Origin of the sequence: Martinezella miluonensis (assembly GCF_900094545.1) — a bacterium.
Classification (GTDB): domain Bacteria; phylum Pseudomonadota; class Alphaproteobacteria; order Rhizobiales; family Rhizobiaceae; genus Rhizobium; species Rhizobium miluonense.
The window spans coordinates 1-56813 of record NZ_FMAH01000006.1; the positions used below are offsets into that span (position 1 = coordinate 1).

A 56813-nucleotide genomic window follows, 5' to 3' on the forward strand; every position below is an offset into this window, starting at 1 on the left:
CCCGCGCATCAGAGTCTGATCAACCGTCGTCTCAATGCCGCCGCGTCCTGCAATAGGCAGCATATTTGTCCCTCGTCGACGCTGAAAAAGGCGACGCGAAAAACCTATGCCCAAACTCTTGAAAACGGACATGAGAATCATAAACCCCCAGCCAAGGCCAGGGGTTTGTCAGCAATCTGAGGCCGCGCCTGAGAGCGCGGCCTTTTTCATGTCATGCAGGTAGCAGGCCGTAACGCCATTTCCGATCCCTGGCATTGCGCGACAGCACCAGCCAGGTGAGCAGGATCATCCCCGCCTCCGCGAAGATCGGCGTCATCCAAATCCCGCGTTCGCCGAAGACGAGTGGCAGGAAAAATGTCAGCGGCAGGGTGAACAGATAGGACCGTGACAGACCGAAGATCGCGCCGCGTTTCGCATCGCCGATCGACTGGAAATAGGACGACAGGATGATCGCCTGACCGAACAGGAAATAGGCGCCGATCGTCCAGGGCAGGATGCGGCCCACTTCTTCGACAATCACCGGATCGGCCACGAAGATCGATCCCAGATGTCCCGCCAGCAACTCGACGGCAAGTTCGACGGCAGCGCAATAGACTAGAGCCGAGATCATGGCAATCAGCACGCTATGGCCGACGCGGGCGGGAAGTGCGGCACCATGATTATGACCCGATATGGTCTGCAGCCCGATGCTCAAGCCGAGAAGCGGCAGATAGGCGAAGGTCATCACTCGCGTCACGATCCCGTAGGCGCCGACGGTCGCGACGTAATCGCCCTGATGCCAGATCGACACGTTGAAGAGAATGGCAGCCGAGCTTAGCGAAATGCCGATGAAGCCGAGGCTCATCGGCGCGCCGAAGGCAAAGATACCGCGCCACTCGCGAACATGCAGCGCCTTGTCGACCCAGAGCCCGTTGGGCCGACGGAGACGATAGGCGATGACGATCGCTAGGCAGATGAACTGCGCCAGGATCGAACCACCGGCGGAGCCGACCACGCCCCAATGGGCGACGGCCATCATCAGCCAGTTCGCCAGAATGTTGAGCAGCGTCGAGGCGAGCGTCACCAGCGTCATGAAGCCGAGCTTTCCTTCGCAGCGCAGCCCATCGAGGTGCAGCGAGAGGAAAAAGCTGATCGGCGCGAAGGCGACCATGACGCCCATGAAGGCCTCGCCGGAGCGGGCGACCTCAGCGTTTCCGACCGCGGCCACGGAAATGAACTGCCGGGCTGCGAGCCAGTAGACGAGATTGATTATCACCACGACGGCGATCGCCAGCGTATGGGCTCCCGTGAACACGGACTTTGCCCCTTCGCGGTCTCCGGCCCCGAGACGGCGTGCGAGAATGCTTGCCATGCCGTTCGAAACCAGCGTCTGCAGCGCGACCAGCAGCATGAGCGCAGGGAAGATGAGGCTGACGGCCGAAATCGCGTCGGCTCCGACATAGACACCAAGGAAATAGGCGTCCACGACGGCAAAGAGGCCGCTGACGGTGGTGATGACAACGATCGGCGCGGCGGTTTTGATAAAGACGCCTGGCAGCCAGCCGGTGAGGAACATGTTGTTTTCAGTATGACGTGTCATGGTAGTATCCAGACGGAATCGCTCGTTATTGGCGAAGATAGAGATCTAGTGATGAAAGATGAATGTCAGATGTCGAGAATAAGATGCGGCACGCCGTTCGACGTCTTGCGCGGCGAAACCCCATCGGCATCGACCTGGGCGTTGATGCGCTGGCGGAATGCCGAGAAGCTCTCGAATTCGACCACGTCGACCGGCTCGTCGAAATGGATCGTTATCTTGTAGAGACCGCCGGATTTTGCCGACATCGCCAACACTTTGCCCGTGAACGGCTGGTTCAGATAGCGCCCGCGAACGGCGGAACCGACATCGAAGGGTGCATCGGGTCCGTCATTCGGTTTTGCCGCAAGCGCCGACAGCGTGTTCCAATCGCGCAGTCCATGTTGCTTGGCGATAAGTTCCAGCGCGGTGCTGTGGCTTATGTCGTCGCCGCGCTCGGCCATCGCCTGGCGCAGACGCCGGGCTTGAGCCTTCAATTCATCTATGGACGGATACGTCGTCATAGGATCAGCCTTTACTAAGGCACGCAATTACGACCGTGAAACGGGGCTCGCATTACCGTCAGTCAGCATGCCTTATGTGGCTGTGACCAAAACAGCGAGAACTTCACCTTGGATTTTCATCCGCGAGCGGCAGGCGTCTCGAACCGAGAGGCTATATGATCCAAGCCGATGCCACAGTCAAGATGCACCCAAATCGGCACAAATAGCGAACCCGTTAAAATTCTACCAATGCAATTGACGCTTCCGCAAAATCTCCGTGCAAGGTTCATGATGTAACCGAGATGAATTCGGTCTGTTCTTCAACAGGGAATGACAATGCTTCGCGCAACCCATCTGGCGAAAGTCAAATCCGAAGTCTATGAACGCAGCTGGGAACGGTTCTTCGTCCAGCGGCCTGCACGTCTCGTGGCGGTACGCCCGTGCCTCACCGGCATCTCCGTGCGCAGCGCCGAGATTATCGATATCTCGCGCGGCGGCGCCAGCTTTGTCGTCGGCACGACCGTCGGCCTGCCGAGCCATTACTATCTGAACATCCTCGGGCTCGCCTACCGCATCGCCTGCGCCGAGGTCAGCCGCAACGGCAACCGCGTCCATGTCCGCTTCATCAACCTGATCGAACCGGAAACATTGCGACGCGTCGTGCGTGCCGACTTCATGATCGGCAATGTCGAAGCGCTGGCTGCGCGGGGCAGAAGGCAGTAGGCAGCAGGCGCAATTCGGCGAGAGCCGGGAACACAGCTGGCGGCTGCGTTCGGATCTCTATTGGGCGAGCAGCTTTGCCGGCAGTGCGTAGGATGAGACCGCGGCAACAGCAATCAAGGTGACAAAGACACTCAAAGGCGCAAGGTGCGAATATTCGCGGTGGCGCAGGACGCTTAGCAGCGCAGCCGCAATGATTGCCGCGCCAAGTACCATCCCGGCCACGCGGCTGACAGGAAACGCAATCAGGGCGGCGCTGAATATCTCCAATCCACCGGCGACAATGCCCCACCAAGGCGGATAGCCCCAGCGAACAAAATCGTTTCGTGTCGCGGAGCTACGGATCGCGTTTGCAAGACCTGCACCAGAAAATGCGACAACCAAAAACCATATGGAAAGAATCTGAACCATCTCAATGCCCACCGATCAGCATGGGGATGGCAGCCAGGACCATGATCACCGCCGTAAGGCCGTGAATGCCGAAGGCGCTTTTGCTGGAGCCTTTCGCTGCAAGAATGAGCAGCATGTCGCCGATGGGGATAATCGCTTCGACCAGAAGGACGATAGCAATCTCCCGCTGAGTGCCCCACACCATAAATGCAAGCACGAGCAATCCCGCCGCGATGTCGCGAACTCCCTTGAGGCGTAGCCACCAAGGGATATTGGGGCCATCGTCAGGAAGCGGCAGGCCAAACCCGCGCGTTGTGGTCATTGGGCTCGCGATATAGCTGGTGCCGATTGCGATAATCGCCAGAGCCACAAGCAACCCGATCCCGTTAACAAGCCAGTACATTTTTGCAATTCTCCTAGCGTTGCAATATAATCTATCATTGCTAGACAATGGCCTAGCATTGCTAGATAGTCAAGCGGCGCTATAAACTCGGTGCATATTTGCCGTGCGGACATGGAGATTTTGGGATGAATGTCACAGACCGAAAAAGTCGAGAACGGGCCGAACGCGAAGATCGCATCGTTGCGGCAGCGCGTGCAATCGCGGAAAGCGAAGGATGGGATGCCGTTACCATTCGCCGCCTGGCCAACGAAATCGAATATAGCCAGCCCGTCCTCTATTCACATTTCGCGAGCAGGGATGCCATCGTTGCGGCAGTTGCCGTGGAAGGGTTCAAGGAGCTCGCAACCGTTCTTCGTACAGCAGTGGATGCGGCAGACGGACAACAAGACGCCCTCATGAGCGTTGCCACGGGCTATTTTACTTTCGCACTAAGTCGCCCAGCACTCTACGACGCCATGTTCATCTTGCCGACCCAATTGAAGTTCGCCGATGCTGAAACAAGAGCAGAACTCCGCGACGGTTTCGAAGCAATTACAGCGGTCGTGTCTCCGTTCTGCACTGATGTGGAGATCGTCACCGAGACTTTCTGGGCAGCGCTTCATGGGCTTGCCGAGCTTGAACGTTCAGGCCGCGTTAGGCCCGGCATGGATGACAAACGCATCGCACTTGTCGTCCAGGCGATCATCAACGCCGGGAGCGCCGGACCTAACTGAAGCTCATGTCATTCTGTCGCAGCGTGCCAAATGCCGCTATCCGGAAGCGGAGCTTTTCTGCTCTTGCAACCACCCGCCAAGCGCCTATTCTGCCGCACCCTGCAACTGAATTCGGGAAACAAAGCCAGCATGTCCGCCTTCTCGCGCTTCACACCGCTGATCAGCGCCCTGCCCTCCACCGTCCCTTTCGTCGGCCCCGAAGCGCTGGAGCGTCAGCGTGGGCTAACGGTCAAGGCCCGTATCGGCGCCAATGAAAACGGTTTTGGCCCTGCACCCTCCGTCATCGCGGCCATGGGCGAGCGGGCTGGTGATATCTGGATGTATAACGATCCGGAAAATTTCGAGCTGAAGCAGGCGCTCGCGGCGCATCTCGGCGTACAGGCGGCCAATATCGCCGTCGGTGAGGGCATCGACAGTCTGCTCGGCCTGATCACCCGTATGGTCATCGAGCCGGGCACGCCGGTCGTCACCTCGCTCGGCGGCTATCCCACTTTCAATTTCCATGTCGCCGGCTTTGGCGGCCGCCTCGTTACCGTGCCTTATGTCAATGACCGCGAGGATCTCGATGGGTTGCTCGAGGCCGTGAAGCGCGAGAATGCGCCGCTCGTCTATTTCGCCAATCCCGACAATCCGATGGGAAGCTGGTGGGATGCCGAAAAGGTCGTCGCCTTTGCCCGCGCGCTGCCGGAAAACTGCCTGCTGATCCTCGACGAAGCCTATAGCGAAACCGGACCGGCAAGTTCGCTGCCGGCGATCTTAGACATGATCGACCTGCCGAATGTATTGCGCACCCGCACCTTCTCCAAGGCCTACGGCCTCGCCGGCGCCCGCGTCGGTTATGTCATCGGCGCACCCGAGACGGTGCTCACCTTCGACAAGATCCGCAACCATTTCGGCATGAACAGGCTCGCGACCGTAGCGGCCCTCGCTGCCCTGAAGGATCAAGCCTATCTCACCGAAGTGGTCGGCAAGATTCAGGCCGCGCGCGAGGTCATCGGGACGATAGCCCGCGACAATGGGTTGCTGCCGCTTGCCTCCGCCACGAACTTCGTCGCCATCGATTGCGGAAGGGACGGCGTCTATGCCCGTGCCATCGTCGACGGGTTGATCCAGCACGGCGTCTTCATCCGCATGCCCGGAATAGCCCCGCTCAACCGGTGCATCCGCGTCAGCGTTGGGCCGAAGCAGGATCTGGATCTCTTGGCCGAAGCGCTGCCACAGGTGCTGAAAGCGATCGGCTAGAACGGTTCAGCGTTTCACGGAAGCGCTAAACCGTTCCAGCTCCTTGTTTTGCGCAATTCCGGACGAAAAACCGCTGCGCACTTTTCCTGGAATTGCTCAAGCCACAAACGACGAAACCGCGCCAGCCTTGTTCCGGCTGGTCGCGGTTTTCATCATTCGGCGGGTCGCCTCTCCGTCGGCCGCCGACATCCCCTCCTTCGAGGTCAGTCTTCAGGTCGCGTTCTTTGCGGCACGCCTCAGTGCGTCGTCATCCACTCGCGGGCGGCGCGGAGCGCGGTAGCGAGCTGCATCTTGGTCAAGGTCGCGGCGACGTCGGCACGAAGCTCGGCGGCCCGCGCGCTGCCACGGATGGCAGCGATATTCAACCATTTATGGGCGGCAACGAGATCTGCGGAGCAGCCCCGGCCAGTCGCGTAGTTCACGCCCAGTTCGCAAAGGGCATCGGCGCTGTTGCCACCCAACATGGCCATTTCAGACATCGGTGTTTCGAAGCGTGCCATCGGTTTTGTCCCTGTTTACTTTCGTTCGTATCTGCCCTGTTTTCCGTCCGAACCTTGCCGTCGTTCGCGGCTTTCCGGTTCTTCCGGTCGGCGGGTTTGCCCCGCTCGTTTGATGGGTTCACTATCGCAGGCGGCTTTCAAAAAACGGCTAAAATGCATGCTTAATTCGATGCAAACAAAGTACAAATGCTTGGTAAACTTGGGATTTTGTTAAACATCACTTCCCTTGCAAATTAAGGATTTTCAAGCGAGCTTTACCTCTTGTTAGGATCTGGATTTAAACCCTTCCTTCACCACGAAAAAGCTGCAGTAATCGGATGCGATGTTTTTCGACAAGGCGCTGAGGCTGCAAAACAGGGAATTTGCGCTTGGAAACCGTATTTACCTTTACGTTCGCGTCAGATAATCTCACGCCGTTTCCCGCCGTTGAACCGGCAAGTGCCTGGGGAGGAGCAATAATATGATCCGTGTAACCATTCTTGCCGCGGCGCTGTTTGTCAGCGCAGGCACCGCTTTCGCCGACGAACCGATCGTCGGCAACTGGAAGACCGTTGCTGGCGATACCGCCGTCATCGCGCCCTGCGGCGACAGCTATTGCGTCACGCTGAAAACAGGCAAATATGCCGGCAAACAGATCGGCAAGATGCAGGGCAAAGGCGGAAGCTATACGGGCGAGCTCACCGACCCATCCGAGGACAAGACCTATAGCGGCTCCGGCACGGTGAGCGGCAATACGGTCAGGATGAAGGGCTGCGTTCTGAAGGTATTCTGCAAGTCGCAGACATGGACGAGGCTTTAAAGAGCACGCAGCCTAAGAAAACATGCCGCTCTATTCCTGCCCGCTACCCTTCGGGCAGGCTTTTTGTTGTTCGTTGATGCCGGCGAATGCGCAATCAAGTCTGATAAGATTCATGAACGCTGGATGAACCGGTATCTCAGCACCCGTTCAGCCTGACCATGGCAAAACAGTGTCCAGTATAGGGCACGGATAGGGCCAGGACCATGGACTCGATCATCATCGCACGCCGTTTTGTCGTCATCATGCTGTTTGCCGCCGTCTTCGCATTCAGCTTTTCGGTTGCCGTCGAACATGCCGGCCGCAGCGGCGCACAATCGCATTTCGGCGCAAGCTTCACCTGCTTGCAGACCGGCGCTCCCTATTGCACGACCGTGCAGTAAGCAAACGCCTCGCCGCACGCGGATGGCCGCGTGTGGATATGATTGCAAAATAGCTGAGAAAATCCGGAGCCGTCTTCCGCAACGTCGTTTGCTTGTTATCAACGACACTCTATAATGGCTCATGAGCAACCGAATCTCTTCTTTTTCGCCCCTCGACATTTCCTCCCCCATCCCGTTCCAGCCGCGGACCTTCGATGATCCGGGCAAAGCCGTCGAAGCGCTGACGGAGCTTTACGAACGCAATACCGCGTTCCTGATCGACAATTTCACCAAGCTTGCCCAGGGTGAGCCGATCACGGCGCGCTATCGCGCCTTCTATCCGCAGGTCAGCATCGAGACGACGAGCTTCGGCCATGTCGATTCGCGCCTTTCCTACGGCCATGTCACGGCACCCGGCGTCTATACGACAACCATCACCCGCCCGCAGCTCTTCAAGCATTATCTCAAGGAGCAGCTGACGCTCCTGATGCGCAGCCACAAGGTTCCGGTGGTCGTGTCGGAATCGAACACGCCGATCCCGCTGCATTTCGCCTTCGGCGAAGGAGCCCATGTCGAAGCCTCCGTCGCGGCCTTCGAGGATATTCCGCTGCGCGATCTCTTCGATACGCCTGACCTGAACACCACGGACGACGAGATCGCCAACGGCGAATATATCCCGCCGCCGGGCGAGCCCTCGCCGCTTGCCCCGTTCACGGCACAGCGCATCGACTATTCGCTGGCCCGCCTCGTCCACTACACGGCGACCAGCGCGTCGCATTTCCAGAATTTCGTGCTGTTCACGAACTACCAGTTCTATATCGACGAATTCTGCAAGTGGGCGCGCGACCTGATGGCCAGCGGCGGAGACGGCTATACCGAATTCGTCGAGCCCGGCAACATCGTCACCAAGGCCGGCTCCAGCCAGCCCGAGGGCGATGTGACCGCGCCGCGGCTGCCGCAGATGCCTACCTACCATCTGAAGAAGAAGGGCCATGCCGGCATCACCATGATCAACATCGGCGTCGGCCCCTCCAACGCCAAGACGATCACCGACCACGTTGCCGTGCTTCGCCCGCATGCCTGGCTGATGCTAGGCCATTGCGCCGGTCTGCGTAATAGCCAGCGTCTCGGCGACTATGTGCTTGCCCATGCCTATATGCGCGAAGACCACGTTCTCGACGACGACCTGCCGGTTTGGGTGCCGATCCCGGCTCTGGCCGAAGTGCAGGTGGCGCTGGAAGCGGCCGTTGCCGAAATCACCGGCTATGAGGGCTTCGAGCTAAAGCGCATCATGCGCACGGGCACCGTCGGCACCATCGACAACCGCAACTGGGAACTGCGCGACCAGGCAGGCCCGGTCAAGCGACTGTCTCAGGCTCGCGCGGTCGCGCTCGACATGGAATCGGCAACGATCGCCGCCAACGGCTTCCGTTTCCGCGTTCCCTACGGCACGCTGCTCTGCGTTTCGGACAAGCCGCTGCATGGCGAGCTGAAGCTGCCGGGCATGGCGACCGCCTTCTATCGCACCCAGGTGAACCAGCATCTGCAGATCGGCATCCGCGCCATCCAGAAGCTGGCAGCCATGCCGCCGGAAACGCTGCATTCGCGCAAGCTACGCAGCTTCTTCGAGACGGCGTTCCAATAAACGCTGGGGCTTTCGCCCTATTGCCCGTCAGCGGGCACTGAAACTATCTTGGCAGCGGCCGCAACTTGCGGCCGTTCGTCGTTTGGCTGCGCACCCAAACTGAGGCACAGGATCAGCAGGGCAAAGCCCGCAAATCCGATCCAGATGCGGTAAACGACCCTTCCCACATCCGCCGCCTCAAGCAGTTCCTCTTCCGATAGAGTCTTCCTTTGCCAGTAATGTACGATTGCGGCTTCCAGACTGTACATTTCCGTCTCTCCTTGTCGTGTTGACGGAACTGGTCGGCCGGCGACGGGCTTTTTCGACAGCGATCGAAATTTTTGCCATGCTGCGGATCGGGATGTCGATTTGCGCGCGAACCACTCGTCTAGGGCCGTCAGCAAATTGAAAGAGGAGACGCTGCGATGAAATATCTCTGCCAGGTCTGGTTCGATGGCACGAGGCTCGACCTCATGACCAAGGAGCAAAAGCACAAGCTCGATTCGGATTCGCTCGGCTACGACCGCGATCTGATGGCAAGCGGCCATATGATCCTTGCCGAGGCGCTGCAATCGCCAAAATCCGCAGTGACGGTGCGGGTCCGCAATGGTGAGACGTCGGTGACCGACGGCCCCTTCATCGAAACCAAGGAATATCTCGGCGGCTTCATCCTGATCGAGGCAAAGGACCTGAATGATGCGATCCGCGTTGCCGCCGAAATTCCGCTCGCCAAGCTCGGCGCCATCGAGGTGCGGCCGATCTATTCCTTCGGCCCTGACGTTTGAGGAGACTCAGATGAAATTCCTTTGCCAGGTCTGGTTCGAGACCGCCGAGATCGCCAAGCTTTCCGAAGAGGAAGGACGAAAGCTGACGCAGGATTCGATCAACAACGATAACCGGCTGCGCGAAAGCGGCCATATCATCGTCGCCAATGCCTTGCGCGAGCCGCAGACCGCCAGAACGGTTCGGGTGCGCCGGGGCGAAGCCGCTGTCACCGACGGTCCCTTCGCCGAAATGAAAGAGCATCTCGGCGGCTTCGTGCTGATCGAGGCGCGAGACATGGAGGAAGCGACTGAAATCGCCGCCACCTTCCCCGTCGCGCACTATGGCATGATCGAGGTGCGTGCCGCCTACGACATCCGCTTTCCGGACGAATAGCTGAGAAAGGAAAACACATGCGGTTTCTATGCCTGATCTACACATCCATCGACGTCGACGGACGGCTGGACCAAAGCGAGATGAACCATCTGATCGGCGAGCATTTCGTCTATGACGAGGGATTGCGGCAGGACGGCACCCTGATCGTTTCGGATGCACTGGAACTCCGAAACAAATCGATCGTCATCCGGCCGGATGGAGACGGGTTTTCTGTTACAGACGGGCCATTCGTGGAGACGAAGGAATATCTGGCAGGTTTCTATCTCATCGATACCCCTGATCTGGAAAGCGCGACGGCCATTGCCAAGCGCATTCCCTCGGCCCGTTACGGTGCGATCGAGATCCGTCCGGTGCGCACCCTGACCCTTCGGGGAGACCTAGCGGAGAATCGTTGACGCCGTGTCGCTGAACCAGACCATCGACGGCATCTATCGCAGCCATTCGCGCCGCGTGCTGGCAACGCTGATCCGTCTGCTCGGCGATTTCGACCGGGCCGAGGAAGCGCTCCACGACGCCTTTGCGGCAGCGGCACAGCAATGGGCTGAGGAGGCGATCCCGGCCAATCCCTATGCCTGGCTCGTCTCTGCCGGTCGCTTTCGCGCCATCGATCACATCAGGCGCCGGACGCGCTTCGATGCGGCCCGCTCGGACATTGCCAACAGCCTTTACCCGGAGGGAGAGGCGATGGAGACATCGGAACATGAAGAGATCGAAGACGACATGCTGCGGCTGATCTTCACCTGCTGCCATCCCCTCGTGCCAGCCGAGGCGCGGATGGCGATGGCGCTGCGTGAAGTCTGCGGGCTGACGACGGAAGAGATCGCCCATGCCTTCCTGATCCCGGCGCCGACCGTCGCCCAACGCATCGTTCGCGCCAAGAACCGCATCCGCGCCGCCCATGTTCCCTATGAAGTGCCCGGCAAGACCGAACTGCCAGAGCGGCTGGCACAGGTGCTGCATGTCATCTACCTCGTCTTCAATGAGGGCTATTCGGCGTCCTCCGGCTCTGCGATCGTGCGCGCCGATCTTGCGGCGGAAGCCATTCGGCTCGGCAGGCTTTTGCTGCAGCTATTGCCGGATCCGGAGGTCGAAGGGCTGCTTGCGATCATGCTGCTGCAGGATTCACGGCGACTCGCGCGCACCGATGCATCAGGCGATCTGGTGCTGCTTGTCGATCAGGATCGCGCGCTCTGGGATCGCAGCCAGATCCGCGAGGGCCTGATGCTGTCGGCGAGAGCGATGGCGGCAGAGAGCATCGGCGGCTATGCGCTGCAGGCCGCGATCGCAGCGGAACATGCCCGCGCCGTGACCGCTGACGATATCGACTGGCGGCAACTGGTGATGCTCTACGACCTGCTCCTGACGGCGAGCCCCTCGCCGGTGATCGAGCTCAATCGAGCGGTCGCCGTCTCCATGCGCGACGGTCCGGCGGTGGCCCTTTCCATCGTCGACGGGCTGCTGCAAGAGGAGCGTATGGCGCGGTATCACCTGACCCATGCCGCGAAAGCCGATTTCCTGCGCCAACTCGGCCGGTCGGACGAGGCGCGGCAATCCTACGAAAGGGCGCTATCGCTGTGTCATCAGGCGCCGGAACAAGCATTCCTGCGCAAGCGGTTGGCCGAACTCGATGACAAGGCTCGGTGATCGCAGTGTCAGGCGCGCTGGCGCCCAACCAGCAATCCGATCGCGGTTCCCGTCAGTGCAGACACCACGATCAGCAGGTGAGCATTGATGCTTGCCTGCGCGAGGTTCTCGATTGCCGCCTTCGCACTCGATGCGCCGAAGGCCATGGCGCCGGCAGCGATGCCGGCGGGATAGGTGCCGACACCGCCCGGCGCATGCACCGGCAGGACGGACGACAGTTCGCCACCGAGCGCGCCGCCGAAGCTTGCCGAAAGCGGGGCGACGTTCATGAGGCCAAGCGCCCAGGCTAGCACCACGACCTTGACCAGCCAGTTGACGACGGTCATCAGCCAGGCGCGCGCAAAGGCGCGGGCATCGACCGGCAGGCCGCGCTCCAGCTCGTGCACCAGCCCCTGCGCCTTCTTCGGCAGGATGCGGGCGGCAAGCCTGATCAGCGGCCGGCGGGAGATAAAGCCCGCGACCGGCAGGAGCAGAAACGCTGCCCATACGATCCAGGCAAGAACACGATAGGGCGAGGCAAGCGCAAGGCCGACACCGGCCGCGGCCAGCAGCGCGTGCAGATCGAGCAGCCGCATGACGAAAAGGGCCGATGTGCCACGCGCAAGAGGAATACCGAATTCGGAGCGCATCAGCACCGGGAAGCTGGTCTCGCCCGTGCGGAAAGGCAACATGATATTCAACAGGTTATGGACCTGCGTGACGCGGAATAGCGCTGTGAAACGGCCGGTCGTTTCCTTCGGGAAGTAGTCGTAGATGCGCCATGTGCGCAGAAAGTAGGTGCCGGTCAGAAGCGCGAGCGCCAGCAGGATCGGCAGCGCGCCGACCTTGCTCCATTGCGCCAGGATGGAACTCCACCCCCAGAACCATGCGATGAAAGCGGCATAAGCCACGACAACGGCGAGGGTCAGCAGCATCATTCGGTTGCGAATAAACCAATTCTGTCGGCTGGCCACCATGGGAGTCTTCATGTAGTTAGGGCACCCAAATGCGAGCGGAGGCTTCAAACCGGACTTTTCGCTCGTTTCGTCCGGCATGTTCTGTCGGTCTTTTAGGAGAAAGAAGTGTTGCAGACAACGGCAGAGTCGCCCCTCCCCCAGGCCGATGCGGCAGACCCTCTAGAGCTTTCGCTGGTCGTACCCGTCTTCAACGAGGAAGAAAGCGTTGGACCGCTGATCGAGCGTATCTGTTCGGCGATGACCGGTTTTACCAAACCCTGGGAGCTGATCCTCGTCGATGACGGCAGCACGGACGCGACGCTTGCCAATGCTCGGCGGTCGCTGACGCGCGAGGGGCTGATCCTGCGCATCGTCGAACTACAACGCAATTTCGGTCAGACGGCAGCCATGCAGGCAGGCATCGATGCCGCCAACGGCCGCCTCATCGCCACCATGGACGGCGATCTGCAGAACGACCCGAAGGATATTCCCTCGATGGTCGGGGAGCTGGAGCGGCGGCAGCTCGACCTGCTCGTCGGTTGGCGCAAGAACCGCCAGGACGGGCTTCTGCTGCGCAAGATCCCCTCGTGGTGCGCCAATTACCTGATCGGCCGCATTACCGGCGTCAAGCTGCACGATTATGGCTGCAGCCTGAAAATCTATCGCGCTTCGATCATCAAGCAGGTCAAGCTGATGGGCGAGATGCACCGCTTCATCCCCGCCTGGGTTGCCGGCGTCGTGCCGAGCTCGCGCATCGGCGAAGTGCCCGTCACCCACCACGCGCGCCAGCACGGCACATCGAAATACGGGATCTCGCGCACCTTCCGCGTCATTCTCGATCTGCTGTCGGTGATGTTCTTCATGCGCTACAAGGCGCGGCCGGGGCATTTCTTCGGCTCGCTCGGCCTCGGGCTCGGCGCGCTCGCAGCGATTATCCTGTTCTGGCTCTTCATCGACAAGTTCATCTTCGGTGACGATATCGGCAGCCGTCCGCTGTTGATGGTCGGCGTCGTGCTGCTGCTGTCGTCCGTTCAGATGATCACCACCGGTATTCTCGCCGAAATGATCGCGCGTATCTATTATCGCGACGATCTTTCGCCGAACTACATCGTGCGCAAGATCTTCGATCGCGAACATCAGGACACCTAAGCTTCCAGCCTGAACGCCGGGCTACCGGCTTCGTGATCGTACCCTCCGTGCGCCTTCCCATGGCGCACGGGTATCGTTGAAGCGAGACGCCGCAGGCAGCGCCGTTTACGAGCGCACGTCGGCCCAAACGACATCAAGCGCCTGCCGCGCGATGCGGACCATCGTATCCACTTCCTCATGACTGATGACGAGCGGCGGCGAGGCCAGCATTCGGTCGCCGGTCGCTCGCAGCACGAGGCCATTCGCCAAGGCATGATTGCGCACGGCCGAGCCTATCGCATCCGGCTTCTCGAAGCGGCGGCGGGTGGATTTATCGGCCGCAAGCTGCAATGCGCCCATGAGACCAATACTGACGGCTTCGCCGACCATGTCGTGATCCGCGAGGCTGCCCCAGGCCTTGGCGAAGTAAGGGCCGATGTCGTCGCGAACGCGCTCGACCAGCCGCTCCTCCTCGATGATCCTCAAATTCTCCAGAGCGGCAGCCGCGCAAACCGGATGGCCGGAATAGGTGAAGCCGTGATTGAATTCTCCGACCTCGTTGATCAGCACGTCGGCGATGCGGTCGCTGACGAGCACGCCACCGATCGGCAGATAGCCGGAGGAAAGTCCCTTGGCGATCGGCGCAAGGTCGGGCCCGACGCCGAAATGCTGATGGCCGAACCATGAGCCGAGACGACCGAAGCCGCAGATGACCTCGTCACTCACGAGAAGAATGTTCCTCGCCTTGCAGATGCGCGCGATCTCAGGCCAGTAGGTGGAGGGCGGGATGATGACGCCGCCTGCCCCTTGCAAGGGCTCTGCGATGAAAGCGGCGACATTGTCCTCGCCCAATTCATCGATCTTCTCTTCCAGTTCGCGGGCAACCTTGAGGCCGAATTCCTCCGGCGAAAGATCGCCGCCCTCTGCATACCAGTAGGGCTGGCCGATATGGGCGATCCCAGCTATCGGCAGATCACCCTGCTCATGCATATATTTCATGCCGCTCATGCTGGCGCCGGCGACGGTCGAGCCGTGATAGCCGTTCTTGCGGGCAATGATGGTCTTCTTCGTCGGCTTGCCCACGGCGCCCCAATAAACCCGCGCCATGCGGAACCAGGTATCGTTGGCCTCGGAGCCGGAATTGGTGAAGAACACATGGTTGAACTGCGGCCCGGCATGGGCGCAGACCTTTTCGGCGAGCAGCGTCGCAGGAGTCGTCGTGGTGCCGAAGAAGGTGTTGTAATAGGGCAGCTCGTTCATCTGCCTGAGAACGGCGTCGGCGATTTCCGTGCGGCCATAACCGATGTTCACGCACCAGAGGCCGGCAAATCCATCGAGGTACTTCCGCCCTTCCGCATCAAAAATATAGACGCCCTCCCCGCGCTGGATGACGCGGGCACCCTCGGCATTGAGCTTGCGCATATCTGCAAAGGGGTGGAGGTGATGGGCGGCATCGAGGGCGGCGAGATTGGAGCGGCTTGGTGTGTCGGTCATGGCGTATTCGAACCCTCTTTGAATTGGTGCCTGTCAGGCAAGTCCTCCGCCGCCGCGATTATGTGCATGGCCCCTCACCCCAGCCCTCTCTCCCCGCCCATGCGGAGAGAGGGTTAGGGTGACGGGCCTGGCACGAAGCCGCAACGTAGCCAGACTTGACTGAAAGCTATCTTGGTTTACGACCATGCCGTGAGGAATGGGGATTTACAAGAGCATGGTGGCCGACAACGCAACCGAAGGTAACGCGCGCATCGAGGTGCTGATATCGGACATGAACGGCCGACTCAGGGGCAAGCAGATCCCGATTGCGGCCGAAAATAAGGTCTGGTCCGGCGCGGTGCGGTTGCCGACCTCGACGCAATCGCTCGACATCTGGGGTGACGACAATGACGACATTACCGGCCTGTCGCTGACGATCGGCGATCCGGACGGGACCTGCGTTGCGGACGAGCGCACGCTCGCCGACATGCCCTGGGCTCCGGCGGGATCGAAGCAAGTGCTGGCCACCATGCACGAGCTCGACGGCAGTCCGAGCTTTCAGGACCCGCGCGCCATTCTTGCTGCCGTGGTCGACCGTTACAATGCGCTCGGCCTGACGCCCGTCATCGCAACCGAACTGGAATTCTATCTGCTCGCCGGAGACTGGCGCGACAGAGGCATCCCTTCGCCGCCTGCTGCATTGACCTACCAGGGCGAACCGAACGGCTTTCAGCTCTACGACATGGATGCGGTCGATCTCCTCGACAACTACCTCGAAACGCTGCGCAGCTATGCGCGGACACAAGGGTTGCCGGCGGACGCGACAACGGCGGAATTCGGCCCGGGCCAATTCGAAGTCAACCTGCTGCATCGCCCGGACGCGCTGGCCGCCGCCGACGACTGCATCATGCTGAAGCGCGTGGCCGAACAGGCTGCCCGCAAGCATGGCCTGAAATCGACCTGCATGGCCAAGCCCTATACAGAGCATGCCGGCTCGGGACTGCATGTCCACGCCAGCATCATCGACGCTCAGGGCCGCAATGTCCTCGATGCCGCAGGCGGCGAGCCGAGGAAGCTGAAGTCGATCTGCGCCGGGCTGCTGCAGACGCTGCAGGACGCGCAGCTTGTTTTTGCGCCCTATGCCAATTCCTATCGCCGTTTCCAGCCGGGCTCGTTCGCCCCCGTCGACCTGACCTGGGGCTTCGGCCATCGCGGTACCGCCGTCCGGATTCCCGAAAGAGACGGACCGGGTGCGCGCATCGAGCACCGCGTCGCCGGCGCCGACGCCAATCCTTATCTGATGCTGGTGGCGATCCTTGGCGACATGCTGCTCGGCCTGGAGAACGACCTCGATCCCGGTGAGGAGACGACACCGGCTTGCGTGCCGACGGATGCGCCAAGGCTGACGCATGATTTCCTGACGGCCGTCGAGCGCTTCCGCACCTCGGCCTTCATCGCCGATATTTTCGGCGAACGATATCAGCGGCTTTACGGCGATACGAAACGCAAGGAAGCGATCCGCTATCTGCGCAGCGTTTCGGATTTCGATTACAGAACCTATCTGCCCCGCCTTTGAACGGGTCAGATGGCAACGCTGTCGACAGCGCCCTCGCGCTCGACTTTGACGGCGGTCCCTTGCCTGACCATGACCCTAAGCTCGCCGGGATGCACCTTGAGCGTCACGTCGCGTTCGAGCGGCAGCAACTCGCCATCCATGACGCAATTTGAGAGATGGCGCAACTTCGGGAAGTGTAGATGCACCTCCGGCGCATGCATGACCATGACATCGGTATTGTCGCGGACCCGGCCGCGCAGCATGTCGAACGCAAGGCGGGCGACACCGAGCGGCCGCAAGGGTTTTGCCGTGTAAAAGCCCAGCTCACCGCTGCGCAGACTATCGGCATAGAGCAGCGCATTCGCACCAAAGGGATTGTTGGAGACGGAGATCGCCGAGACATGCCGGCGCTCGTGAATGTCGCCAGCCGCAAAATCGACGTCGAATTCCGGTGGATTGGCAATGACGCCAAACGCGGCCCGGGTACTGGCCGACATTTTCCCGATGCGCGAGCGATAGGTATAGCCGTTGCGGTAGCGCACCAGACGCGCATGCAAGCCGGCGGAAAACTGGTGCACGAAGGCACGGCCGTTGGCGCTGCCGATATCGACATTGTCGACATCGCCGGTCGCCAGCACGCTCAGCGCCTGCCAGATGTCGAGCGGCAACCGCAGCGAACGGGCAAAGAGGTTCATAGTGCCAGCCGGGATAACGCCTAGGGCGACGCCGCTCTTCCAGGCGATGGCGGCAGCGGCCGAAATCGTGCCATCCCCGCCGCCGGCGATAATTCCGTCAATGTCATCGCGCCGCGCCGCGCGCTCCATTGCCGATACGATATCTCGTCCAGCCACGATGACAGCTTCGAAATCATGGCCGGCATCATGGAAGACCTGTTCCGCCCTTTGTTGGTAGGCAGCCATGTCGGTCGTCCGGAAAGTACCGCCATCACGATTGAAGAAGCCGATCAATCTCATTCAGGCTCTCGGTTTTCCGCAAATTGTGTTTCCTTGGGGAGCTGATGCCCCCGTGCGCTTTCTGTCAGATGGTTTCGAACGATGCGATTTCAAGCATTGCAACCGCTCTAACCACCCGGAACCGGCGCTTACTTATGCGGTGTGCGACGTGCTGCGCTGCAAAAAATGCACGCGACAGAAATCTCGACTTTGTTGATACTATGAATTCGGGCATGTCCATGCCCCTTCAGTCCTTTCATCTGCCATGCTGTATCGAATGCCGGGTTCCGGCCTCGCTGCACGGTTCGTGGCGTCCAAGCCGCTTTGCCGCCCAAGGAGTTTTCGTGAGCGATATTGCCGTCGAGGCCCTCGATACCCAAACCTCCCTGGAAACACCGTCACGCACCGCCATCGCGCTGGTGACATTGGCTCTGGCAGTCGGCAGCTTCGGCATCGGCACGGGCGAATTCGTCATCATGGGGCTTCTGCCTGAGGTCGCCGATACCTTCGGCGTCACCACGCCGGAAGCGGGCCATGTCATCAGCGCTTATGCACTCGGCGTCGTCGTCGGCGCGCCGATTATTGCCGTGCTCGCCGCCAAGATGGCGCGTCGCACGCTGCTGCTGCTAATGATGGCGCTCTTTGCCGCCGGCAATATTTCCAGCGCGTTTGCGCCGACCTTCGAGAGCTTCACAGTATTGCGCTTCATCACCGGGCTGCCGCACGGCGCCTATTTCGGTGTTGCAGCGCTCGTTGCCGCTTCCATGGTGCCGGTCCACCGCCGCGTCCGGGCCGTCGGCCAGGTCATGCTCGGCCTGACCATCGCCACGCTGATCGGCACGCCGATCGCCACCTATCTCGGCCAGCTTCTCGAGTGGCGCGCTGCCTTCATGATGGTCGGCGGTGTCGGCCTCGTCACCATGCTTCTCATCGCCCTCTTCCTGCCAAAGGACAAGGTCGAGGAAGGCGCCAGCATCACCCGTGAGCTGGGTGCGCTCAAGCGCATTCAGGTCTGGCTGTCGCTTGGCGTTGCCGCCATCGGCTTCGGCGGCATGTTTTCCATCTTCAGCTATGTCGCGACGACCACGACCCAGGTGGCAGGCCTCGGCTCCGCCATGGTGCCAGTCGTGCTTGCGCTGTTCGGCATCGGCATGAATGTCGGCAACATCGTCGGTTCGCGTCTCGGCGACATCTCGATCAAGGGAACGATCGGCGGCATGATGGTTTTCAACATCATCATCATGACGCTCTTCTCACTGACGGCTGCCAATCCCGTCATGCTCTGCATCTGCGTCTTCCTGATCGGCTGCGGCTTCGCCGCCTGCCCGGCTGTGCAGACCCGGCTGATGGACGTGGCAGCTGATGCGCAGACGCTGGCCGCCGCCTCCAATCACTCCGCCTTCAACATCGCCAATGCGCTCGGCGCCTGGCTCGGTGGCCTGGTGATTTCATGGGGCTTCACGGCGGCAGCGACCGGCTATGTCGGCGCAGTTCTTTCCGTCGGTGGTCTTGCCGTCTTTGCCCTTTCAGTTAGCCTGGAGCGCCGCACCGGTCACGCATGAGGCCAGCTGCTGGCGGCCGTCGTGGCAGAATACATTCTCTTCGCCCCATACGGCCATGGCCTTGATGATCGGCCCCAGGCTGGCGCCCAGCGGCGTCAGAGCATAATCGACGCGCGGCGGCACCACTGGAAAGACGGTGCGTGATACCAGCCCGGACTCTTCCAACTCCCGCAGCTGCTTTGTCAGCATGCGCTGCGTCACCGACGGCAATTTGCGGCGGATCTCGTTGAAGCGCAGCGTTCCCTCCATCAGGTGAAACAGGATCACGCCCTTCCATTTGCCGTCGAGCAGGCTCAACGTCGCCTCGACCGGACATCCCGGAAAATTCCTGACAAGTTTGGAGCGGGGAACCGACATCGACAGTATCCTTTTTGTACCTACGTACAGAAATTGTGCATTCTTGCGCCTTCCGACGATAATGCGCATCTAGCCTCTGTGCAACAAACCGAGGAGCCTCCCCCATGCGCGCAGTCGCCTACAAGCAACCACAGCCCATTTCCGCAGAAACATCCCTGATCGACGTCGAACTGCCGATCCCCGAAGCAAAGGGCCGTGATCTGCTCGTCGAAGTGAAGGCGGTTTCGGTCAATCCCGTCGATGTCAAAGTCCGCGCCAACGTCGCCCCGAGCGAAGGCGAATACAAGATCCTTGGCTGGGACGCGGCCGGCATCGTCAAGGCGGTCGGTCCAGAGGTCACCATGTTCGAGCCGGGAGACGAAGTCTTCTACGCAGGCGCCATCAACCGCGGCGGTTCAAACGCCGAATTCCATCTTGTCGACGAACGCATTGTCGGCGCCAAGCCGAAGAGCCTTAATTTTCCGGCTGCTGCCGCATTGCCGCTGACCTCGATCACGGCCTATGAGACGCTGTTCGACCGCCTGAAGATTCAGGATCCCGTTCCCGGCGCAGCCAATACCATCCTCATTATCGGCGGCGCTGGCGGCGTCGGATCGATTGCCATCCAGATCGCACGCGCCCTGACCGACCTCACCATCATCGCAACGGCATCCCGACCGGAAACGCAGGCCTGGGTCAAGGAGCTGGGCGCGCATCACGTCATCGACCATTCGAAGCCGCTTGCGCCACAGATCGAGGCACTAGGCATCGGCGCACCGGCCTTCATCTTCTCCACGACGAATACCACCGACCATATCGCATCTATCGTCGACGCCATCGCGCCCCAGGGCCGGTTCTCTCTGATCGACGATCCGAAGACGCTCGATGTCGTGCCCTTCAAGCGCAAGGCAGTGTCGATCCATTGGGAGCTGATGTTCACACGCCCCCTCTTCAACACGGCCGACATGATCGAGCAGCACAAGCTGCTGACCAAGGTCGCCGAATTGGTTGACGCCGGCAAGATTCGCTCGACGCTGACCGAGACGGCTGGCACGATCAACGCCGCCAATCTGAAGAAGGCGCATGCCCTCGTCGAGACCGGCAAAATGAAAGGCAAGATCGTTCTGGCGGGTTTCTGAAAGACGGAAATTCACAACAATTCGGGCCGGATGCAAAACATCCGGCCATTGCATTTTGACAGATCCACACCCCAGAATGTTGCATCGCACAAATTTCAGCCGCCTAAGCAAGTTTTTCTTGCGACATCGGGCCTTAAACTGCTTCCACCTCTTGACTTTTTATGCCTTCGGCGCGACTTCTCCGCACATGGGGAACAGCGTTTTTTCCATGCCGATTAACCGGAGCCATCTTTCGATGCCTAGCGACAGTAGTAGTCGATTGCCTTTGCCGTCAGTAGCATTCGTGCACTAACCGACTCCTGTCGGCTCGCCACGATCCGCTACGACGGCGGATCGACTGGAAAGGCGAGCTATAATGAATATCAACAGCTTTCCCATGCGGGCTGGCAATGCCGCTCGCGCCTTTATCAATAACAACCGCGGCGTGACCATCGCGGAACGTGTCGAGTCCTTGAATGTGCTCGATGCGGCCGAAGCCGCAAGCATCCTCGCCAAAATGCCGGAAGAGCGCGCCGTGCGCATTCTCGACCGGCCGGAACTGCGCAACGCACCCGCCATTCTCGAGGTCATGGGCAATGCAGACGCCTCTCGGCTGCTGCATGGCATGTCCAACGACCGCGTCGCAGACGTGTTGCTCGAGATGGATGTCGAGGTACGCGCCCGGCTCTTCGCCACCTTCGACGAACATACCCGGCAGGCGATCCAGGGCCTGATGGGCTATCCGCCGCGCACGGCCGGCGGCATCATGACGACGGAATTCGTCAGCGTATCGGCAAGCTGGACGGTTGCGCAGACGCTCGACCATGTTCGCCAGGTCGAGCGCTCCCGCGAAACGGTCTACGCCATCTATGTGCTCGATGACGAGACGCATGTGCTGCAGCGTGTCGTGACGCTGCGCCGTCTGATCACCGGCGAGCCCGATGCCTGTATTCTGACCGTGGCACAGAAGGGCACGCCGGTCACGGCGCCGCCGCTGATGAAGCAGGAGGACGTTGCCCGTCTGATCCGACGCCACGATCTGCTGGCGCTTCCTGTTGTCGACGACAAGGGCCATATGCTCGGCATCGTCACCGTCGACGATGTGATCGATACGATGATCGCCGATACGACCGAAGACGCCCAGAAGTTCGGCGGCATGGAAGCCCTCGGACAGCCCTATATGAAGATCAGCTTTGGCGGCATGATCCGCAAGCGCGCCGGCTGGCTCGCAGCCCTCTTCCTCGGCGAGATGCTGACGGCGAGCGCCATGCAGCACTTCGAAGGCGAGCTGGAGAAGGCCGTGGTGCTGACCTTGTTCATCCCGCTGATCATGAGCTCCGGCGGCAATTCCGGTTCGCAGGCAACGTCACTGATCATCCGGGCGCTGGCGCTCGGCGAACTGAAGCTTTCGGACTGGTGGCGCGTGGCGCTGCGCGAACTGCCGACCGGCATCGTGCTCGGCGCTATCCTCGGCCTCGTCGGCTTCACCCGTATCGTAGCCTGGCAGAGCCTCGGCCTCTTCGACTACGGCCAGCACTGGCAGCTGGTCGGTTTTACCGTCTTCGCAGCCCTGATCGGCATCGTGACCTTCGGCTCGCTCGCCGGCTCGATGCTGCCGTTCATCCTGCAGAAGCTGCGGCTTGACCCCGCCAGCGCATCGGCACCCTTCGTCGCGACGCTGGTCGATGTTACCGGCCTGGTGATCTACTTCTCTGTGGCACTGCTGATCCTCAGCGGCACGATGCTCTGAGGACAACGAACATTTCTATGGCGAGGGGCCGGCGACGGCCCCTTCTCATTTCTACTCCGGCACCGGCAGTTTCAGCGCACCATTGGCCTTGATGGTGCGGATCGCGAAGTTCGAGCGGAGATCGACCACGCCGGGAAGGACCAGAAGCTTTTCTGACATTACCTTTTCATAGGCTGCAAGGTCTGCCACCACGACTTCCGCCAGGAAATCGGCCGATCCCGAGATCAGATGGCAGGCGACGATCTCGGGAATGGCAAGCAAAGCGGCCTGCTGCGCTTCCGAATTCTCCTTCGAGTGATGGCCGACCTTGAGCTCGACAAAGACCGTCAGACCGAGACCGGCTTCCTTGCGATCGATATCGGCGCGGTAGCCGCGCAGCAACCCCGATTTTTCCAGATTGCGAATACGCCGCAGGCAGGGCGACGGGGAGAGATTCACCCGTTCGGCGATCTCGACATTGGTGGCGCGCGCATCATCCTGCAGGCAGTTGAGGATGGCAATATCGAATTTATCCAGTTTTGGCATATTCGGGAAACTCAAGTTTCTGTATTGGCAGATTATTGCTCATAGCATGATTTTCAAGCCATAACTAGCAAGGACATGCCTCGGCTTTTGGCGCTATGTTTTCCTCATTCGAACGATAAACCGGATTGTTGGAAAGGATACCTCGATGACCGCTTTGTCACTCTCCACCCGCAAGGCAACCCCCACTGCGATCGGCTATGCCGGCGCTGTCGTCACCGTATTGATCTGGGCGAACTGGATTCTGGCAACGCGCCATACGGCCGAGACGCAAATGAGCACGATCGACCTCGGCCTGATCCGCTACGGCGTGCCGGCCCTGGTGCTGGCTCCGGTCTGGTGGCGGACCGGCCTGCTGCCGAAGGGCGTGCCGCTGAAGCTGCTGGCGCTGATGATCTGCGGCTCCGGCGCCCTCTTCTTCCAGCTGACCACATTCGCCATTCAGTTCACGCCAGCTTCGTCGGCCGGCATTCTGCTTGGCGGTTCCATGCCGCTGGCAACGGCGCTGATCGGGGTCCTGCTCTTTCGCGAACGGCTTGATATGACCCGCTGGCTCGGACTTGGCGGCATCGTCGCCGGCGTCGCGATCCTTCTGGCTCGTAGCCTCTATGGCGTGCAGATTTCCTGGACCGGCTTCACGCTGCTGCCGCTCGCCGCCCTGCTCTGGGCAAGCTACACGCACGCCTTCCGCCGCTCGGGTCTGAGCGCCCTGCAATCGAGCGCTATCATCGCCGTCTGGTCGTTCCTGATCCATGTCGGTCTGGCCGCCGTCTTCGGCAGCTCGCTGACCTCGGTGCCGCTGCCGGAAATCGGCCTGCAGATCGTCAGCCAGGGCCTGCTGTCCGGCCTTGCCGCAACACTCGCCTATGGCCTTGCCGTCCAGGCTCTTGGTGGCACGCAGGCCGCAGCCTTCACCGCCATCACGCCGGTTCTCGCCACCATCGGCGGCGGCTTCCTGCTCGGTGAAGAAATCGGAGTGGCCGGCATCGCCGCAGCGATCGTGACCGGCGCCGGTGTCGCCCTCTCTACCGGCCTGCTCGCCCGCAAGCCCGCCCAGCATTAAATCTCATCTTGCGGATACATGGCGCTTCGATCGGCGGCCCAGGGTTTCAAGGAAACGCTGGACCGCTCTTTCTATTTGCCCTCGCGCTTCACGGGACAAGGATCAAAATCGGAGCGCCATTGCCACGCGTCTGGCCGGGTCGGCACCGTGGGCAATCTCGTTTTTCAGGATTTGCGTGAGACCGCTGGGCCTCTCTCCATCACCCAGGATGCGAAATCCCGCCGAAGCATAGAACGGCGCGTTGAACGCAACGTGCCGGTCGGTCGTCAAAGTGACGCCCGCTGCTCTTTGCGTTCTTTCAGCCGCAATGGCAGCATCCATCAGCCGCCGCCCGACGCCCCGCTTCTGCCAGCATCTGACGACATCGATTTCGGCAATGTGAACGGAGCCGTCCTTCCAGATGCCGGCTAGGAAGCCGAATGGCTGATCCTCGCCGTCGACGGCGACGAACAACAGGTGCTCCGCCAGAGATTGCTGCAACACATCGAGCGGCAAAGAGGTGGGCTCGCAGGCAACCGCGCCGGCCTCATGCAGAGCCCAGAAGGCGTCGATCTCAATAGCGGCGAGCAAATGCAGCTCGTCGACCCTGGCTGAGCGGATCATCCAGGTGCCTTGCTCGATCTCGGTCATTTCGTCTCACATATTCGGGTAGACCGGTCCCTCGCCACCCTGCGGCGGAACCCAGTTGATGTTCTGGTTGGGGTCCTTGATATCGCAGGTCTTGCAGTGGACGCAGTTCTGGGCGTTGATAACGTAAGTTTCCTTGCCGTCTTTCTCCACCCATTCGTAGACGCCCGCCGGACAGTAGCGCGTCGACGGGCCGGCAAAAATGTCGTGCTCCGACGATATCTGCAGCGCCATGTCATTGACCCGCAGATGCACCGGCTGATCTTCCTCATGGTTGGTGTTCGACAGGAACACCGAGGAGAGGCGATCGAAGGTCAAAACGCCATCCGGCTTCGGATAGTCGATTTTCTGGTGCTTGGACGCGGGCTCCAGCGAGGCGGCATCCGTCTTGCCATGCTTCAGCGTGCCGAAGAAGGAAAAGCCGAACAGCTGGTTCGTCCACATGTCGAGGCCGCCGAGCGCCACGCCGACCGCCGTGCCGAACTTCGACCACAGCGGCTTGACGTTTCTGACGCGCTTCAGGTCCTTGCCGATATCCGTCTTGCGCCATTCGTTCTCGATCTCGATCACTTCGTCGTTGCCGCGGCCGGCGGCAATCGCGTCGGCAATCTTCTCGGCCGCCAGCATTCCCGACAACACCGCATTGTGGCTGCCCTTGATGCGGGGAACGTTGACGAAGCCGGCCGAACAGCCGATCAGGGCGCCGCCGGGGAAGGTCAGCTTCGGCACCGACTGCCAGCCGCCCTCGGTGATGGCGCGCGCACCATAGGAAATGCGCTTGCCGCCCTCGAAGGTGCCGCGGATCGCCGGATGCGTCTTGAAGCGCTGGAATTCCTCAAAGGGGAAGAGATAGGGGTTCTTGTAGTTCAGGTGCACGACGAAGCCGACGGCCACCAGATTGTCTTCCAGATGGTAGAGGAACGAGCCGCCGCCTGTCTTCATGCCCAACGGCCAGCCGAAGGAGTGCTGCACCAGGCCTTGGCTGTGGTGCTCGGGCTTGACCTGCCAGAGTTCCTTGATGCCGATCCCGAATTTTTGCGGCTCACGATCTCTCGACAGATCGAACTTGGCAATGATCTGCTTGGCGAGCGAGCCACGCACGCCCTCGCCGATCAGCACATATTTGCCCATGAGCGCCATGCCGCGCGTGTAGTTCGGACCGGGCTCGCCGTTCTTCTCGATGCCCATGTCGCCGGTGGCGACCCCGATGACGACACCCTCGTCGTTGTAGAGCACTTCGGTTGCGGCAAAGCCTGGATAGATTTCGACGCCGAGGGCTTCCGCTTTCTCGGCGAGCCAACGACAGACATTGCCGAGCGAGACGATATAATTGCCGTGATTGCTCATCAGCGGCGGCATCATGAAATTCGGGAGGCGTACCGCGCCGGCGGGTCCGAGGAAGAGGAAGTGATCCGCCGTCACCTCGGTCTTGAAGGGATGGCCCTCCTCTTCGCGCCAGCCGGGCAGCAGGCGATCGATGCCGATCGGATCAACGACGGCGCCGGAGAGGATATGGGCGCCGACCTCGGCGCCCTTTTCGAGCACCACGACCGTCAGATCCGGATTGACCTGCTTCAGCCGGATCGCCGCAGACAGCCCCGCAGGACCCGCCCCGACAATCACAACGTCGAATTCCATGCTCTCGCGTTCCGGCAGCTCGCTCGCGTCAGTCATTCACTCTCTCCGCCTGGCCGGCATCCCACTATGTTGGATCGCAGCCCTATCCCCTTTGGGTATCTTCCCCGTTTCAGATATCTCTTGTCAAAATGGAGAGGGATTGTCGAGCCGGGAAGCGACAGGCAATCCTCCAATTTGGCAAGGGCAGCAATCAAATAAATTACCTTTACGTTCACGTCAACTTTTGACACCATTTATCGGACGGCTCATGCAGTCCGGCTTTCAAAAGCAGCGGGCGGCGCTCTATATGCTTCGCCAGGGAAATTCGGATAGCAGAAAGGATAATCGGGATGGATCTTCGTATCGACGGGAAACGTGCACTTGTGCTCGCCTCATCCAAGGGCTTGGGGCACGGCATCGCCGTTGCGCTGGCGCGAGAGGGCGTAAACGTCCTGCTTTGCGGCCGCAGCGGAGAACGGCTTGACAGCAATTGCAATGCCATCAACGCCGAAGGCAGAGGCCGGGCCGACTGGGTCTGGGCGGATCTCAGCGACGAGACCTTTGTCGAGACCGTCAGCAAGGCCGTGACCGAGAAGCTCGGCGGCATCGACATTCTTGTCAACAACAGCGGCGGCCCGACGCCCGGAACGGCGGAAGACATCACCGCCGAGCGGCTGGAAACCTACTTCTTCTCTATGGTCGCCCGGATCATCAGCCTGACCAATACATTGCTGCCGAGCATGAAGGCTCAAGGCTGGGGACGCATCCTCACCGTCGCCTCCTCCGGCGTCATCGAGCCGATCCCCAATCTGGCACTCTCAAATACGCTGCGGCCTGCGCTCGTCGGCTGGAGCAAGACGCTGGCGAGCGAAGTGGCGGCGCATGGGATCACAGTGAACATGCTTTTGCCCGGCAGCATCGCCACCGATCGCCTGGCAGATCTCGACGCAGCCGCTGCCAAACGTAGCGGCAAAAGCCTGGAAGATGTCAGCGCCGAGCGTCAGCAGCGCATTCCAGTCGGCCGCTACGGTCGCATCGAGGAATTCGCAGCGACAGCCGCCTTTCTGTGCAGCGAACCGGCAAGCTATGTGACGGGAACGATGGTCCGCTGTGACGGCGGCGCCGCACACTCCCTTTGAAATCGCCGCCACGACCGAAGAGCGGGCCCTTGTAAACAGGGCCCGACAACACAATTACGTGAGCGATGAGAGCGGCCGCTATGAGCTTTGCGCGCCATCTCTCTACTATAAACACCCTATAGAGATGCTCTGCCGTCCAATTATTACATAACGGCAATCAAAAAATAGTCATTTGACTATTTGCTGCACTGCACAAACAGAAGCAATGCGAAAGCTTTCCAAGCTTTAATTTTTCGTCCCATCGAACTGTGGTAAATTGCACTGGATCAGCGTTCACGAATTCACGTTATAGGGACAGAATTACCGAACGTTAGCGATAACGGTGATGTGATGGATTGCGGCGAAGCTCGTCTTTGTTGTGCGGCGCAATAAATACACCTCAAAGTCATCGCGCTTTCTGCAACTCGCTTTGACCGGTTCTTTAATATGAAAAAATTTTGGCTTCCCCTCGGCCTTCTTGTCGTTGCAGCCCTTTTTGCCTGGGGCTACCGCGATCGTATTCCTTTTCTTTCCACATTCCTTGATAAGGCCTCCGCAGAAACCAAGAACAGTAGCAAGACGGCACAGGCAGGCGGCCACAAGCGCGATTCTGGTCCCACCGCCGTCAAAACGGTTGCCGTTGTGAAGAGAGCGCTGCCGAACGACGTGACGGCCACCGGCTGGGCCGACGCACAGGATACGACGACGATCGCGGCCCAGGAAGCCGGGCTCATCGTAGAGGTCGAGGCGCAGGACGGCGCGATGGTCAAGGCCGGCGACCTCATTGCCAAGCTCGATGCCCGCACCGCGCAGGCCACGGTCGAAAAGGATCAGGCAACACTAGCCAAAGATCAGGCAACGCTGACAGCGGCAGAGACAGCCCTCACCCGCGCCAAGAGCCTGCTCAACAATGCCGGCACGCAGCAGACCGTCGACCAGGCGGTCGCCGCGCGCGATACGGCTGTTGCCACGGTCAACGGCGACAAGGCGCAACTCGCATCCGATCAGGTGCTTCTGGAACACACCGAAATTCGCGCGCCTTATGGCGGTCGCCTCGGCAACGTGCAGCTCAGCGTCGGCGCCTATGTCAGCGCGGGAACGGCCATCGTTTCGATCGCGCAATACAATCCGATCTATGTGAAGTTCCATCTGCAGGAGAGCCATCTCCGCGAACTGGAAGAGGCCATGCAGGCCGGCAGCGTGCCGGTCAGCACCGTGCCGCGGTCCGCGGAAGGCAAATCGCGCCAGGGCGCGATGAGCTTCTATGACAACCAGGTTGATGCCGCCTCCGGCACCATTCTTGCCAAGGCGAAGTTCGACAATGCCAACGGCGCCATCTGGCCCGGCCAGTCGGTCAACATCGTCGTCCACTTCAACGACAACCAGCCCGTCATCGTCGCCCCCACGGTTGCGATCAGCCCTGGGCCGGACGGCTTCTTCGCTTATGTCGTCAAGGACAACAAGGTTCATATGACCCCTGTCACCGTGGCACGGCAGAACGGCGGATTCACCGCGCTCGCCAAGGGCCTTGCGGAAGGCGATCATATCGTGACCGAAGGACAGGTACAGTTGAACGACGGCCAGAATGTCGTCGAGCAATATAGCGACGCCGCACCGCAGAAGCTTGCCTCGGCTAGCGATCAGCCGGGTCAGAAAACTGAAACAATCTCTGTCGGAGCGCAGCAATGATACCCAGTTTCTGTATCAGGCGGCCGGTCGCAACGACACTTCTGGCGTTAGGCGTGGTCATGGCGGGCATGGCGGGTTATCAGCTCGTGCCCGTTGCGGCCCTGCCACAGGTCGACTTCCCGACCATCAACGTCACGGCACAGTTGAGCGGCGCTTCGCCGCAAACGATGGCGACATCGGTTTCGACACCGCTGATCAAGCAGTTCGAAACGATCCCGGGTATCAGTGAAATCTCGTCGACCAACTCACTCGGCAATACCAGCGTCGTTCTGCAGTTCGATCTCAACCGCAATATCGATGCCGCCGCCGCCGACGTTCAGGCCGCGATCTCGCATGCGACGCGGCAGCTGCCCGACAATCTGACGACGCCGCCAAGCTACCGCAAGACCAACCCTGCCGACGCGCCGGTCATGCTGCTTGCCGTGCAGAGCGATACCATGCCGCGCAGTAAGCTCGACGAAATCGCCGAGGACATCATTTCACCATCGCTGTCGACGCTTCCCGGCGTCGCCGAAGTGACGGTTTTCGGCGCGCAAACCTATGCGGTGCGCGTGGAAGTCGATCCCGCCAAGCTGCAGAATCGCGGTATCGGCATCGATACAGTCAACAGCGCGCTCGTCAGCTCCAATAGCCAGGTCCCGGTCGGCACTCTGCAGAACAATTCACAGAGCATGACCATCAATGCCAATACACAGCGCACCAATGCCGCGGAGTTCCGCTCGCTCGTCATCGCGAACCCGAAGGGCGCGCCGATCCATCTGAGCGATGTCGCCGACGTTCAGGACAGCGTGCAAAACACCAATACCGGCTCCTGGTATGACGGCAAGCGGGCGATCATCCTCGCCATTCAGCGACAGCCGGACGCCAATACCGTCGATGTCGTGGATGCCATCAACGCCAAGCTGCCGCAGCTGCATGCAGAAATTCCGGCATCTGTGAAGACGATCGTCATGAACGACTCTGCTCAGCCGATCCGTGATGCGATCTCTGACGTCAAATTCACGCTGCTGCTGACGATCGGCCTTGTCGTGCTGGTGATCTATCTCTTCACCGGCCACGTCACGGCGACGATCATTCCGGGCCTTGCCGTGCCGCTGTCGCTGGTTGCGACCTTCGGCATGATGTATGTGCTCGGATACAGTATCGACAATATCTCCCTGCTCGGATTGACGCTCGCGGTCGGCCTCGTGGTGGACGATGCCATCGTCATGCTCGAGAACATATTGCGTCATGTCGAGGAAGGCATGCCGGTGCTTGAGGCGGCGCTGAAGGGGTCGGCTGAAGTCAGCTATACCATCATCTCGATGTCGATCTCGCTGATCGCCGTCTTCATTCCGATCCTGCTGATGGGCGGCGTCGTCGGCCGAATCTTCAACGAATTCGGCATGGTCGTCGCCATCGCCATCGTATCCTCGGCGATCGTGTCTCTCACCGTCACCCCGATGCTGAGCTCGCGTCTGTCGGCCGGTCATGACGACGCGCCCTATCCGGTGCGCCTTTTCAACAAGGGCTTCGACTGGACCCAGCGCGGCTATGACAAGGGCGTTGCCTGGTGTCTGCGCCATCGCGGCACGGTGCTGATGAGCTTCCTCGCCTCCGTCGCCCTTTCGGCCTATCTCTTCATGGTGCTGCCGGCGAGCTTCTTCCCGACCGAAGACATCGGCCGCCTGACGATCTCGACGCAGGCTCGGCAGGATATTTCCTACCCGGCAATGCAGGACCTGCAGAACCAAGCCGCTGCGCTCGTAAAACAGAACTCGGCCGTCGCCCACGTCATGTCCATCGTCGGCGGTAACGCACGCCAGCCGCTCAATAACGGCACTATGTATGTCGAGTTGAAATCCAAGGATCAGCGCGAACCGCTGGATCAGACCCTGCGGGAACTGCGCGGCAGCATCAGCAAGATAGCCGGCCTCAAGGTGTATATCACACCGCAACAAAGCCTGCGTTTCGGCGGCCGCCAGACGGCCAGCCAGTATCAGCTCGTCGTTCAGGCCTTGAGCGCGGACCAGACGAACCTCTGGGCCAACAAGATCGAAGACGAGATGCGGCGCGATCCGCGCTTCACGGACGTCGCCTCGGATGCCCAGAACAACGCCCTGCAGGCCAACATCGTCGTCGACACCGAAAAGGCCTCTGCCTACGGCATTAGCAACAATCAGTTGCGCACGTCGCTCGAAGAAGGCTTCGGTGGTTATAACGCCGCGCAGATTCAGTCGACCGGCGACAGCTACAACGTGATCGTCGAGTTCGACACCTCCAAGCCCTGGGATGACCAGAGGCTGCAGGAAGTCCAGATCGCCTCGGCAAGCGGCGCTCTCGTTCCGCTGTCCAACTTCGCCCATGTCGAACGCACAACAGGCCCCGTTACCATCAACCAGACCGGCCAGCTCGTTTCGACCACCGTGTCCTTCAACTTGCCGGCCGGCGAAGCACTCGGCGATGCCACGGCGCAGATCGAGCAGATCAAGAAGGATCTCAACATGCCGGCGGACGTCTTCACGTCCTATGGCGGCACGGCGCAGATCTTCCAGCAGTCGCAAGGCAGCACGCCTTACCTGATCCTGGCCGCCGTGCTGACGATCTACGTGGTCCTCGGCGTTCTCTACGAGAGCTTCATCCACCCGCTGACCATTCTCTCCGGTCTGCCGGCTGCCGCTCTCGGCGCGCTGCTTGCCTTGAAGGTCTTCGGTTTCGACCTGTCGATCATCGCGCTGATCGGCTTGCTGATGCTGATCGGTATCGTGAAGAAAAACGCAATCATGATGATCGACGTGGCGCTCGAAACGCTACGCTCGACAACCGGCATGTCGCCGGCGGAAGCGATCCACGAGGCTTGCGTCCGTCGTTTCCGCCCGATCATGATGACGACCTTCTGCGCCCTACTCGGCGCCCTGCCGATCGCGGTCGGCGGCGGTGCAAGCTCGGAACTGCGTCAGCCGCTCGGTATCGCTGTTGTCGGCGGCCTGGTGGTCTCGCAGATCCTGACGCTGTTCATCACGCCAGTGATCTTCCTCGAGATGAACCGCCTCAACGACTTCCTCGGTCGTCTCGGCAAGCGCAAGGACAAGGACCCGCATCACAAGGAGCCGCCGACAGCCATTGCCGCGGAATGATATTGCAGCGGGCGCCGAAAGGTGCCCGTTTCATTTGCCGGCGGGCAGAAGCGCATCGGGTGCGGAAGCCGCCACCCGCGGATCTGCTGGACGGGAAAAATAAAAGCCTCCCCACGTCTTGAACTTGACGTCCGGCCATGTCATGACGCGCCCTCTTTGCGACAAGGGCACGCCTTGCGCCTCATAAGGGGCTTTGCCCCAATCCAGACAATTTCGACGGAAGGGAGTGCGGGCATGGCTCGGGCGCTTGGTTTCGACTTCGGCACCACGAATACTGTCCTGGCGATGGCCGATGGACCCGCGACGCAATCGGTCGCCTTCAGCAGTGCGGCCGGTACGGCGGACAGCATGCGCACGGCCCTTTCCTTCATGAAGGATCCCGGGCTCGGAGCGGCAGCCCCGAAAGTCGAGGCCGGGCATGCGGCCATCCGCCAGTTCATCGACAATCCGGGCGATTGCCGCTTCCTGCAATCGATCAAGACCTTTGCCGCAAGCGCGCTCTTTCAGGGCACGCTGATCTTCGCCAAGCGCCATAGCTTCGAAGATCTGATGGAGATTTTCGTACGGCGGCTGCGCGCCTATGCCGGGGAAAATTGGCCGGGCGACGTTTCGCGGATCGTCACCGGGCGGCCCGTTCATTTCGCTGGAGCCAACCCGGATCCGGCGCTCGCAACGGAGCGCTACAATGCCGCCCTCTCCCGCTTCGGCTTCCCTGAAATCCACTATGTCTACGAGCCGGTGGCGGCCGCCTTCTACTTCGCGCAGAACCTGAAGAAGGATGCGACCGTGCTGGTGGCCGACTTCGGCGGCGGTACGACGGACTATTCCCTCATCCGCTTCGAGACCATCGCAGGAAAGCTCACGGCTACTCCCATCGGCCATTCCGGTGTGGGTATCGCCGGCGATCATTTCGATTTCCGGATGATCGACAACATCGTCTCGCCAGCCATCGGCAAGGGCAGCTACTTCAAGAGCTTCGACAAGCTGCTGGAAATGCCCTCCTCCTATTACGCCAACTTCGGCCGCTGGAACCAGCTTTCGATCTTCAAGACCTCGCGCGAATATGCCGATCTGAAGACGCTGGTTCGCAGCAGCCTCGAGCCGGAGAAGCTGGAGACCTTTATCGATCTCGTCGAGCATGATGAAGGCTATCCGCTCTATCAGGCCGTATCGGCAACGAAGATGGCGCTTTCCGCCGAGGAGGAGGCCGAATTCAACTTCCCGCCGCTCGGCAAGGCCGGCCGTCGGCACGTCCGCCGCGCCGACTTCGAAACCTGGATTACAGATGATCTCGCCCGCATCGAGGGCGCACTCGACGACGTGCTGACGACCACGAACACGTCGCCAGACGCGATCGACAAGGTGTTCCTGACGGGCGGTACCTCCTTCGTACCGGCGGTGCGTCGCATCTTCACCGAGCGTTTCGGCCAGGAGCGCATCGAGACCGGCGGCGAACTGCTGTCGATCGCCCATGGTCTCGCCCTGATCGGCGAGCGCGAGGACATCGCCCAGTGGACGGCGTGAGATAGCGGCCTCCCCCGCCCTTTCGTTCCTGCGCCGCTTTGGCTAGAGTTCCCTCATGATTTCCGCCAGCGACCTCACACCGGCCGAACTTGCCGCCCTTCTGCATTTTCATGCGGATGCCGGCGTAGACTGGCTGCTGGAAGAACAGCCGGTCGATCGTTTCGCCGAATTCGAGGCCATGCGTGCCGCCCGGCAAGGGGCAAGGGCGGCGCAGCCTCGGCCGGAAGCACCGCAGCCGGCGGCAAAAGCACAGCCGGATCGCCGTCAGGCCGCAAAGCCGGCCGCGGCACCGCCTCCTGCTTCGCCGCGCAATGCGCCTGCCATTCCTGACGAACAGGCCGTCGAACAGGCCCGCTTCGCCGCGGAAAGCGCGCGTTCGCTCAGCGAGCTCAGGACCGCGATCGAAGCCTTCAACAGCTGCAATCTCAAGAACAGCGCCCGTTCGACGATCTTTGCCAGCGGCACGCCAGAAGGCCGAATCATGGTGATCGGCCCAATGCCGAGTGCCGACGACGATCGAGAAGGCACGCCGTTTGCGGGCCGCGCCGGCCAGCTGCTGGACAAGATGCTGGCTGCGATCCGCTTGCAGCGAGACGAGATCCTGCTGACCAACGTCATTCCGTGGCGCCCGCCCGGCAACCGCGCGCCCTCAGCGCCGGAAATCGAGATATGCCGCCCGTTCATAGAACGACAGATTGCCCTTGCCGAACCGAAGGCCTTGTTGCTGCTCGGCAATTTTACCGCGCGGCATTTCTTCGGAAGCGCCGAAACGATTCATGGGCTGCGCGGACAATGGCGAGACATCAGCATTCTCGGCCGGACCATACCGGCGATTGCCAGCCTTCATCCGCAGGAATTGCTCACCGCGCCCATCAACAAGCGGCTTGCATGGAATGATCTGCTGGCCTTCAAGAGCCGCATTGACGCTGAAATTTTAGGCTGATTTCCACCACAGTTAACGGAATATGACACCAGTCATGCGTTTTAGGCATGACAGTCCTTCAGTGTTGTGCATTGCAAAATCAATGTTGCGTTGCAATATATAGTCCTGTCTTGGGAGGAATCTCGAAAGGAACCAAGGCAATGACTGCACGTTTTCGTCCTATCCACAGCGGGTTTGATACCCTGCGTCGCGCCCTTGAGCCCGTGCGCGCCACAAACGGACATCGCAACCTCGGCATCGCCGCCAATGAGCAGATGACGGCCCGAGGAACAGGCGTTTCGGCCCGCGTTGGCCGACCCACCGCTATTTTCGCCGATTTCCGCGCCTGCTAATCGACAGGCGCGAGAATCGCGCGTTCAGCTTGGAGTTTCTATCTTTCAGGAATTGTATCATGTCTTCGGGTTTGCGTTCGCTTGTCACTTTCTTCGATTCGGTCGGGCACATCGGCTCCGCCGTGCGAGCCGCGGAAGAGTTTGAACGCGCGCGTCATCTTCGCGGAGACGAATGCCGCGACAGAAGCCCTGCCTGCGCGGCAGCGGCAAGCATTCCTCTATAAGGAATTTGGGGCGGGATCCTCAAGCATCGATCCCGCTATGCCCTCTCTGGGAGACACACCTGGAAAAGCCAGGCAACATCCCAATCAGATCACGCCTTCGGGTCGGACCGCCCCGTGGCGGCCTGCGCCCAGGCAAAAGCCTCGTCGACCGCCGCCAGCTTCACGGCCTGCCATCTGCAATACTGATCCAGAAAATCACGCGATATCCACATTCGCGTTTTTTTGGTCTCGTCGTGCCAGCCTATGTCACCACGATCGGCGGATTTGCGCAGGAGACGCTGCAGATGGGTGCGCGATATCATGAAATGCGCTGCAAGCGCGCGCGCGTCGACACGACCGACATCGATCCGCGCATCGGTCTCTCCGCTGAGATCCAATTGCGACATGATGTAATCGACGACGAGACCGCCCGCCTCCGTCCAGAGAAACAGGCCGACGCTTTCCGGCGGTTCGCGCCAAGCCTCCGTCTCCAGGCAATGGCGCGCCATGCGCGGCTGCGCCAGATCCATCAATTGCGGAGAAGCGGCGAGTGCAGCGGCACGGCCGCCATCATCGAGCAAATCGAGCGCAGCCAGATTGGAGAGGCACCAACCGAACATCCCGGTGTGGCTGATCTCGGCCGGCACGTAGCGCCGCGGACGCCGGACATTGCCGGGAGCGAGCATCAGGAAGCGATAGGTGAGCAGCTCGTCGATAAAGCTCAACACCGTGTTGCGACTGGCAACGCGGTGATGCGTGATCAGATCGCGAAGTCCGACAACCGTCAGTCCTGAGCCGGGTACCGCCGGATCATATTCAAAATGAAGGGCATAGGCTGTCTGCGTCAGAAGCCAGCGCTGATGCGAGGCGAGCATGCGCGCGATCCGGGGACCATGGTCGTAACGATTCCGCAACGCCTCCGCGAGGAAGCGCAACGACACCATGAATTTGGGATGACGAGCAAGCTGCTCGATAGAAAAGCTCAATCGGGCCTCCTTGGGGTGCCCTTCTCAACTGTCTACAAAAGGAGGATGTTTCATTTTTGTGAACGAATTCACCGGAATCGATCATAATTCCGACATCTAATAGCATGCTATAGTTATGTAGATGCGCTTATACCGCAAGAGGTTAAACAAATAATTTACTTTAAGTAGCTGTTTCTCTGAGCAAACTGCATGTCTTTCCAGAATGGTATCGCGATGATGATCCTACACCCTTGAGGCAGCGATTGCCCCTATGCCCATAAGAAGCTGGCGATCGGTGGCCTTTACGGACTTTGAGTATACATCTCGAAGCGGCACTCAACCGGACGAAGAAGGCGGTTCGCCGATCAAATATTTGCTGTGCCGTAACAGAACATTTCCATGTAATGATATGACTTTAACTTTGGTTCAGATTTCGATGTAATGATGCGGCGACTTTCAGTCCGGAGGAGGGCTTCGGACTGTGCCGCAAGAAGCGTAGCCTGATCAGGATAGACCATGCGAACAGATACCGGCCAGATCGTAAATCTGGCAGACTACCGTCCTACCGACTTCGTTCTGGAACGCGTGGACCTTACCTTCGATCTGCATCCGACCGAAACCAAGGTGGAAGCGCGGCTGATCTTTCATCGCCGCGAAGGCACCGACCCGAGGGCGCCGCTGGTGCTCGACGGAGACGAGCTGGTGCTCGCCGGGCTGCTGCTCGACCAGTCAGAACTGCCCGCAGGGCAGTATGATGTCACGCCCGACGGACTGACCGTTCGCGACCTGCCGGAAAGCACACCCTTCGAGCTCACCATCACGACGGTGATCAATCCCGAAGCCAATACGCAATTGATGGGCCTCTATCGCACCGGCGGCATCTATTGCACGCAGTGCGAAGCCGAGGGCTTCCGCCGCATCACCTATTTCCCAGACCGGCCGGATGTTCTCGCCCCCTACACGGTCAACATCATCGCCGACAAGGACGCCAATCCGCTGCTGCTGTCGAACGGCAATTTCCTTGGCGGCGCCGGCTATGGCGAAGGCAAGCATTTCGCCGCCTGGTTCGATCCGCACCCGAAGCCGAGCTACCTCTTTGCGCTCGTCGCCGGTGATCTGGGTGTCGTCGAGGATACGTTCGCGACCATGTCCGGCCGTGAAGTGGCGCTAAAGATCTATGTCGAGCATGGCAAGGAGCCGCGCGCTGCCTACGCCATGGATGCGCTGAAACGTTCGATGAAATGGGATGAAGAGCGGTTCGGCCGCGAATACGATCTCGACATCTTCATGATCGTCGCCGTGTCGGACTTCAACATGGGGGCGATGGAGAACAAGGGCCTCAACGTCTTTAACGACAAATATGTGCTCGCTGATCCCGAGACGGCAACCGATGCCGACTACGCCAATATCGAAGCCATCATCGCGCACGAATATTTTCACAACTGGACCGGCAATCGCATCACCTGTCGCGACTGGTTCCAGCTCTGCCTCAAGGAAGGCCTGACGGTCTATCGCGATCACGAGTTTTCCGCTGACGAGCGCTCTCGCCCCGTCAAGCGCATTGCCGAAGTCCGGCATTTGAAGTCGGAACAATTTCCGGAGGACAGCGGCCCCCTTGCCCATCCGGTGCGACCTACGACATACCGTGAAATCAACAACTTCTATACGACAACCGTCTATGAGAAGGGCAGCGAAGTCACCCGCATGATCGCAACCTTGCTCGGCCGCGATCTGTTCAAGAAGGGCATGGACCTCTATTTCGATCGGCATGACGGGCAGGCTGTCACGATCGAAGATTTCGTCAAATGCTTCGAGGATGCCAGCGGCCGCGATCTCGCGCAGTTTTCGCTCTGGTATCATCAGGCCGGTACGCCGCTCGTGACGGCTTCCGGCGCCTATGATGCCGATAGCAAGACATTCACCCTGTCGCTCGAGCAGATGATACCGGCAACGCCGGGTCAGACCACCAAGAAGCCGATGCACATTCCTCTGCGCATGGCGCTGCTGGCCGAAGACGGTGCCGCGATCACCCCGGCGTCCATCAGCGGTGCGGAGCTGACCGACGACGTGCTGCACCTGACAGAACAAGCGCAGGAGGTCGTTTTCCATGGCATCCCGTCGCGGCCGGTCCTGTCGCTGAACCGCAGCTTCTCGACGCCGATCAATCTGCAGTTCAATCAGAGCGCTGGCGATCTGGCGCTGATCGCGCACTACGAGACCGACCATTTTGCCCGTTGGCAGGCGCTGATCGACCTCGGGCTGCCCAATCTGCTGCAGGCCGTTCGCGATGTCCGCCAGGGCATTGCTGTCACCTGCGATTCCGCCTTCGTCGACGCCCTGCTGGCGGCTGCGAATGACGACAGCCTGGAGCCGGCCTTCCGGGCGCAGGCGCTTGCCCTGCCGAGCGAAGCCGATATTGCCCGCGAGCTTGGCGGCGACACCGATCCGGACGCCATTCATGCGGCGCGCCGGGCCATCCTCAAGCGGATCGCCGAAACCGGCAAGGATATCTTTGCCGCGCTCTACGACAGCATGCAGACATCAGGCCCATTCAGCCCCGATGCCGCAAGCGCCGGACGCCGGGCACTGCGAAACGCGGCTCTAAGCTATCTCTCGCAGATGGACGGCACTCCGACCCGCGCCAAGGCCGCCTATGATGCGGCAAACAACATGACCGATCTCAGCGCCGCGCTAACGATTCTCGCGCATCAATTCCCGGAGACCGCCGACACCACAGCGGCGCTGGATCATTTCCGCGCGCGCTTCTCCGAAAATGCGCTCGTCATCGACAAATGGTTTGCCATCCAGGCGGGGATTCCCGGCCCGGACGCGCTGGGGCGCATCCAGCGGCTCATGGAAGCGCCATCGTTCAAGCGCAGCAATCCGAACCGCATGCGCTCCCTGCTCGGCACCTTCGCCTTCGCCAACCCGACCGGCTTTGGCCGTGCCGACGGCGCCGGGTACAATTTCCTCGCCGACGAGATCCTGGATATCGATCAGCGCAATCCGCAGCTCGCCGCCCGTATCCTCACCTCCATGCGCTCCTGGCGTCTGCTGGAACCGGTGCGTGCCGGCCATGCTCGTTCGGCGCTGGTGCGGATCGAGCGCGCGGGTGGTCTTTCGGCCGATGTGCGCGACATCGTGGACCGCATTCTCAAGGAGTGATTTCGGTCGCTCCGCATACCCATTGAAAAGGCTGATTTGCCTTGGCCTTTTCAGCTTCAGCGAGTCCCGAATGCGCGCAACTTACCGGTGCGTGTGCAAAAAGATGCTGAAATCGCAGATGGTTAAGAAAGTTTTACTTCACCCTCTGGACAAGCCGAATCACGAATGATTCATTAGGGCAGATTCGGGCGAGCGGCGCAGCGAATCATACGAGGGACAAGGCTAAGGCGATGGTGGACGTGCGGCGGGCAACCGCGGCCGATGGACGGCTGCGTGTTAATTTCGACGGTCTGAAATCCTGGCATAGCGGCGTTACTGATCGAACGGGTGTCCGGGTGGAGACGATCTCGCGTCGTTTTCTGCAGACCGAACATATCCTCAAGCGCATCATCCCCGTTCTCATCGTTTCCTTTCTCATGGTCGTGGCCGCGTCGCACATCTTCGGCATGGTGACGGAGCATGGCCGGATGGCCGCTTCGGCGCGGCGCACGACCTCGCTGTCCATCGCCGCCGCGTCGGCCGCCTTCTCGAACGATGCCAGCATGTTCCAGGCGGGCGACCGCAGCAACGCCGAGCGTAAGCTGGCCGCCTACCTGCCGCAGGATCGCCTCGACGCAGGCGCATTCGTGCTGCTGGTGCAGTCGAGCGGGCGCGTTTTCGGCTCCTCCGCCGCCGGCTCCGCCTATATCGGCATGTTGACCTCCGATTTCTTTCCGGAAGTATCCGCCATCAGGAACTTCGGCGATCATGCCGGCGTGATCGAGACGATGATCGGCGGCGAGCCCTATTATGCGGCGATCTCCCTGATTGGCGACAAGGGCGATTTCGTTCTCTCGGTCGCATCGATGGAGCAGATCGACAAGCTCTGGCGCGATGAGCTGACGCTCAACGTCACGCTCTTTGCCGGCATTTCGTCCATCCTGCTCGTCATTCTCTATGCTTACTATATGCAGGTGCGACGAGCCCGCGACGCCGACGAGATCTTTCTCGAATCCAACCTGCGCGTCGAGACGGCGCTCTCGCGCGGCCGTTGCGGCCTCTGGGATTTCGATTTCGCCAGCCGCAAATTCTTCTGGTCGCGCTCGATGTACGACATGCTCGGGCTGCCCGCCGCCGACAAGCCGCTCGCCTTTTCCGACGCAGCACGGTTGATGCATCCGGACGATAGCAGCCTGCATATGCTGGCTCGTTCCGTCAGCCGCGGCAGCGCCGGCCAGGTGGATCAGATCCTGCGTATCCGCCATGCCAAGGGACATTACGTCTGGATGCGCGCCCGCGCCCAGGTCATACGCACCCATTCCGGCCGCGTTCATATGATCGGCATCGCCATGGACGTGACGGAGCAGCACCGGCTGGCGCAGCGCTATGCCGAAGCCGATCAACGGCTCGCAGACGCCATCGAGTGCACCTCCGAAGCCTTCGTCCTGTGGGACAAGAACGACCGTCTGGTGATGTGCAACGTCCATTTCCAGCAGGCTTACGGCCTGCCCGACAAGGTGCTCGTGCCCGGCACCGAGCGCGCAGTGGTCAACGCCGCGGCGGTTCGGCCCGTCATCGAGCGTCGCATCGTCGATCCCGGCCGCTCCAATCATGCACAGACGACGGAAGTGCAGCTTGCCGACGAGCGCTGGCTGCAGATCAACGAACGCCGGACCCGCGACGGCGGCCTCGTTTCTGTCGGCACCGACATCACCCAGCTGAAGCGCAACCAGGAGCGCCTTCGCGAATCCGAACGCAGGCTGATGGCGACGATCAACGATCTCTCGGCATCGCGGCAGATCCTGGAGCGGCAGAAGGCGGAACTTTCGACCGCAAACACCAATTATCTGGCGGAGAAGGAACGCGCCGAAGCCGCCAACAGGGCCAAATCGGAATTCCTCGCCAACATGTCGCACGAGCTGCGCACGCCGCTCAACGCCATCCTCGGCTTCTCGGAGATACTGCAGGATCAGATGTTCGGTCCGCTCGGCTCGTCGCGATACAACGAATATGCCAAGGATATCCACGACAGCGGCAAGCATCTTCTCAACGTCATCAACGACATCCTCGACATGTCGAAAATCGAGGCGGGTCATATGAAGCTTAGCTGCGAGGAGGTCGATCTCGCGCCTTTGATCGAAGAATGCCTGCGCTTTACCAGCATTCCCGCCGCCCACAAAAACATTCTCGTCGAGCAGTGCATTTCTCCCGAAATCAAGCTGAATGCCGACCGCCGGGCCATGAAGCAGATCGTGCTCAATCTGCTTTCCAACGCTGTGAAATTCACCAATGACGGCGGCCGCATAGCGGTTCGCACTCGCAGGATCGACGATGCGGTGATGCTGGTTATCGCCGATACGGGCATCGGCATACCGAAATCAGCCCTAAGCAAGATCGGCCAGCCCTTCGAGCAGGTGCAGAGCCAGTATGCGAAAAGCAAGGGAGGCTCGGGCCTCGGACTTGCGATTTCACGCTCGCTGGCCACGCTGCATCGAGGCCGCATGCGCATCCGCTCCCGCGAAGGGATCGGCACGGTCATCGCGATCCGTATCCCCGATCAGCGCTGATCAGTTTCCAACCGTTGCCTGGAAGATTTTCCGCACCGCCTTCGACAGCCGCTTCAGCTCCGCCTCCAACGTGCGGATATCCGGGCAATCGCCGGCGCGGCAGACCAATTCGATCAAGCCGGAAGGGGTATTTTTCGGATCGAACGTACCGTCGATGCAAAGGCGAATAAGCTGCGACACTTCCGTGTAGAGTTGCAGAGCCTCCAGGCAGACATCCAGGTCATTGCGATCCATCAGGCTGCTGCCAAGCAATTTCAACGCTTCGGCCGTGCTGAGACCATTAGCGTCGATGCCGACGCCGCGTGCCGGCGCGATCAGCCGCAGATATTGCGCGATGAATTCGATATCGATCAGCCCTCCGGGGATCAACTTCAAATCCCAAATGCTCTCCGGCGGCTTTTCCTGTTCGATCAGGTCGCGCATCTCACGAACATCCCTGGCAATCTTGGCGACATCCCTCGTCGAGGAAAGAATCTCGCCAATGATGCATTCTGCATCCAGCAAAAATTCCTCGTCACCGCAGATCAGGCGGGCGCGCGAAAGCGCCATATGCTCCCAGGTCCAGGCTTCCTCGCGCTGATACTTCTCGAACGAGTTGATGCGCGTGGCGACCGGGCCCTTGTTGCCGGACGGACGCAGACGCATGTCGACGTCGTAGAGTACTCCCTCGGCCGTAGGGGCCGAAAGGGCCGCGATCAGGCGCTGTGTAATGCGCGTGAAATACCGCGTTGCATCCAGCGGCTTCGGGCCGGAGGATTCGCCTGCCGTATCATCGTAATCATAGAGCAGGATGATATCGATGTCGGAACCGGCCGATAGCTCGAAACTGCCGAGTTTGCCCATGCCGACGACGGCAACGCGGCCGCCGGGATACTCGCCATGCGCCGCCTGGATTTCCTTCATCACCGCATCCAGCGCTGCCTCGACGATCAGATCGGCAAGATAGGTAAAGGCACGGGCCGCCATAATCCCGCCGATCGCGCCCGTCAGCAGGCGAATACCGATCAGGAAGCGCTGTTCGGATGCGAAGATGCGCAGCAGGTCGAGTGTCTCTTCATAGTGTCTTGCCGGGGCAAGGAAGCTCTTAAGACGTTCGGCCAGATAATCGCGCGTCGGTAGCTCGGCCATGAGGCTTGGATCCAGCATGCCGTCAAAGACATGCGGCTTGGCGGCAATGATCTCGGCAAGCCGCGGCGCCGAAGACATGATGTTGACGATGAGAGAAAGCAGCGCAGGGTTCGTGCCGAGCAGCGAGAAGAGCTGAATGCCCGCCGGCAGGCCGGAAATGAAGCTGTCGAAGCGCAATAACGCCTTGTCGGCACGCTTGCTCTCGCCGAAGACCCGCAGCAGCTCGGGCGTCAGCTCCGTCAGCCGCTCGCGTGCCTCTACCGATTGCGTCGCGCGATACCGCCCGTAGTGCCAGGTGCGGATCACATTGGCGATGGCCGACGGCCTTTCGAAACCGAGGCGGCGTAGCGTCTCCAGCGTGTCTGGATCGTCACCCTGGCCGGTGAAAACCAGGTTGCCCGTTTCGGACGACAGTTTCGTTTCCTGCTCGAACAGGCGCGCGTAACGGCGCTCGACCGTCTTCAAGGTCGAGACAAGGGCCTCGGAGAAGGCCTGTGCATCGGGGAAGCCCATCATGAAGGCGATGCGCCGCAGCTCTGCATCGGTTTCCGGCAGCAGATGCGTCTGCTCGTCGCGCACCATCTGGATGCGATGCTCGATATCGCGAAGGAACCAGTAGGCGGTAGCCAGTTCGTCGCGCGTTTCCGCATCGATCCATTTTGCGTCGGTCAGTTCGGCCAGCGTCTCCTCGGTCGCGCGGCTACGCAGCGCCGGCATGCGGCCGCCGGCGATCAGCTGCTGTGTCTGCACGAAGAACTCGATTTCGCGAATGCCGCCACGGCCCAGCTTGACATTGTGACCCTTGACCGCGATCGCGCCGTGACCTTTATGCGCGTGGATCTGCCGCTTGATGGAATGAATGTCCGCGATGGCGGCGTAGTCGAGATATTTGCGGAAGACGAAGGGCACGAGATCGCGGACGAAAGCCTGCCCTGCCGCAATGTCTCCCCCCACCGGCCGCGCCTTGATGAAGGCGGCGCGTTCCCAATTCTGGCCCCTGCCCTCGTAATAGTTCATCGCCGCATCGACTGGAATGGCCAGAGGCGTCGAACCGGGATCGGGGCGCAGACGCAGGTCCGTGCGGAACACGTAGCCATCCGCCGTGCGCTCCTGCAGGATACGCACCAGCCGGCGCATCAGCCGGGGGAAGATGTCGATAGCGTCTTCGGGATTGGGAACGATGCCCGCCGTTTCATCAAAGAAAACGACGACGTCGATATCCGACGAGTAGTTCAGCTCCTCGGCGCCGAGCTTGCCCATGCCGAGCACGATCAAGCCGGATTTCAGGCTCGGGGTGACGGGATCGGGAAGCGAGATCTTGCCGGCTTCATGGGAGGACAGCAGCAGATGGTCGATTGCGGCCGATATCGATGCTTCCGCCAGCGCACTCAGCCAGCGGGTGGTCTTCCTTCCATCATAGATACGGGCGAGGTCGGCGAGCGCAATCAGAAAGGCGGCCCGGCGTTTGGCGACGCGCAAGCGGGTCATCACCTCGCCTTCCGAAGGCGACGGTCCGCCGCTCTCTGCCGGAAGCCAGGTATGACGAGCCTGTTGGACCAGGGCTTCGACCTGCGGCGATAACGGCTTCTCGATGGCGGCAACCAGCAGGGCGGGTTCGAGATTGGCGGTTTCGCGGAGATGCGGCGACAAAGCGAGTGCTGCGACGACAAAATCCCGCAGCGCGCTGTCGCCAGCCAGCAAGGCGGCAATGGCCGGTTCCGCTGCGGCGATCTGCTTGAGGTCGGCGAGCGCGAATTTCATCTCTGTCTGGTTTAGCGGCCGCAGCCGCCCAGGCGGGACATCCCGCAACATATCGCCTTGCGTCGTCGTCATGCAGCGCTCCCCAAGAGCAATCGGATAATGCAGGATTAACCTATTGTTTCTGCATGGGGAAGATCATCGTTACGGTTAGGCCTTTGGCATTAGCGCTATCGGGATCGGTATCCGAAAGCTCCAGCCGGCCGCCGTGCAGCTCCATGACCGCCTCCACCAGCGCGAGGCCAAGCCCTGTTCCCGGCTTCGAACGGCTCTCGTCCAGGCGGAAAAAGCGCTTAACGACATCGGCCCGCTGCTGGGCGGGGATGCCGGGGCCGTGATCCGCAACAGCAAGCATCACGGCATCCTGCGTGTGCGACAACTTCAGCGTCACCGTCGGCTCGCCCTGGCAGCCTGCCGCATATTTGAGGGCGTTGTCGATGAGGTTGAAAAGCGCCTGGCCGATCAGTTCGCGATTGCCCTGCACCTCGACAGCGGGCTCGATTTTGGCCATCAGCGCCAGCCCGGATTCCTCGGCCACAGGCTCATAGAGCTCGGACGTATCGGCGACGATGGTGGAGAGATCGACAGCGGTCATTTCTGCGGCCACCGAGCCCGCCTCGACGCGCGAGATCATCAGCAGCGCATTGAACGTGCGGATCAGCTGATCGGATTCGCCGATGATGCCCTCCAGCGCGACACGGCGGCCATCGCTATCGGCATTGTCGAGCGCATCGGCGGCCTTGTTGCGCAGGCGCGTCAGCGGTGTCTTCAGGTCGTGCGCGATATTGTCGGAGACCTGCCGCAGACCCTCGTTCAGCTTCTCGATGCGCCCCAGCATGGCATTCAGCGATGCCGACATACGGTCGAACTCATCGCCGGAGCCGCCGACGGGCAGACGCTGCGAGAGGTCGCCCGCCATGATCTTGCGGCTGGCGTCCGTCATCCGGTCGATGCGCTTCAGAGCATTGCGGCCGATACCGAACCAGATGACCAGAGCGCCGAGGCCCATAATCGCCAGCGCCAGCATCAGCGCCTGCCGCACCAGCACGCGGAAACGCTCCGGCTCGCCAAGGTCGCGGCCGACCAGGATACGCAGGCCGTTGTCGAGCATGAAGATGTTGGCGATCGCCAGATGGCGTCGCTCCGGATCGTTGGAAGCGTCCGTGTAGCGCTCGTAGATGAAGGGCAGTTCCGTCCAGCCGGCCTGGCCGAGCACGCCGGGCTGCACGGAAGCGACGTTGCCGGCGAGAATATCGCCGGAAGGACCAGCAATGATATAGAGATTGGCACCCGGCTGGCGGGCGCGGCGCTCCATCGTGCGCAGAAGCAGGTTCAGCCCACCGATATCATAGGCGCGCTTGACCTGATTGACTTCCTGCTGAACGGCATCGCGGATCTGCCCCGACAGCAGCCGCTCGGACATGGCCGTGACATAGAAGACAAGTGTCGCGGCGCAGAGCGAAAAAAGAAGGATGTAGAGAGCGGAAAGGCGGACTGCGGTGGACTTGAAGAGGACGCGGAAGCGGCTCATCCCTCATCCTTGATCATGTAGCCGGCGCCGCGGATCGTCTTCAACAATGGCTGGCTGAAATCCTTCTCGATCTTGGAACGCAGCCGCGAGACATGGACGTCGATGACGTTGGTCTGCGGATCGAAATGATAGTCCCAGACATTCTCGAGAAGCATGGTGCGGGTGACGACCTGGCCGGCATTCTTCATCAGATATTCCAGGAGGCGGAATTCGCGCGGCTGCAGCGGGATTTCCTTGCCGCCGCGGCGAACCTCGTGCGACAGCCGGTCGAGCTCGAGATCGCCGACGCGATAAAGCACGTCCTGCTCCGGGGCTCCCTTGCGGCGGCCAAGCACTTCCACACGCGCGAGCAGCTCGCTGAAAGCATAGGGTTTTGGCAGATAGTCGTCGCCGCCGGCGCGCAGACCCGTGACGCGATCATCGACCTGGCCGAGCGCGGAGAGGATGAGGACCGGGGTATGCACACCCTTGCGGCGCAATTCGCTGATGACGGACAGGCCATCGCGGCGCGGCAACATGCGATCGATGATGGCGACATCGTAGGTATTCTCGGTGGCCATGAAGAGGCCGCTCTCGCCGTCGCTTGCGTGATCGGCAACAATGCCGGCCTCGCGAAATGCCTTGGTGAGGTAAGCCGCCGCCTCGAGATCGTCTTCGATGATCAGAATCTTCATATGGGCGACATTACCTGCCGAGGGCGCCTCGGCACAACCGGAATCGGAAGAGTTTACGGCATGTTGGCCAGCGGTTGTCATCTTTCACCTGCCTCGGAGCCAGTCATCGTTGACGTCGTTTAAAGGGGAAGCCGCGCAAGCCGTGCCTGCGCGGCTTCCCATTGCATTCTAAAGGTTGAGAGGATCAGCCGGCATTGATCGGCAGGGCAACGAAGCGGCTGCCGTCGCCGGACTGGATCTGGAAAAGGGCACGTGTGCGGCCGTCCTTCTTCGCCTGATCGAGAACCTTGACGATGTCCTTGGCGCTCGAAACCTGCTGATTGTTGACCGAGGTGATCTTCTCGCCTTCCTTCACGCCCTTGTCGGCGGCATCCGAGTCGGGATCGACGGCAGTGATCGCAACGCCCTTGCCATCGTCGGACGGACCGACGGTGAGGCCAAGATCAGCCAGAGCCTTTTCGGAGGATGGCTGCGACGGGCTCGGCTGCGAGTTGTCGTCAGCCGGAGACTGGCTCTGATCGACCGGCAAAGTGCCAAGCTCGACCGTGACCGACTGAGACTTACCGTCGCGCCACAGGGAAACCTCGACCTTGGAGCCCGGCTGCATGGCGCCGATGCGACGAGCCAAGTCACGCGGATCCTTGACCGGTTCGCCGTTGACCGCCGTCACGACGTCGCCGTTCTTGATGCCGGCCTTCTGACCAGGCGAGCCGTCCTGCGGAGAGACGACCAGCGCGCCGCTGGCTTCGGAAAGGCCGAGAGATTCGGCGATATCCTTGCTGACGGGCTGGATCTGAACGCCGAGCCAACCGCGCGAAACCGTGCCGGTCTTGATCAGATCGGTAACGACATCCTTGGCGGTGGTCGCCGGAATTGCGAAGGCGATGCCGACGCTGCCGCCCGACTGCGAGAAGATGGCGGTGTTGATGCCGACCACCTGGCCGTTGAGATTGAAGGTCGGGCCACCGGAGTTGCCCTTGTTCACCGGCGCATCGATCTGGATGTAATCGTCATAGGGACCGGAATGGATATCGCGACCACGGGCCGAGACGATACCTGCGGTAACAGTACCGCCGAGGCCGAACGGGTTGCCGACGGCAACGACCCAATCGCCGACGCGGACCTTGGCGTCATCGGCCCAGCCGACATAGGTGAACTTCTTGCCCTTGGGATCGACCTTCAGCACCGCGAGGTCGGTACGCGAATCCTTGCCGACGAGCTTGGCGTCAAGCTCGGTGCCATCGTTGAGAACAACGACGAAGGCTGCACCATCGGAAACGACGTGATTGTTGGTGACGATATAGCCGTCTTCCGACACGAAGAAGCCGGACCCTTGGGCGACCGGCCGCAGGCGGCCCTTGCCGTCTTCGGAATTCTTCTGCTGGTTCTGGCCCTTCTGCTGGCCGCGGCCCTGCTGCTGCTCGAACTGGCGGAAGAACTTCTTCAGCGGATGATCGTCGGGAAGATCGTCGAAGCCGCGACCGAGACCGAAGGAATCGTCCTCCTCAGCTGCCGAGTTGATCCGGGATTCCACGCGAACCGAGACCACGGCCGGCGATACGGCGTCCACCACATTGGCGAAGCTCGGAACCTGCGGGGCCTGGACATTGACGGCATCGGCATACGAGCGGCTGACTTCGGCGGGAACACCCGCGGCCAGAGCAGCAACAGCGAGGCCGGCGACGACAGAAGCCTTCATTGCGGTGCTGCGGGACAAGGTGTCCTTGATATTCCTGAACATATGCGAGTTACCTTCTATTCTCTCGTCAGATTTCAGCCGGCGGAGACCGGCAATGACTTGTGGTGGTAAAGATATAGGACACGGGACCTTACAGCGAACTGTCCGCCCCATGAAAAATTCGTAATGTAGGGAAATGATGGCAATGACGTGAAGGAAGATGACGTCAGCGTCACTTTCCCAGGATCTCATTCAATTGTGCCTCTTCCTCGGCACTTAGAGGCTTGCCGGTGGGCTTGCCGGCACGGCGGCGAGCATAAGCGGCAAGGGCAAATCCACCGACGATAAAGAGCGCGATCGGCGCGCCCCAGAGTATGAATGTCTTTTCGGTGAAGCGCGGCTTCAAGAGGACGAACTCGCCATAGCGGGAGACGATGTAATCAAGTACCTGCTGATCCGTGTCGCCATCCTTGAGGCGGTTGCGGACCAGCAGGCGCAGGTCACGCGCAAGGTCGGCATTGGAGTCGTCGATAGACTGGTTCTGGCAGACCATGCAGCGCAATTCGGCGGAGATCGTCCGCGCCCGCGCTTCCATGGCTGGATCGGGCAGGACTTCATCAGGATTGACGGCGAAGACCGACAGCGGCGTCAGGATGGCTGCAAGGCAGAGCCACAGCCGGGCAAGGCCAAGCAGGCGCCTTTCGCGCAAAAAGGGTAATATCCACCGAAACCTGCTCATTCCGCCGGCTCCATTGCAGGGCGAGCCGGCTTCGTCTTCCGGCTTGGTGCACCGACGCGCAGGCGCCGATCGCTGAGCGACACGAAGCCGCCGATTGCCATGACGAGAGCGCCCATCCAGATGCAGAGAATGAACGGCTTCCACCAGATGCGCACGACCATGCCGCCATCCTTGCCGGCGTCGCCGATCGACACGTAAAGCTGGTTCGGCCCGAGCGTCAGGATGCCGGATTCGGTGGTTGCCGTGCGGCTTGCCGTGAACACGCGCTTGGACGACGACATTTCGGCAAAGGCGACGCCGCCGCGGCTTACCGTGAAGCGGGCGCGATCTTCGGTGAAGTTCGGGCCGACACCCGACGCCATGCCTTCGAAGCGCAGGCTGTAGCCACCGAGTTCGGCTGTCTCGCCCGGCTTCATGCTGGTGATGTTTTCTGTCTCGAAGGTCGTCACGGCGACGATGCCAAGTACGGTAATGCCGAGGCCGGCATGGGCAAGCGCCGTCCCAAAGGCGGAGCGCGGCAACCCGCGCAGCCGGCGCCAGGCGATACCAGCCGCAACCTTGCGAACGCCGGCGCGATACCAGAGATCGGCGAGCGCGCCGAAGATCAGGAAGAAGCCGGCGGCAAGACCGAGAATGGCCATCACCGGACCGCCATGCTTGAGATAGAACAGGACAAGCCCGGCGAGGAAAGCAAGACCGGCAACGACGAATAGCCGCTGCAGCGCGCCGAGCAGATCGCCGCGCTTCCACGCAAGCAGCGGGCCGAACGGCACGGCGACGAGGATCGGCGTCATCAGCAGCCCGAACGTCATGTTGAAGAAGGGCGGTCCGACGGAAATCTTGTCGCCGGTCAAGGTTTCCAGCGCCAGCGGATAGAGCGTGCCGGTCAGCACCGTGCCGCAGGCAACCGTCAGGATCAGGTTGTTCAGCACCAGCGATCCCTCACGCGAGATCGGCGCAAACAATCCGCCTGCGGCAAGCTTCGGTGCACGCAGGGCAAAGAGCGAGAGCGCTCCGCCGATGAAGATCAGAAGAATACAGAGGATGAAAATGCCGCGCGTCGGATCGCTGGCGAAGGAATGCACGGAGGTCAGCACGCCGGAGCGGACAAGGAAGGTGCCGAGCAGCGAGAGCGAGAAGGTCAGGATCGCCAGCAGCACCGTCCAGATCTTCAGGGCGTCGCGCTTTTCCATGACCAATGCGGAGTGCAACAGCGCCGTGCCGGCGAGCCAGGGCATGAAGGAGGCGTTTTCCACCGGATCCCAGAACCACCAGCCGCCCCAGCCGAGTTCGTAGTAGGCCCAGTAGGAACCCATGGCGATGCCGAGCGTCAGGAAGCTCCAGGCGGCCAAGGTCCAGGGTCGTACCCAGCGCGCCCAGGCGGCATCGATGCGGCCTTCCAGAAGCGCCGCAACGGCAAAGGAAAAGCAGACGGAGAAGCCGACATAGCCAAGATAGAGCAAGGGCGGATGGATTGCGAGACCGATATCCTGCAGGACGGGATTGAGATCCTTGCCCTCGGCCGGCGCCGGGTCGAGCCGGATGAATGGATTGGATGTCAGCAGAATGAAGACCAGAAAGGCCGAGGAGATCCACGACTGCACGGCCAGAACATTGGCACGCAGCACATCAGGCAGATTGCGCCCGAACAGCGCGACGAGGGCACTGAACAGCACAAGGATCAACAGCCAGAGCATCATCGATCCCTCGTGATTGCCCCATACGCCGGAAATCTTGAAGATCAGCGGCATCAGCGAATGGGAATTGGCCCAGACGTTGAGGACGGAGAAATCGGAGGCAACATAGGCGTAGGTCAACACGCCGAAGGAAAAGGCGACGAGCACAAAAGCGACGACCGAACCAACCGGCGCGATATCCATCATCGACACATCGCCGCGGCGCGCGCCGATTACGGGAAGGATGGAAACGATGAGCGCGGTCGCCAGCGCCAGTACCAGGGCGTAATGTCCAAGCTCGATAATCATCGGGTCGCCTCTTCGCCCTTCCAGACGCCATCGGCCTTCAGCTTGTCGGCGACCTGTTTCGGCATGTAGCGTTCATCATGCTTGGCAAGAACGCTGTCCGCCACAAAGACATTGCTGCCCGGCTCGAATTTGCCTTCGGTCACGACACCCTGCCCTTCGCGAAAAAGATCCGGCAGAATGCCGTCATATTTCACCTTGATGGTATCGGTACCGTCGGTCACGGCGAACTGTACCTGCGTGCCCTGCCCGCGCACGATCGATCCTTCGCCGACAAGCCCGCCAAGGCGGATCAGCGTCCCGGCGTTGACCGGCGTCTTGGCGAGATCGGCCGGCATATAGAAATAGGCGACCGACTGGCTGAAGGCGAACAGGACCAGCAGCACGGCAACGGCGATAAAACCCATACCGCCGGCGATCACGGCCAGGCGTTTCTGCTTGCGGGTCATTGCTGCTTCACCTCCGTCGGCAGTCCCAATTCCTTTGCCAGCGCCAAAAGCTGCTGGCCCTTGCCTCCATCGGCCGGGAAAGCGGCAAGGCCTCGCTTCAAGGCATCTGCAGCGCGATCCCGATCGTTCAGCACGGCGTAGGAGCGGATCAGCCGCATCCAGCCCTCGAAATTCTTAGGGTCTTCCCTGAGCTTGGCATCGAGGCTCTCGACCATGCCGCGGATCATCTGCTGGCGATCGCCGCTGCTGAGTGCATTGGCAGCCGCGACATCCTCCGCAGTCGGGTTGCCGGGTGCATTGGCATTCGCAGATACCGTGGGCTGACCGCCATTCTTGACAATATGCTCATTGACGGCGGCAAGCCAGGGCGCATCCGGTGGCGATTGCTCGACCAAGGCTTCGAAGGCGGTTTTAGCATCCCCTGCCTTGCCTTCCTGCTCCAGCGCCAGCGCCAGATAGAAAAGCGTGCGGGGATTGGCGGAATCGAGCGCCAGTGACTGCTGCAAGACGCTGCGGGCTTCGGCAGTCACAATACCATTGGCCTTGACCACCAATACTTCGCCCAGGTCGCCGAGCCGCGTAGCACTCGGCCCCAGCAGACGGATGACATTGCGGTAGGCAAGCTCTGCGTCAGCGATACGATTGGTCTTGAAGTAGATCGGTGCCAGGACTTCCCAGCCCTTGGCGTCATCGGGATTCTTGGCCAGATGCTGCTCAATCTTGACGATGGAAATGGCGAGATCGTTGCCGGGCTTCTCCAGCCGCGCTTCCAGCGGCTGCGACGGCAGCCCCGGATCGCCTTTGGTGAGATAAAGACAGAGGCCGACAGTGGGGAGAATGACGATGATGAAAGCCTGAGAGAGGCGATAGTTGCTGCGGTTGGGCGATTTTGCTTCGGTAGCCTCGCCTTTGGAAACGGCAATGAGCCGCCGTCCGATCTCCGCCCGGGCATAGCCTGCCTCCTCCGGCGAGATCAGCCCGGCGGCGAGATCACGATCCAGTTCGCGAAGCTGATCGCGATAGACCTCGGCCTCACCGGAACGACGGTCTGCGGCCTCCTTTGCACCACGCAGAAGAGGAAAGAGCAGCACAGCACCGACAACGGCCGTGATAACGGCCACGAGAATCCAGAACAGCATAAACGCCCAATACTTTAACGGGGCGCTTATTCCAACCGCGAAAGCCTCACTGACGAAGATTTGAGGCGTTTGGCCGCGCTTCTCGGCATGGGAACCTATTCGAGCAGCGTCCAGGTGCCGTCATCGTTGCGGCAGGCAGCGCCCCTCGCCGTCGTCGGCTTGCTATCGACGGTGATGGTGTGGGTATATTGCCGGCAATTCTGCGAGCCGACCTGATAGGGCGCGGCAGCCACGACTTCGCCGCTGGCATTCCTGCCCTTCCAGGCCACTGGCTGGCCGAGCGGCGCAGTTTCCAGCGCCCGATACTCCGCTTCCAGCGCCCGCTGCTTATCGTTATCGCTGAGCTTCAATCCCGTCCGTCCGACAATACCGCCATCGAGCGCGGTGATAAACGTCGCCGACGCCGGCGGCTTGGAGGGGGGAAGCAGGCTTCCGCCACCGCCTTTGCCACCCGTGGTGGAACAACCGGAAAGCGCAAGTGCTGCGAAAAGAGAGGGGACGACCAAGAAATAGGTACGAAGCTTCATACAACCGAACCAGTATCGAAAAGCAAAACCATAGGTACTGCGATGCGGCATCGTCATGACCCACAATATCTCTTTGGCATCATGCCGTTCCTCACGCAACATCCTTCGTAAGCCCAGGTAGAATTAGGCTTGCACGAAGGCCGCCCCAGTCACCTCGGGACAACTCGAACTTGCCTTGATATTCGTTGGTGATCTCGCTGACGATCGACAAGCCGAGACCGGTGCCGGGCTTGCTCTCGTCCAGCCTGCGGCCGCGCTTCATCGCCTCGCGGATCTGATCCGGCTCAAGCCCCGGCCCATCGTCCTCTACCAAAAGTTCCACCCAGTGGCGCCGAACAGGGTCGATGCCCTTGATCTCCGGCGGCGCCTCGCTTGCCGAAAGCCGCACCTTGTGCTCGGCAAAGCGGGCGGCATTTTCCAGGAGGTTGCCGACGGTCTCCTCCAGATCCTGCTGTTCCATCGCCAGCGCCAGATTGGGAGAAACGGTGAGTTCGAATTCCTTTTCCGCATGGAGCCGCCGCATGACGCGGACAAGCCGCTCGAGCGCGGGTTCCGCCTCCGTGCGAGCCAGTACGGAATCACGTTGCGCAGCGATGCGGGCGCGGTTGAGATAGGACTGCACCTGCCCCTGCATGACCTCGGCCTGGTTCTTCACCAGATCACCATGCGAGCGCTCCAGCACGCGGGATTCGTTGAGCAGCACCGCAATCGGCGTCTTCAACGAATGCGCGAGATTGCCGACCTGCATGCGGGCGCGCTCGACAATGCGCCTGTTGCTTTCGATCAGCGCGTTGACCTCGTTGGCGAGCGGCAGAATCTCGCGCGGAAAATCGCCCTGCAAACGCTCGCTCTCGCCTGCGCGGATGCGCTCCAGCGCGGCACGAGCCTTATCGAGCGGCTTCAGACCATAGAGAATGGCAAGCGCATTGACGATGAGACTGCCGACGCCGAAACCGACGAGCGCGAAATAGAGGCTATGGGAGAAATTGCGGACATCGTCCTCCACGACGGCGACGTTGCCCGTGACCCGGAAACGCGCCGCGCGGCCATCGGTATCTAGCACGACTTCGGTTTCGGCCACCTGCACGCGATTTCCGAAGGCATCGGTAACGACATAGTAGCGCTCGTAATTCTTGTCGAAAGGTGCTTCCAGCACCGACAGCACCGGCAGATTGGACGCGCCGAGAGACGGCGAGACCAACGGCGTCGCCGTATAGGTGCCGAGCGGCTCGACCATCCAGTACCAGCCCGTCTTCGGTTGGGCGAAGCGCAGATCGCCGAGCTGCGGGCTGCCGGCCAACGCGCCCTGATCGCCGATCGTCACCGAATTGATGACGTTGTAGAGCTGCGCTCTCAGCAAATCCTGAAAGCCGCGCTCGGCGCTCTTGCGGTAGATATTGGAGATGACAAGGCCGATCACCACCAGCGCCACGGCGGACCAGAGCGTGGTCAGCAGCAGGACGCGAGCGGTGAGCGACTTAATTCGCATTGGTCGGAGATTGGATTCGGTAACCAAGGCCACGGACCGTTTCAATCAGATCGACACCCATCTTCTTGCGCAGGCGACCAACGAAAACCTCAATCGTATTGGAATCGCGGTCGAAATCCTGATCGTACATATGCTCGACCAGTTCGGTGCGTGAGACGACTTCGCCCTTGTGATGCATGAGATAGGCGAGCAGCCGGTATTCATGGGAGGTCAGCTTGAGCGGCTTGCCGTCCACCGTCGCTTTCGAACTCTTGGTGTCGAGGCGAACCGGACCGCAGATGATTTCCGAGGAGGCGTGGCCGGCGGCGCGGCGGATCAGCGCGCGGATGCGCGCAAGCACTTCCTCGACGTGGAAGGGCTTGGCGACATAATCGTCGGCACCGGCATCGATACCGGCGACCTTGTCGCTCCAGCGATCACGCGCCGTCAGGATCAGCACAGGCGTTGCCCGTCCGGCGCCGCGCCATTTCTCCAGCACGGTAATTCCATCCATCTCGGGCAGACCGATATCGAGAATGATGGCGTCGTAGGGCTCGGTATCGCCGAGAAAATGCCCTTCCTCACCGTCAAAGGCCGTATCGACGACATAGCCAGCCTCTTTCAAAGCCTCGGCAAGCTGGCGATTAAGGTTGATATCGTCTTCGACAATCAGAATGCGCATGTTCGGACCCAATTTCCCCGGTTCGAGAAACAGTACTGTAATTCGAGCTATAGTGGAATCACGGAAGCGATAAGATTTTGCGTGAAATTCAAGGCTTTAGAACATCTGCTATGCGGTATGGTCCAAAATGCCCGTCACATCGGCACCTTCATCGTCACTTTGCGCGGACGCTGCCCGTTGCCCTGCACGAGAACGGTGATGACGCAGCTATCGCCTGACGGCTGCGCGGAAAGGAGCTGTCCACCCGTCTTTTCGACGACTTCCGCCGCTGCCTCGCTGCAATCGCTGTTGGCTCGGGCCACCTGGGTCGACGCCGGCGCCGGCAGAACAGACGAGCCGGCCAGGACAAGGGCCGCTGCTGCTATGCTTGATAATGAGGCCATGCTTCGGACTTCCCACGGGGACATTAACTTGAGCAAATATGTACCCAAACACGTCTGAATGGCAAATGAATGGGCCGTAACTTTCCGTTTTCGAGGCGTGCAGCAAGCACAACGGAGAACCTAACCATTTGAATTCACTAGATGCGCTATGACCGATTCACCGGAATGGCCACCAATCGGCGCCCTGCGCCGCGTGATCGGCACGATCTCCTAGCGGCGCGCATCGAGCGGATGCCCAAACCGCGTCACCGCTATATAAGCAACCGTGCAAACTCAGTCATTTTTAATCATTCTCTAGTATGGTTGAGTGCATCAGCGTGCCGCGAACCATCGCGCCTCGCCGACTAACCTAACTGGCCTTCAGGTGTTTTGCCGACGCAAAGCACAGGACTTCCTTGAGTCTTTTGAACCGCTTGCAGCCGCTTTTTTCCAAATTGAATCGGTCCGCTCAGATGTTGGTTCAAGAACCTCTTGCAGAGAGTCCGGTCGCCGACATTTCGATTCCGCCCGAAGGCTCAATCCCTTGAAATGGCTGGTGGCGGATACTCTCTAACCGGCGCTTTGTTCAGAACGGCGCACGGATGGCGACATCGGTCTCGTAGTCGGCGGCGATCCGCATTTCCCGCAGCGGGCGCACCCGCTCTATGGAGCGCTGGTAGTTCGGATGAGCCTTGTAAGCCGCGAGCGCCGCCTCGTCGTCGAATTCGCCATAGACGACGATATCGACTTCCGTGCCGAGCTGATCGGTCTTCACATTCATGCCAATCTCCAAGAGGCGCGCATGCGGGATGGCTGTCAGGATGGACAGGCCGGAGCGGACATCCT

Annotated in this window: 52 protein-coding genes (1 of these 52 running past the window's edge); 25 read left to right on the top strand and 27 right to left on the bottom strand. The window is 60.7% G+C overall.

Annotated features, from left to right (window positions below; genetic code table 11):
* Nucleotides 1-180, top strand: a 180-nt coding sequence (locus GA0061102_RS33270) for a hypothetical protein (protein ID WP_208858617.1), incomplete at its 5' end; no start/stop codon positions are given.
* A 31-nt stretch (nt 181-211) separates the two neighbouring features.
* Here the strand turns inward: GA0061102_RS33270 and GA0061102_RS07975 are convergent.
* Together GA0061102_RS07975 and GA0061102_RS07980 are read right to left on the bottom strand one after the other, a co-directional pair.
* Nucleotides 212-1579 (bottom strand): MATE family efflux transporter, encoded by a 1368-nt coding sequence (locus GA0061102_RS07975; protein ID WP_092845681.1) that lies wholly within the window; start codon nt 1577-1579, stop codon nt 212-214.
* Nucleotides 1580-1644: 65 nt separating this feature from the next.
* A complete protein-coding gene (locus tag GA0061102_RS07980) occupies nt 1645-2079 on the bottom strand; it encodes a glyoxalase superfamily protein (protein WP_092845683.1) in 435 nt (144 codons plus the stop codon).
* Between the two features lie 309 nt (nt 2080-2388).
* Between GA0061102_RS07980 and GA0061102_RS07985 the strand changes: the two genes are divergently transcribed.
* Nucleotides 2389-2781, top strand: a complete 393-nt coding sequence (locus GA0061102_RS07985) for a PilZ domain-containing protein (RefSeq protein ID WP_167667932.1) — start codon at nt 2389-2391, stop codon at nt 2779-2781.
* 57 nt (nt 2782-2838) lie between these two features.
* On the opposite strand, the gene GA0061102_RS07990 is transcribed toward GA0061102_RS07985, so the two are convergent.
* Both GA0061102_RS07990 and GA0061102_RS07995 read right to left on the bottom strand, forming a co-directional pair.
* Nucleotides 2839-3189 (bottom strand): DoxX family protein, encoded by a 351-nt coding sequence (locus GA0061102_RS07990; protein WP_092845687.1) that lies wholly within the window; start codon nt 3187-3189, stop codon nt 2839-2841.
* 1 nt (nt 3190) lies between these two features.
* Entirely contained in the window at nt 3191-3571 is a 381-nt protein-coding gene (locus GA0061102_RS07995) for a DUF4267 domain-containing protein (protein ID WP_092845689.1), read from the bottom strand.
* Between the two features lie 125 nt (nt 3572-3696).
* On the opposite strand from GA0061102_RS07995, the gene GA0061102_RS08000 reads away from it, so the two are divergent.
* On the top strand, nt 3697-4284 hold the full coding sequence (locus GA0061102_RS08000) for a TetR/AcrR family transcriptional regulator (RefSeq protein WP_092845691.1): 588 nt from the start codon (nt 3697-3699) through the stop codon (nt 4282-4284).
* Nucleotides 4285-4413: 129 nt separating this feature from the next.
* A complete protein-coding gene (locus tag GA0061102_RS08005; protein WP_092845693.1) occupies nt 4414-5526 on the top strand; it encodes a pyridoxal phosphate-dependent aminotransferase in 1113 nt (370 codons plus the stop codon).
* 236 nt (nt 5527-5762) lie between these two features.
* On the opposite strand, the gene GA0061102_RS08010 is transcribed toward GA0061102_RS08005, so the two are convergent.
* Nucleotides 5763-6026, bottom strand: a complete 264-nt coding sequence (locus tag GA0061102_RS08010) for a sel1 repeat family protein (RefSeq protein ID WP_004121770.1) — start codon at nt 6024-6026, stop codon at nt 5763-5765.
* A gap of 460 nt (nt 6027-6486) precedes the next feature.
* Here GA0061102_RS08010 and GA0061102_RS08015 point away from each other — a divergent pair, with 460 nt between their 5' ends.
* The 3 genes from GA0061102_RS08015 (at nt 6487) to GA0061102_RS08020 (ending at nt 8829) form a co-directional block, all read left to right on the top strand.
* Nucleotides 6487-6825, top strand: a complete 339-nt coding sequence (locus tag GA0061102_RS08015) for a DUF2147 domain-containing protein (RefSeq protein WP_092845695.1) — start codon at nt 6487-6489, stop codon at nt 6823-6825.
* Between the two features lie 203 nt (nt 6826-7028).
* Nucleotides 7029-7205 (top strand): hypothetical protein, encoded by a 177-nt coding sequence (locus GA0061102_RS33120; RefSeq protein ID WP_167667933.1) that lies wholly within the window; start codon nt 7029-7031, stop codon nt 7203-7205.
* A 121-nt stretch (nt 7206-7326) separates the two neighbouring features.
* Nucleotides 7327-8829, top strand: coding sequence for an AMP nucleosidase (locus GA0061102_RS08020; RefSeq protein ID WP_092845697.1), 1503 nt, complete (start codon nt 7327-7329; stop codon nt 8827-8829).
* A gap of 17 nt (nt 8830-8846) precedes the next feature.
* Here GA0061102_RS08020 and GA0061102_RS08025 read toward each other — a convergent pair whose 3' ends face one another.
* Nucleotides 8847-9077 (bottom strand): hypothetical protein, encoded by a 231-nt coding sequence (locus tag GA0061102_RS08025; RefSeq protein ID WP_092845699.1) that lies wholly within the window; start codon nt 9075-9077, stop codon nt 8847-8849.
* A 156-nt stretch (nt 9078-9233) separates the two neighbouring features.
* On the opposite strand from GA0061102_RS08025, the gene GA0061102_RS08030 reads away from it, so the two are divergent.
* From GA0061102_RS08030 to GA0061102_RS08045, 4 genes are read left to right on the top strand one after another with little or no spacing between them, the layout of a single operon-like run.
* Nucleotides 9234-9593, top strand: a complete 360-nt coding sequence (locus GA0061102_RS08030; protein WP_092845701.1) for a YciI family protein — start codon at nt 9234-9236, stop codon at nt 9591-9593.
* Nucleotides 9594-9603: 10 nt separating this feature from the next.
* A complete protein-coding gene (locus GA0061102_RS08035; protein ID WP_092845703.1) occupies nt 9604-9966 on the top strand; it encodes a YciI family protein in 363 nt (120 codons plus the stop codon).
* A 17-nt stretch (nt 9967-9983) separates the two neighbouring features.
* Nucleotides 9984-10361 (top strand): YciI family protein, encoded by a 378-nt coding sequence (locus GA0061102_RS08040; RefSeq protein ID WP_092845705.1) that lies wholly within the window; start codon nt 9984-9986, stop codon nt 10359-10361.
* Between the two features lie 10 nt (nt 10362-10371).
* Entirely contained in the window at nt 10372-11610 is a 1239-nt protein-coding gene (locus GA0061102_RS08045; protein WP_167667936.1) for an RNA polymerase sigma factor, read from the top strand.
* 8 nt (nt 11611-11618) lie between these two features.
* Here GA0061102_RS08045 and GA0061102_RS08050 read toward each other — a convergent pair whose 3' ends face one another.
* Nucleotides 11619-12578, bottom strand: a complete 960-nt coding sequence (locus GA0061102_RS08050; protein WP_092845709.1) for a lysylphosphatidylglycerol synthase domain-containing protein — start codon at nt 12576-12578, stop codon at nt 11619-11621.
* Nucleotides 12579-12674: 96 nt separating this feature from the next.
* On the opposite strand from GA0061102_RS08050, the gene GA0061102_RS08055 reads away from it, so the two are divergent.
* Nucleotides 12675-13694 (top strand): glycosyltransferase family 2 protein, encoded by a 1020-nt coding sequence (locus GA0061102_RS08055; RefSeq protein WP_092846000.1) that lies wholly within the window; start codon nt 12675-12677, stop codon nt 13692-13694.
* Between the two features lie 105 nt (nt 13695-13799).
* Here GA0061102_RS08055 and GA0061102_RS08060 read toward each other — a convergent pair whose 3' ends face one another.
* Nucleotides 13800-15167, bottom strand: coding sequence for an aspartate aminotransferase family protein (locus GA0061102_RS08060; RefSeq protein WP_092845711.1), 1368 nt, complete (start codon nt 15165-15167; stop codon nt 13800-13802).
* Nucleotides 15168-15381: 214 nt separating this feature from the next.
* Here GA0061102_RS08060 and GA0061102_RS08065 point away from each other — a divergent pair, with 214 nt between their 5' ends.
* Nucleotides 15382-16722 carry a glutamine synthetase family protein gene (locus GA0061102_RS08065; RefSeq protein WP_092846002.1) on the top strand — a complete coding sequence of 447 codons (1341 nt, stop codon included), beginning with the start codon at nt 15382-15384 and terminating at the stop codon, nt 16720-16722.
* Nucleotides 16723-16727: 5 nt separating this feature from the next.
* On the opposite strand, the gene GA0061102_RS08070 is transcribed toward GA0061102_RS08065, so the two are convergent.
* Entirely contained in the window at nt 16728-17675 is a 948-nt protein-coding gene (locus tag GA0061102_RS08070; protein ID WP_092845713.1) for a diacylglycerol/lipid kinase family protein, read from the bottom strand.
* A 332-nt stretch (nt 17676-18007) separates the two neighbouring features.
* Here GA0061102_RS08070 and GA0061102_RS08075 point away from each other — a divergent pair, with 332 nt between their 5' ends.
* Nucleotides 18008-19216 (top strand): MFS transporter, encoded by a 1209-nt coding sequence (locus GA0061102_RS08075; RefSeq protein ID WP_245297950.1) that lies wholly within the window; start codon nt 18008-18010, stop codon nt 19214-19216.
* Here GA0061102_RS08075 and GA0061102_RS08080 read toward each other — a convergent pair.
* On the bottom strand, nt 19181-19573 hold the full coding sequence (locus tag GA0061102_RS08080; RefSeq protein ID WP_092845715.1) for a winged helix-turn-helix transcriptional regulator: 393 nt from the start codon (nt 19571-19573) through the stop codon (nt 19181-19183). The two genes, GA0061102_RS08075 and GA0061102_RS08080, sit on opposite strands and share 36 nt — an antisense overlap.
* Nucleotides 19574-19677: 104 nt before the next feature.
* Between GA0061102_RS08080 and GA0061102_RS08085 the strand changes: the two genes are divergently transcribed.
* Nucleotides 19678-20691, top strand: coding sequence for a zinc-binding alcohol dehydrogenase family protein (locus tag GA0061102_RS08085; RefSeq protein WP_092845717.1), 1014 nt, complete (start codon nt 19678-19680; stop codon nt 20689-20691).
* Between the two features lie 355 nt (nt 20692-21046).
* A complete protein-coding gene (mgtE, locus tag GA0061102_RS08090) occupies nt 21047-22420 on the top strand; it encodes a magnesium transporter (protein ID WP_092845719.1) in 1374 nt (457 codons plus the stop codon).
* A gap of 51 nt (nt 22421-22471) precedes the next feature.
* Here mgtE and GA0061102_RS08095 read toward each other — a convergent pair whose 3' ends face one another.
* Nucleotides 22472-22945: an Lrp/AsnC family transcriptional regulator gene (locus GA0061102_RS08095; protein ID WP_092845721.1), complete on the bottom strand. Its 474-nt coding sequence runs from the start codon at nt 22943-22945 to the stop codon at nt 22472-22474.
* Nucleotides 22946-23090: 145 nt separating this feature from the next.
* Between GA0061102_RS08095 and GA0061102_RS08100 the strand changes: the two genes are divergently transcribed.
* Nucleotides 23091-24005, top strand: coding sequence for a DMT family transporter (locus GA0061102_RS08100; RefSeq protein ID WP_092845723.1), 915 nt, complete (start codon nt 23091-23093; stop codon nt 24003-24005).
* A gap of 102 nt (nt 24006-24107) precedes the next feature.
* On the opposite strand, the gene GA0061102_RS08105 is transcribed toward GA0061102_RS08100, so the two are convergent.
* Together GA0061102_RS08105 and GA0061102_RS08110 are read right to left on the bottom strand one after the other, a co-directional pair.
* The gene (locus GA0061102_RS08105; protein WP_092845724.1) at nt 24108-24635 is read right to left on the bottom strand and encodes a GNAT family N-acetyltransferase; all 528 of its coding nucleotides are present in this window, start codon (nt 24633-24635) and stop codon (nt 24108-24110) included.
* A 6-nt stretch (nt 24636-24641) separates the two neighbouring features.
* Nucleotides 24642-26306 carry an electron transfer flavoprotein-ubiquinone oxidoreductase gene (locus GA0061102_RS08110; protein ID WP_092845726.1) on the bottom strand — a complete coding sequence of 555 codons (1665 nt, stop codon included), beginning with the start codon at nt 26304-26306 and terminating at the stop codon, nt 24642-24644.
* Between the two features lie 293 nt (nt 26307-26599).
* Here GA0061102_RS08110 and GA0061102_RS08115 point away from each other — a divergent pair, with 293 nt between their 5' ends.
* The 6 genes from GA0061102_RS08115 to GA0061102_RS08140 all read left to right on the top strand — a co-directional run bounded on the left by GA0061102_RS08115 (nt 26600) and on the right by GA0061102_RS08140 (nt 34971).
* Complete coding sequence (locus tag GA0061102_RS08115) at nt 26600-27388, top strand: SDR family oxidoreductase (protein WP_092845728.1); 789 nt, start codon at nt 26600-26602, stop codon at nt 27386-27388.
* Between the two features lie 426 nt (nt 27389-27814).
* On the top strand, nt 27815-29056 hold the full coding sequence (locus tag GA0061102_RS08120; RefSeq protein ID WP_092845730.1) for an efflux RND transporter periplasmic adaptor subunit: 1242 nt from the start codon (nt 27815-27817) through the stop codon (nt 29054-29056).
* Nucleotides 29053-32172, top strand: coding sequence for an efflux RND transporter permease subunit (locus GA0061102_RS08125; protein WP_092845732.1), 3120 nt, complete (start codon nt 29053-29055; stop codon nt 32170-32172). The genes GA0061102_RS08120 and GA0061102_RS08125 overlap by 4 nt, the downstream gene beginning before the upstream one ends.
* Nucleotides 32173-32406: 234 nt before the next feature.
* Nucleotides 32407-33696 carry an Hsp70 family protein gene (locus tag GA0061102_RS08130; protein WP_092845734.1) on the top strand — a complete coding sequence of 430 codons (1290 nt, stop codon included), beginning with the start codon at nt 32407-32409 and terminating at the stop codon, nt 33694-33696.
* Nucleotides 33697-33751: 55 nt separating this feature from the next.
* A complete protein-coding gene (locus GA0061102_RS08135; protein ID WP_092845736.1) occupies nt 33752-34639 on the top strand; it encodes a uracil-DNA glycosylase in 888 nt (295 codons plus the stop codon).
* A 140-nt stretch (nt 34640-34779) separates the two neighbouring features.
* Entirely contained in the window at nt 34780-34971 is a 192-nt protein-coding gene (locus GA0061102_RS08140) for a hypothetical protein (protein ID WP_037153128.1), read from the top strand.
* A gap of 313 nt (nt 34972-35284) precedes the next feature.
* Here GA0061102_RS08140 and GA0061102_RS08145 read toward each other — a convergent pair whose 3' ends face one another.
* Nucleotides 35285-36160, bottom strand: coding sequence for a hypothetical protein (locus tag GA0061102_RS08145; RefSeq protein WP_092845738.1), 876 nt, complete (start codon nt 36158-36160; stop codon nt 35285-35287).
* Nucleotides 36161-36655: 495 nt separating this feature from the next.
* Here GA0061102_RS08145 and pepN point away from each other — a divergent pair, with 495 nt between their 5' ends.
* Together pepN and GA0061102_RS08155 are read left to right on the top strand one after the other, a co-directional pair.
* The gene (pepN, locus tag GA0061102_RS08150) at nt 36656-39304 is read left to right on the top strand and encodes an aminopeptidase N (RefSeq protein WP_092845740.1); all 2649 of its coding nucleotides are present in this window, start codon (nt 36656-36658) and stop codon (nt 39302-39304) included.
* A 230-nt stretch (nt 39305-39534) separates the two neighbouring features.
* Nucleotides 39535-41850, top strand: coding sequence for a PAS domain-containing sensor histidine kinase (locus GA0061102_RS08155; RefSeq protein WP_092845742.1), 2316 nt, complete (start codon nt 39535-39537; stop codon nt 41848-41850).
* Here GA0061102_RS08155 and GA0061102_RS08160 read toward each other — a convergent pair whose 3' ends face one another.
* The 13 genes from GA0061102_RS08160 to GA0061102_RS08220 form a co-directional block, all read right to left on the bottom strand.
* Nucleotides 41851-44811 carry a bifunctional [glutamine synthetase] adenylyltransferase/[glutamine synthetase]-adenylyl-L-tyrosine phosphorylase gene (locus tag GA0061102_RS08160; protein WP_092845744.1) on the bottom strand — a complete coding sequence of 987 codons (2961 nt, stop codon included), beginning with the start codon at nt 44809-44811 and terminating at the stop codon, nt 41851-41853.
* A 40-nt stretch (nt 44812-44851) separates the two neighbouring features.
* Nucleotides 44852-46267 carry a sensor histidine kinase gene (locus GA0061102_RS08165; RefSeq protein WP_092845746.1) on the bottom strand — a complete coding sequence of 472 codons (1416 nt, stop codon included), beginning with the start codon at nt 46265-46267 and terminating at the stop codon, nt 44852-44854.
* The gene (locus GA0061102_RS08170; RefSeq protein ID WP_092845748.1) at nt 46264-47022 is read right to left on the bottom strand and encodes a response regulator transcription factor; all 759 of its coding nucleotides are present in this window, start codon (nt 47020-47022) and stop codon (nt 46264-46266) included. The genes GA0061102_RS08165 and GA0061102_RS08170 overlap by 4 nt, the downstream gene beginning before the upstream one ends.
* Before the next feature lie 103 nt (nt 47023-47125).
* Nucleotides 47126-48682, bottom strand: a complete 1557-nt coding sequence (locus GA0061102_RS08175; RefSeq protein WP_092845750.1) for a Do family serine endopeptidase — start codon at nt 48680-48682, stop codon at nt 47126-47128.
* 169 nt (nt 48683-48851) lie between these two features.
* Complete coding sequence (locus tag GA0061102_RS08180) at nt 48852-49358, bottom strand: cytochrome c-type biogenesis protein (RefSeq protein WP_245297945.1); 507 nt, start codon at nt 49356-49358, stop codon at nt 48852-48854.
* Nucleotides 49355-51343, bottom strand: coding sequence for a heme lyase CcmF/NrfE family subunit (locus GA0061102_RS08185; protein WP_092845752.1), 1989 nt, complete (start codon nt 51341-51343; stop codon nt 49355-49357). Before GA0061102_RS08185 ends, GA0061102_RS08180 begins: the two co-directional genes overlap by 4 nt.
* Nucleotides 51340-51789 carry a cytochrome c maturation protein CcmE gene (gene ccmE / locus GA0061102_RS08190; RefSeq protein ID WP_004121650.1) on the bottom strand — a complete coding sequence of 150 codons (450 nt, stop codon included), beginning with the start codon at nt 51787-51789 and terminating at the stop codon, nt 51340-51342. The genes GA0061102_RS08185 and ccmE overlap by 4 nt, the downstream gene beginning before the upstream one ends.
* Nucleotides 51786-52928 (bottom strand): c-type cytochrome biogenesis protein CcmI, encoded by a 1143-nt coding sequence (gene ccmI, locus GA0061102_RS08195; protein WP_092845754.1) that lies wholly within the window; start codon nt 52926-52928, stop codon nt 51786-51788. Before ccmI ends, ccmE begins: the two co-directional genes overlap by 4 nt.
* A 95-nt stretch (nt 52929-53023) precedes the next feature.
* Complete coding sequence (locus GA0061102_RS08200; protein ID WP_092846008.1) at nt 53024-53455, bottom strand: hypothetical protein; 432 nt, start codon at nt 53453-53455, stop codon at nt 53024-53026.
* Nucleotides 53456-53546: 91 nt separating this feature from the next.
* Nucleotides 53547-54944 carry an ATP-binding protein gene (locus GA0061102_RS08205; protein WP_092845756.1) on the bottom strand — a complete coding sequence of 466 codons (1398 nt, stop codon included), beginning with the start codon at nt 54942-54944 and terminating at the stop codon, nt 53547-53549.
* Complete coding sequence (locus GA0061102_RS08210; RefSeq protein WP_004121640.1) at nt 54934-55605, bottom strand: response regulator transcription factor; 672 nt, start codon at nt 55603-55605, stop codon at nt 54934-54936. The genes GA0061102_RS08205 and GA0061102_RS08210 overlap by 11 nt, the downstream gene beginning before the upstream one ends.
* Nucleotides 55606-55739: 134 nt before the next feature.
* The gene (locus GA0061102_RS08215; protein ID WP_092845757.1) at nt 55740-55988 is read right to left on the bottom strand and encodes a hypothetical protein; all 249 of its coding nucleotides are present in this window, start codon (nt 55986-55988) and stop codon (nt 55740-55742) included.
* A gap of 565 nt (nt 55989-56553) precedes the next feature.
* On the bottom strand, nt 56554-56813 hold the 3' portion of the coding sequence (locus GA0061102_RS08220; RefSeq protein ID WP_092845759.1) for a Dabb family protein. The gene runs 49 nt beyond the window's last position; the window shows 260 of its 309 coding nt (coding positions 50-309); its start codon lies beyond the right edge, outside the window; the stop codon is at nt 56554-56556.

Excerpts from the sequence above, each read along its gene's own strand:
- GA0061102_RS07975 (WP_092845681.1), bottom strand. The coding sequence starts at position 1,579 with ATGACACGTCATACTGAAAACAACATGTTCCTCACCGGCTGGCTGCCA.
- GA0061102_RS07980 (WP_092845683.1), bottom strand. The coding sequence starts at position 2,079 with ATGACGACGTATCCGTCCATAGATGAATTGAAGGCTCAAGCCCGGCGT.
- GA0061102_RS07985 (WP_167667932.1), top strand. The coding sequence starts at position 2,389 with ATGACAATGCTTCGCGCAACCCATCTGGCGAAAGTCAAATCCGAAGTC.
- GA0061102_RS07990 (WP_092845687.1), bottom strand. The coding sequence starts at position 3,189 with ATGGTTCAGATTCTTTCCATATGGTTTTTGGTTGTCGCATTTTCTGGT.
- GA0061102_RS07995 (WP_092845689.1), bottom strand. The coding sequence starts at position 3,571 with ATGTACTGGCTTGTTAACGGGATCGGGTTGCTTGTGGCTCTGGCGATT.
- GA0061102_RS08000 (WP_092845691.1), top strand. The coding sequence starts at position 3,697 with ATGAATGTCACAGACCGAAAAAGTCGAGAACGGGCCGAACGCGAAGAT.
- GA0061102_RS08005 (WP_092845693.1), top strand. The coding sequence starts at position 4,414 with ATGTCCGCCTTCTCGCGCTTCACACCGCTGATCAGCGCCCTGCCCTCC.
- GA0061102_RS08010 (WP_004121770.1), bottom strand. The coding sequence starts at position 6,026 with ATGGCACGCTTCGAAACACCGATGTCTGAAATGGCCATGTTGGGTGGC.
- GA0061102_RS08015 (WP_092845695.1), top strand. The coding sequence starts at position 6,487 with ATGATCCGTGTAACCATTCTTGCCGCGGCGCTGTTTGTCAGCGCAGGC.
- GA0061102_RS33120 (WP_167667933.1), top strand. The coding sequence starts at position 7,029 with ATGGACTCGATCATCATCGCACGCCGTTTTGTCGTCATCATGCTGTTT.
- GA0061102_RS08020 (WP_092845697.1), top strand. The coding sequence starts at position 7,327 with ATGAGCAACCGAATCTCTTCTTTTTCGCCCCTCGACATTTCCTCCCCC.
- GA0061102_RS08025 (WP_092845699.1), bottom strand. The coding sequence starts at position 9,077 with ATGTACAGTCTGGAAGCCGCAATCGTACATTACTGGCAAAGGAAGACT.
- GA0061102_RS08030 (WP_092845701.1), top strand. The coding sequence starts at position 9,234 with ATGAAATATCTCTGCCAGGTCTGGTTCGATGGCACGAGGCTCGACCTC.
- GA0061102_RS08035 (WP_092845703.1), top strand. The coding sequence starts at position 9,604 with ATGAAATTCCTTTGCCAGGTCTGGTTCGAGACCGCCGAGATCGCCAAG.
- GA0061102_RS08040 (WP_092845705.1), top strand. The coding sequence starts at position 9,984 with ATGCGGTTTCTATGCCTGATCTACACATCCATCGACGTCGACGGACGG.
- GA0061102_RS08050 (WP_092845709.1), bottom strand. The coding sequence starts at position 12,578 with ATGAAGACTCCCATGGTGGCCAGCCGACAGAATTGGTTTATTCGCAAC.
- GA0061102_RS08060 (WP_092845711.1), bottom strand. The coding sequence starts at position 15,167 with ATGACCGACACACCAAGCCGCTCCAATCTCGCCGCCCTCGATGCCGCC.
- GA0061102_RS08065 (WP_092846002.1), top strand. The coding sequence starts at position 15,382 with ATGGTGGCCGACAACGCAACCGAAGGTAACGCGCGCATCGAGGTGCTG.
- GA0061102_RS08070 (WP_092845713.1), bottom strand. The coding sequence starts at position 17,675 with ATGAGATTGATCGGCTTCTTCAATCGTGATGGCGGTACTTTCCGGACG.
- GA0061102_RS08080 (WP_092845715.1), bottom strand. The coding sequence starts at position 19,573 with ATGTCGGTTCCCCGCTCCAAACTTGTCAGGAATTTTCCGGGATGTCCG.
- GA0061102_RS08085 (WP_092845717.1), top strand. The coding sequence starts at position 19,678 with ATGCGCGCAGTCGCCTACAAGCAACCACAGCCCATTTCCGCAGAAACA.
- mgtE (WP_092845719.1), top strand. The coding sequence starts at position 21,047 with ATGAATATCAACAGCTTTCCCATGCGGGCTGGCAATGCCGCTCGCGCC.
- GA0061102_RS08095 (WP_092845721.1), bottom strand. The coding sequence starts at position 22,945 with ATGCCAAAACTGGATAAATTCGATATTGCCATCCTCAACTGCCTGCAG.
- GA0061102_RS08100 (WP_092845723.1), top strand. The coding sequence starts at position 23,091 with ATGACCGCTTTGTCACTCTCCACCCGCAAGGCAACCCCCACTGCGATC.
- GA0061102_RS08105 (WP_092845724.1), bottom strand. The coding sequence starts at position 24,635 with ATGACCGAGATCGAGCAAGGCACCTGGATGATCCGCTCAGCCAGGGTC.
- GA0061102_RS08110 (WP_092845726.1), bottom strand. The coding sequence starts at position 26,306 with ATGACTGACGCGAGCGAGCTGCCGGAACGCGAGAGCATGGAATTCGAC.
- GA0061102_RS08115 (WP_092845728.1), top strand. The coding sequence starts at position 26,600 with ATGGATCTTCGTATCGACGGGAAACGTGCACTTGTGCTCGCCTCATCC.
- GA0061102_RS08120 (WP_092845730.1), top strand. The coding sequence starts at position 27,815 with ATGAAAAAATTTTGGCTTCCCCTCGGCCTTCTTGTCGTTGCAGCCCTT.
- GA0061102_RS08125 (WP_092845732.1), top strand. The coding sequence starts at position 29,053 with ATGATACCCAGTTTCTGTATCAGGCGGCCGGTCGCAACGACACTTCTG.
- GA0061102_RS08130 (WP_092845734.1), top strand. The coding sequence starts at position 32,407 with ATGGCTCGGGCGCTTGGTTTCGACTTCGGCACCACGAATACTGTCCTG.
- GA0061102_RS08135 (WP_092845736.1), top strand. The coding sequence starts at position 33,752 with ATGATTTCCGCCAGCGACCTCACACCGGCCGAACTTGCCGCCCTTCTG.
- GA0061102_RS08140 (WP_037153128.1), top strand. The coding sequence starts at position 34,780 with ATGACTGCACGTTTTCGTCCTATCCACAGCGGGTTTGATACCCTGCGT.
- pepN (WP_092845740.1), top strand. The coding sequence starts at position 36,656 with ATGCGAACAGATACCGGCCAGATCGTAAATCTGGCAGACTACCGTCCT.
- GA0061102_RS08155 (WP_092845742.1), top strand. The coding sequence starts at position 39,535 with ATGGTGGACGTGCGGCGGGCAACCGCGGCCGATGGACGGCTGCGTGTT.
- GA0061102_RS08160 (WP_092845744.1), bottom strand. The coding sequence starts at position 44,811 with ATGACGACGACGCAAGGCGATATGTTGCGGGATGTCCCGCCTGGGCGG.
- GA0061102_RS08165 (WP_092845746.1), bottom strand. The coding sequence starts at position 46,267 with ATGAGCCGCTTCCGCGTCCTCTTCAAGTCCACCGCAGTCCGCCTTTCC.
- GA0061102_RS08170 (WP_092845748.1), bottom strand. The coding sequence starts at position 47,022 with ATGACAACCGCTGGCCAACATGCCGTAAACTCTTCCGATTCCGGTTGT.
- GA0061102_RS08175 (WP_092845750.1), bottom strand. The coding sequence starts at position 48,682 with ATGTTCAGGAATATCAAGGACACCTTGTCCCGCAGCACCGCAATGAAG.
- GA0061102_RS08180 (WP_245297945.1), bottom strand. The coding sequence starts at position 49,358 with ATGAGCAGGTTTCGGTGGATATTACCCTTTTTGCGCGAAAGGCGCCTG.
- GA0061102_RS08185 (WP_092845752.1), bottom strand. The coding sequence starts at position 51,343 with ATGATTATCGAGCTTGGACATTACGCCCTGGTACTGGCGCTGGCGACC.
- ccmE (WP_004121650.1), bottom strand. The coding sequence starts at position 51,789 with ATGACCCGCAAGCAGAAACGCCTGGCCGTGATCGCCGGCGGTATGGGT.
- ccmI (WP_092845754.1), bottom strand. The coding sequence starts at position 52,928 with ATGCTGTTCTGGATTCTCGTGGCCGTTATCACGGCCGTTGTCGGTGCT.
- GA0061102_RS08200 (WP_092846008.1), bottom strand. The coding sequence starts at position 53,455 with ATGAAGCTTCGTACCTATTTCTTGGTCGTCCCCTCTCTTTTCGCAGCA.
- GA0061102_RS08205 (WP_092845756.1), bottom strand. The coding sequence starts at position 54,944 with ATGCGAATTAAGTCGCTCACCGCTCGCGTCCTGCTGCTGACCACGCTC.
- GA0061102_RS08210 (WP_004121640.1), bottom strand. The coding sequence starts at position 55,605 with ATGCGCATTCTGATTGTCGAAGACGATATCAACCTTAATCGCCAGCTT.
- GA0061102_RS08215 (WP_092845757.1), bottom strand. The coding sequence starts at position 55,988 with ATGGCCTCATTATCAAGCATAGCAGCAGCGGCCCTTGTCCTGGCCGGC.